Origin of the sequence: Qipengyuania sp. SS22 (assembly GCF_025736935.1) — a bacterium.
Taxonomy (GTDB): domain Bacteria; phylum Pseudomonadota; class Alphaproteobacteria; order Sphingomonadales; family Sphingomonadaceae; genus Qipengyuania.
Window position 1 is genome coordinate 2411935 of sequence record NZ_CP107048.1, and the last position, 56128, is coordinate 2468062.

54 protein-coding genes, 2 tRNA genes and 1 pseudogene (2 of these 57 running past the window's edge) are annotated in these 56128 nt (G+C 64.8%); 31 read left to right on the top strand and 26 right to left on the bottom strand.

Annotated features, from left to right (window positions below; genetic code table 11):
* Positions 1-153, top strand: the 3' portion of a protein-coding gene (locus N6L26_RS12025; RefSeq protein ID WP_263605794.1) for an NRAMP family divalent metal transporter. 1140 nt of this gene lie to the left of the window's left edge; only the last 153 of its 1293 coding nucleotides appear in the window; its start codon lies off the left edge, out of view; its stop codon occupies positions 151-153.
* A 7-nt stretch (positions 154-160) separates the two neighbouring features.
* Here the strand turns inward: N6L26_RS12025 and N6L26_RS12030 are convergent, their stop codons facing one another.
* The 4 genes from N6L26_RS12030 to N6L26_RS12045 form a co-directional block, all read right to left on the bottom strand.
* Entirely contained in the window at positions 161-1126 is a 966-nt protein-coding gene (locus tag N6L26_RS12030; protein WP_263605795.1) for an oxidoreductase, read from the bottom strand.
* A gap of 65 nt (positions 1127-1191) precedes the next feature.
* Positions 1192-1602: a hypothetical protein gene (locus N6L26_RS12035; RefSeq protein WP_263605796.1), complete on the bottom strand. Its 411-nt coding sequence runs from the start codon at positions 1600-1602 to the stop codon at positions 1192-1194.
* Positions 1603-1675: 73 nt separating this feature from the next.
* The gene (tldD, locus tag N6L26_RS12040) at positions 1676-3097 is read right to left on the bottom strand and encodes a metalloprotease TldD (RefSeq protein WP_263605797.1); all 1422 of its coding nucleotides are present in this window, start codon (positions 3095-3097) and stop codon (positions 1676-1678) included.
* 39 nt (positions 3098-3136) lie between these two features.
* On the bottom strand, positions 3137-3397 hold the full coding sequence (locus N6L26_RS12045; RefSeq protein WP_263605798.1) for a zinc-finger domain-containing protein: 261 nt from the start codon (positions 3395-3397) through the stop codon (positions 3137-3139).
* Between the two features lie 54 nt (positions 3398-3451).
* Here N6L26_RS12045 and N6L26_RS12050 point away from each other — a divergent pair, with 54 nt between their 5' ends.
* Together N6L26_RS12050 and nadB are read left to right on the top strand one after the other, a co-directional pair.
* Positions 3452-4390 (top strand): ABC transporter ATP-binding protein, encoded by a 939-nt coding sequence (locus tag N6L26_RS12050; protein ID WP_263605799.1) that lies wholly within the window; start codon positions 3452-3454, stop codon positions 4388-4390.
* A gap of 337 nt (positions 4391-4727) precedes the next feature.
* Positions 4728-6314, top strand: coding sequence for an L-aspartate oxidase (gene nadB, locus N6L26_RS12055; RefSeq protein WP_263605800.1), 1587 nt, complete (start codon positions 4728-4730; stop codon positions 6312-6314).
* Positions 6315-6363: 49 nt separating this feature from the next.
* On the opposite strand, the gene N6L26_RS12060 is transcribed toward nadB, so the two are convergent.
* Positions 6364-6696, bottom strand: coding sequence for a PilZ domain-containing protein (locus N6L26_RS12060; RefSeq protein ID WP_263605801.1), 333 nt, complete (start codon positions 6694-6696; stop codon positions 6364-6366).
* A gap of 313 nt (positions 6697-7009) precedes the next feature.
* Between N6L26_RS12060 and N6L26_RS12065 the strand changes: the two genes are divergently transcribed.
* From N6L26_RS12065 to N6L26_RS12075, 3 genes are all read left to right on the top strand, one after another.
* A complete protein-coding gene (locus tag N6L26_RS12065; protein WP_263605802.1) occupies positions 7010-7900 on the top strand; it encodes an alpha/beta fold hydrolase in 891 nt (296 codons plus the stop codon).
* Between the two features lie 389 nt (positions 7901-8289).
* Positions 8290-8772, top strand: a complete 483-nt coding sequence (locus N6L26_RS12070) for an energy transducer TonB (RefSeq protein WP_263605803.1) — start codon at positions 8290-8292, stop codon at positions 8770-8772.
* Between the two features lie 550 nt (positions 8773-9322).
* Positions 9323-11344: a ribonucleoside-diphosphate reductase subunit alpha gene (locus N6L26_RS12075; protein WP_263605804.1), complete on the top strand. Its 2022-nt coding sequence runs from the start codon at positions 9323-9325 to the stop codon at positions 11342-11344.
* 135 nt (positions 11345-11479) lie between these two features.
* Here N6L26_RS12075 and N6L26_RS12080 read toward each other — a convergent pair whose 3' ends face one another.
* Complete coding sequence (locus tag N6L26_RS12080) at positions 11480-11716, bottom strand: DUF2171 domain-containing protein (RefSeq protein WP_263605805.1); 237 nt, start codon at positions 11714-11716, stop codon at positions 11480-11482.
* A 391-nt stretch (positions 11717-12107) separates the two neighbouring features.
* Here N6L26_RS12080 and N6L26_RS12085 point away from each other — a divergent pair, with 391 nt between their 5' ends.
* Positions 12108-12863, top strand: coding sequence for a helix-turn-helix transcriptional regulator (locus tag N6L26_RS12085; protein ID WP_263605806.1), 756 nt, complete (start codon positions 12108-12110; stop codon positions 12861-12863).
* Here the strand turns inward: N6L26_RS12085 and N6L26_RS12090 are convergent.
* Positions 12860-13192 carry a hypothetical protein gene (locus N6L26_RS12090; protein WP_263605807.1) on the bottom strand — a complete coding sequence of 111 codons (333 nt, stop codon included), beginning with the start codon at positions 13190-13192 and terminating at the stop codon, positions 12860-12862. The two genes, N6L26_RS12085 and N6L26_RS12090, sit on opposite strands and share 4 nt — an antisense overlap.
* A gap of 406 nt (positions 13193-13598) precedes the next feature.
* Between N6L26_RS12090 and N6L26_RS12095 the strand changes: the two genes are divergently transcribed.
* The 5 genes from N6L26_RS12095 (at position 13599) to N6L26_RS12115 (ending at position 16251) form a co-directional block, all read left to right on the top strand.
* Positions 13599-14657, top strand: coding sequence for a ribonucleotide-diphosphate reductase subunit beta (locus N6L26_RS12095; protein ID WP_263605808.1), 1059 nt, complete (start codon positions 13599-13601; stop codon positions 14655-14657).
* Positions 14657-14923: a hypothetical protein gene (locus tag N6L26_RS12100; protein ID WP_263605809.1), complete on the top strand. Its 267-nt coding sequence runs from the start codon at positions 14657-14659 to the stop codon at positions 14921-14923. Before N6L26_RS12095 ends, N6L26_RS12100 begins: the two co-directional genes overlap by 1 nt.
* Positions 14920-15324: a hypothetical protein gene (locus N6L26_RS12105; protein ID WP_263605810.1), complete on the top strand. Its 405-nt coding sequence runs from the start codon at positions 14920-14922 to the stop codon at positions 15322-15324. The genes N6L26_RS12100 and N6L26_RS12105 overlap by 4 nt, the downstream gene beginning before the upstream one ends.
* A gap of 162 nt (positions 15325-15486) precedes the next feature.
* Positions 15487-15945 carry a DUF1294 domain-containing protein gene (locus tag N6L26_RS12110; RefSeq protein ID WP_263605811.1) on the top strand — a complete coding sequence of 153 codons (459 nt, stop codon included), beginning with the start codon at positions 15487-15489 and terminating at the stop codon, positions 15943-15945.
* Positions 15946-16029: 84 nt separating this feature from the next.
* Complete coding sequence (locus N6L26_RS12115; protein ID WP_263605812.1) at positions 16030-16251, top strand: hypothetical protein; 222 nt, start codon at positions 16030-16032, stop codon at positions 16249-16251.
* Between the two features lie 49 nt (positions 16252-16300).
* Here the strand turns inward: N6L26_RS12115 and N6L26_RS12120 are convergent, their stop codons facing one another.
* Both N6L26_RS12120 and N6L26_RS12125 read right to left on the bottom strand, forming a co-directional pair.
* Positions 16301-17017 carry a hypothetical protein gene (locus N6L26_RS12120; protein ID WP_263605813.1) on the bottom strand — a complete coding sequence of 239 codons (717 nt, stop codon included), beginning with the start codon at positions 17015-17017 and terminating at the stop codon, positions 16301-16303.
* A gap of 165 nt (positions 17018-17182) precedes the next feature.
* Positions 17183-17563 carry a hypothetical protein gene (locus N6L26_RS12125; RefSeq protein ID WP_263605814.1) on the bottom strand — a complete coding sequence of 127 codons (381 nt, stop codon included), beginning with the start codon at positions 17561-17563 and terminating at the stop codon, positions 17183-17185.
* 216 nt (positions 17564-17779) lie between these two features.
* Between N6L26_RS12125 and argB the strand changes: the two genes are divergently transcribed.
* From argB to N6L26_RS12155, 6 genes are all read left to right on the top strand, one after another.
* Positions 17780-18676: an acetylglutamate kinase gene (gene argB / locus N6L26_RS12130; RefSeq protein ID WP_263605815.1), complete on the top strand. Its 897-nt coding sequence runs from the start codon at positions 17780-17782 to the stop codon at positions 18674-18676.
* An 80-nt stretch (positions 18677-18756) separates the two neighbouring features.
* Positions 18757-19047: a YggT family protein gene (locus tag N6L26_RS12135; RefSeq protein WP_263605816.1), complete on the top strand. Its 291-nt coding sequence runs from the start codon at positions 18757-18759 to the stop codon at positions 19045-19047.
* The gene (gene folD / locus N6L26_RS12140; protein ID WP_263605817.1) at positions 19047-19943 is read left to right on the top strand and encodes a bifunctional methylenetetrahydrofolate dehydrogenase/methenyltetrahydrofolate cyclohydrolase FolD; all 897 of its coding nucleotides are present in this window, start codon (positions 19047-19049) and stop codon (positions 19941-19943) included. Before N6L26_RS12135 ends, folD begins: the two co-directional genes overlap by 1 nt.
* Before the next feature lie 2 nt (positions 19944-19945).
* On the top strand, positions 19946-20641 hold the full coding sequence (locus N6L26_RS12145; RefSeq protein WP_263605818.1) for a hypothetical protein: 696 nt from the start codon (positions 19946-19948) through the stop codon (positions 20639-20641).
* Position 20642: 1 nt separating this feature from the next.
* Positions 20643-21266 (top strand): MarC family protein, encoded by a 624-nt coding sequence (locus tag N6L26_RS12150; protein ID WP_253521656.1) that lies wholly within the window; start codon positions 20643-20645, stop codon positions 21264-21266.
* 43 nt (positions 21267-21309) lie between these two features.
* Positions 21310-22356, top strand: a complete 1047-nt coding sequence (locus tag N6L26_RS12155) for a serine hydrolase domain-containing protein (protein WP_263605819.1) — start codon at positions 21310-21312, stop codon at positions 22354-22356.
* Here N6L26_RS12155 and N6L26_RS12160 read toward each other — a convergent pair.
* Positions 22343-22954: an LON peptidase substrate-binding domain-containing protein gene (locus N6L26_RS12160; protein WP_263605820.1), complete on the bottom strand. Its 612-nt coding sequence runs from the start codon at positions 22952-22954 to the stop codon at positions 22343-22345. The two genes, N6L26_RS12155 and N6L26_RS12160, sit on opposite strands and share 14 nt — an antisense overlap.
* An 8-nt stretch (positions 22955-22962) precedes the next feature.
* Positions 22963-23883: a tetratricopeptide repeat protein gene (locus N6L26_RS12165; protein WP_263607310.1), complete on the bottom strand. Its 921-nt coding sequence runs from the start codon at positions 23881-23883 to the stop codon at positions 22963-22965.
* A gap of 194 nt (positions 23884-24077) precedes the next feature.
* Between N6L26_RS12165 and N6L26_RS12170 the strand changes: the two genes are divergently transcribed.
* A tRNA-Gly gene (locus N6L26_RS12170) sits at positions 24078-24152 on the top strand.
* 300 nt (positions 24153-24452) lie between these two features.
* Here N6L26_RS12170 and N6L26_RS12175 read toward each other — a convergent pair.
* From N6L26_RS12175 to N6L26_RS13270, 4 genes are all read right to left on the bottom strand, one after another.
* Complete coding sequence (locus N6L26_RS12175; RefSeq protein ID WP_263605821.1) at positions 24453-27656, bottom strand: autotransporter domain-containing protein; 3204 nt, start codon at positions 27654-27656, stop codon at positions 24453-24455.
* A 95-nt stretch (positions 27657-27751) separates the two neighbouring features.
* A complete protein-coding gene (locus N6L26_RS12180; protein ID WP_263605822.1) occupies positions 27752-30124 on the bottom strand; it encodes a TonB-dependent receptor in 2373 nt (790 codons plus the stop codon).
* Positions 30125-30126: 2 nt separating this feature from the next.
* The gene (locus N6L26_RS12185) at positions 30127-31044 is read right to left on the bottom strand and encodes a FecR family protein (RefSeq protein ID WP_263605823.1); all 918 of its coding nucleotides are present in this window, start codon (positions 31042-31044) and stop codon (positions 30127-30129) included.
* Between the two features lie 38 nt (positions 31045-31082).
* Positions 31083-31919, bottom strand: coding sequence for an RNA polymerase sigma factor (locus N6L26_RS13270; protein ID WP_318173608.1), 837 nt, complete (start codon positions 31917-31919; stop codon positions 31083-31085).
* On the opposite strand from N6L26_RS13270, the gene N6L26_RS12195 reads away from it, so the two are divergent.
* The 3 genes from N6L26_RS12195 to N6L26_RS12205 all read left to right on the top strand — a co-directional run bounded on the left by N6L26_RS12195 (position 31885) and on the right by N6L26_RS12205 (position 35381).
* Positions 31885-32577: an outer membrane protein gene (locus N6L26_RS12195; protein WP_263605824.1), complete on the top strand. Its 693-nt coding sequence runs from the start codon at positions 31885-31887 to the stop codon at positions 32575-32577. The two genes, N6L26_RS13270 and N6L26_RS12195, sit on opposite strands and share 35 nt — an antisense overlap.
* A gap of 140 nt (positions 32578-32717) precedes the next feature.
* A complete protein-coding gene (locus tag N6L26_RS12200; protein WP_263605825.1) occupies positions 32718-33059 on the top strand; it encodes a hypothetical protein in 342 nt (113 codons plus the stop codon).
* A 111-nt stretch (positions 33060-33170) separates the two neighbouring features.
* Positions 33171-35381 (top strand): TonB-dependent receptor, encoded by a 2211-nt coding sequence (locus tag N6L26_RS12205; protein ID WP_263605826.1) that lies wholly within the window; start codon positions 33171-33173, stop codon positions 35379-35381.
* 6 nt (positions 35382-35387) lie between these two features.
* Here N6L26_RS12205 and N6L26_RS12210 read toward each other — a convergent pair whose 3' ends face one another.
* Genes N6L26_RS12210 through dcd form a run of 4 tightly spaced genes read right to left on the bottom strand, consistent with a single transcriptional unit; the run spans position 35388 to position 38498 of the window.
* Positions 35388-35870, bottom strand: a complete 483-nt coding sequence (locus tag N6L26_RS12210) for a DoxX family protein (protein WP_263605827.1) — start codon at positions 35868-35870, stop codon at positions 35388-35390.
* 51 nt (positions 35871-35921) lie between these two features.
* Positions 35922-37097: a saccharopine dehydrogenase family protein gene (locus tag N6L26_RS12215; protein ID WP_263605828.1), complete on the bottom strand. Its 1176-nt coding sequence runs from the start codon at positions 37095-37097 to the stop codon at positions 35922-35924.
* 53 nt (positions 37098-37150) lie between these two features.
* Positions 37151-37933, bottom strand: a complete 783-nt coding sequence (locus tag N6L26_RS12220; RefSeq protein ID WP_263605829.1) for a thioesterase family protein — start codon at positions 37931-37933, stop codon at positions 37151-37153.
* 10 nt (positions 37934-37943) lie between these two features.
* The gene (gene dcd, locus N6L26_RS12225) at positions 37944-38498 is read right to left on the bottom strand and encodes a dCTP deaminase (protein WP_160766087.1); all 555 of its coding nucleotides are present in this window, start codon (positions 38496-38498) and stop codon (positions 37944-37946) included.
* A 150-nt stretch (positions 38499-38648) separates the two neighbouring features.
* Here dcd and N6L26_RS13275 point away from each other — a divergent pair.
* Positions 38649-38720, top strand: a pseudogene (locus N6L26_RS13275) (GIY-YIG nuclease family protein); the annotation flags it as partial.
* A gap of 25 nt (positions 38721-38745) precedes the next feature.
* Positions 38746-38934: a GIY-YIG nuclease family protein gene (locus N6L26_RS13280; protein ID WP_318173627.1), complete on the top strand. Its 189-nt coding sequence runs from the start codon at positions 38746-38748 to the stop codon at positions 38932-38934.
* A 75-nt stretch (positions 38935-39009) separates the two neighbouring features.
* On the opposite strand, the gene putA is transcribed toward N6L26_RS13280, so the two are convergent.
* The 3 genes from putA to mtnP all read right to left on the bottom strand — a co-directional run bounded on the left by putA (position 39010) and on the right by mtnP (position 44599).
* Positions 39010-42147 (bottom strand): bifunctional proline dehydrogenase/L-glutamate gamma-semialdehyde dehydrogenase PutA, encoded by a 3138-nt coding sequence (gene putA / locus N6L26_RS12235; protein ID WP_263605830.1) that lies wholly within the window; start codon positions 42145-42147, stop codon positions 39010-39012.
* A 95-nt stretch (positions 42148-42242) separates the two neighbouring features.
* Positions 42243-43730 (bottom strand): glycerol-3-phosphate dehydrogenase, encoded by a 1488-nt coding sequence (gene glpD, locus N6L26_RS12240; RefSeq protein ID WP_263605831.1) that lies wholly within the window; start codon positions 43728-43730, stop codon positions 42243-42245.
* Positions 43727-44599 carry an S-methyl-5'-thioadenosine phosphorylase gene (gene mtnP, locus N6L26_RS12245; RefSeq protein WP_263605832.1) on the bottom strand — a complete coding sequence of 291 codons (873 nt, stop codon included), beginning with the start codon at positions 44597-44599 and terminating at the stop codon, positions 43727-43729. The genes glpD and mtnP overlap by 4 nt, the downstream gene beginning before the upstream one ends.
* A gap of 257 nt (positions 44600-44856) precedes the next feature.
* On the opposite strand from mtnP, the gene N6L26_RS12250 reads away from it, so the two are divergent.
* Both N6L26_RS12250 and N6L26_RS12255 read left to right on the top strand, forming a co-directional pair.
* Entirely contained in the window at positions 44857-47637 is a 2781-nt protein-coding gene (locus tag N6L26_RS12250; protein ID WP_263605833.1) for a phosphoenolpyruvate carboxylase, read from the top strand.
* Between the two features lie 58 nt (positions 47638-47695).
* On the top strand, positions 47696-49036 hold the full coding sequence (locus N6L26_RS12255) for a patatin-like phospholipase family protein (protein ID WP_263605834.1): 1341 nt from the start codon (positions 47696-47698) through the stop codon (positions 49034-49036).
* Between the two features lie 137 nt (positions 49037-49173).
* Here the strand turns inward: N6L26_RS12255 and N6L26_RS12260 are convergent.
* Together N6L26_RS12260 and N6L26_RS12265 are read right to left on the bottom strand one after the other, a co-directional pair.
* A tRNA-Leu gene (locus N6L26_RS12260) sits at positions 49174-49260 on the bottom strand.
* A 110-nt stretch (positions 49261-49370) separates the two neighbouring features.
* Positions 49371-50249, bottom strand: coding sequence for a DUF3426 domain-containing protein (locus N6L26_RS12265; RefSeq protein ID WP_263605835.1), 879 nt, complete (start codon positions 50247-50249; stop codon positions 49371-49373).
* A gap of 155 nt (positions 50250-50404) precedes the next feature.
* On the opposite strand from N6L26_RS12265, the gene ftsE reads away from it, so the two are divergent.
* From ftsE to N6L26_RS12285, 4 genes are read left to right on the top strand one after another with little or no spacing between them, the layout of a single operon-like run.
* Entirely contained in the window at positions 50405-51130 is a 726-nt protein-coding gene (gene ftsE / locus N6L26_RS12270; RefSeq protein ID WP_263605836.1) for a cell division ATP-binding protein FtsE, read from the top strand.
* Positions 51127-52059, top strand: coding sequence for a cell division protein FtsX (locus N6L26_RS12275; RefSeq protein ID WP_263605837.1), 933 nt, complete (start codon positions 51127-51129; stop codon positions 52057-52059). The genes ftsE and N6L26_RS12275 overlap by 4 nt, the downstream gene beginning before the upstream one ends.
* Positions 52056-52586: a YdcF family protein gene (locus N6L26_RS12280; RefSeq protein WP_263605838.1), complete on the top strand. Its 531-nt coding sequence runs from the start codon at positions 52056-52058 to the stop codon at positions 52584-52586. The genes N6L26_RS12275 and N6L26_RS12280 overlap by 4 nt, the downstream gene beginning before the upstream one ends.
* An 8-nt stretch (positions 52587-52594) precedes the next feature.
* Positions 52595-53272: a lysophospholipid acyltransferase family protein gene (locus tag N6L26_RS12285; protein ID WP_263605839.1), complete on the top strand. Its 678-nt coding sequence runs from the start codon at positions 52595-52597 to the stop codon at positions 53270-53272.
* Between the two features lie 54 nt (positions 53273-53326).
* Here N6L26_RS12285 and N6L26_RS12290 read toward each other — a convergent pair whose 3' ends face one another.
* Positions 53327-54232, bottom strand: coding sequence for a prephenate/arogenate dehydrogenase family protein (locus N6L26_RS12290; RefSeq protein ID WP_263605840.1), 906 nt, complete (start codon positions 54230-54232; stop codon positions 53327-53329).
* Positions 54229-55329 carry a histidinol-phosphate transaminase gene (hisC, locus tag N6L26_RS12295; RefSeq protein WP_263605841.1) on the bottom strand — a complete coding sequence of 367 codons (1101 nt, stop codon included), beginning with the start codon at positions 55327-55329 and terminating at the stop codon, positions 54229-54231. The genes N6L26_RS12290 and hisC overlap by 4 nt, the downstream gene beginning before the upstream one ends.
* A gap of 94 nt (positions 55330-55423) precedes the next feature.
* Here hisC and metX point away from each other — a divergent pair, with 94 nt between their 5' ends.
* A protein-coding gene (metX, locus tag N6L26_RS12300; RefSeq protein WP_263605842.1) for a homoserine O-acetyltransferase MetX crosses the window boundary here: on the top strand, positions 55424-56128 show its 5' portion. Its footprint extends 399 nt past the window's final position; the window shows 705 of its 1104 coding nt (coding positions 1-705); its start codon is at positions 55424-55426; its stop codon lies beyond the right edge, outside the window.

A 56128-nucleotide genomic window follows, 5' to 3' on the forward strand; every position in this document is an offset into this window, starting at 1 on the left:
GGGGTGGCCGCCATGCTCGGTCTGACCGCGCTGGCGCGCGCGGCGGCGACGCTGTTCGGATTCGACCTGCCCGATCCAGGCCTGATGCTGCCCGCCTTTGCCTTGCTCGGTGTGTTCACGGGTCGCGCAGTCATGCGCCGCGCGCCGCGCTAGTCACAAACTAACCGGGAAAGGCAACCCCGGTCAGTTCTTCCGACTTGCGCCACAGCGCTTCGGCAAGGCCTTCGTCGCGGATATGCGGCCAGCAGCCGCCGCCGCGCGGGTTCTCGGGATCGGCGGGGACGGCGATGTCGCAATCCTCGCAATAGACGCCGCCCTTGCCCTCGAGCAGCGGCGAGACCGCGCACCACACGCTGGTCGACGCGCCTTCCTCGGTCGATTTGAAAGCTTCGTGGACATTGCCTTCCTCGTCGTACCAGCCCATCGCGCGCTGCTCTTCCATGGTGAGGTGGCGCTGGAGCGGGGTCGCGATACCGCCCGGGTGGACGGCAAAGGCGCGCACGCCCTGCGCCTCGCCCAGCCTGTCGAGCTGGAGCGCGAACAGCGCATTGGCCGATTTGGCCTGCCCATAGGCCAGCCATTTGTCATAGTCGCGGTGCTCGAAGTTCGGATCGTCGAGGTCGAGCCCGTTCAGCCGGTGCCCGATCGAGGACAGCGCCACCACCCGCGCGCCGCGATCTGCGAGCAGCAGCGGCCAAAGCCGCGCGGCGAGCTGGAAATGGCCGAGATGGTTGGTCGCGAATTGCATTTCATAGCCACGCGCATCGCGCGCCAGCGGACTGGCCATGATCGCGGCATTGTTGATCAGGATGTCGATCGTTGCGGCTTCGTCGGCGACAGCTTCGGCAAAGCCATCGATCGAGGCCGGATCGGACAGGTCGAGCGGGAGGATGGCGATATCCCCGCTCACGCCTTCGAGGACATCCTCCGCCTGGTCGGGGCGCCGTGCGCCGACGATCACCTGCGCCCCGGCGCCTGCCAGCGCGTGGACGGTTTCGGTGCCGATGCCCGAATAGCCGCCGGTGACCACCACGATCTTGCCCGTGAGATCCACACCCGCGACCACATCGCGCGCGGTCGAGCGATAGCCGAAGGGCGAGTTCACGGGGGCTTGCGGGCTGGTCATCGGGCTCTCCTCGGAAAGAGCGACCTATGCCCCCCGCATGCCAGGCTGGCTACCCCCGCGGGCGATCAGCCCTCGGCGTCGGCCGTGGTATAGGGGATGAACGAGTCGAGGAAGATCACACCGCTGAGAAAACCACCGGTACGGCTGACCAGTTCGATCTGGTCGGTGCGGCACAGGCTGCTGGCGCTGAAGCGCTTGATCACCATCACTTCGCTTTCGTCGATGCTTTCGGGATTGCGCGTGTAATTGACCCAGATGGTGTCGCCGTCGCGATAGGTCAGCGCGGTGCCGTCGATCTGGTTGAGATTGCGGCTGCCGATGGTGCGGATGCAGTCGTGCGGCTCGCCCGCGACACGCCCCTCGATCAGCTTGGCGAGTTCAATCTCGCCCTTGGTCATATCCTCGGTTTCGTCGGCGTGGACGGGCGCGGCAAGCAGGCCGAGCGCGGCAGTGGCAATGGCAAGCGGCTTGAACATGGCGAGTCTCCTGATGACCGGCGGATACTGTATCACACCGCCTGAACCTGCGCTGAGTTGACGGGTCTGCAGATCAGGCGGTTCCGCCCACGGTGATGCCATCGATCAGCAAGGTCGGCTGGCCGACGCCCGCAGGCACGCTTTGTCCACCCTTGCCGCACATGCCCACGCCTTCATCCAGCGCCATGTCGTTGCCGATACCGCGCACCTTGGTCAGCACGGTCGGCCCGTCACCGATCAGCGTTGCGCCCTTGATCGGCGCGACGATCTTGCCCTTTTCGACCTTGTAGGCCTCGGTGCAGGCGAAGACGAACTTGCCGCTGACGATATCGACCTGTCCGCCGCCGAAGCTGGTGGCATAGATGCCGTCGTCGACGCGGCTGAGCAATTCCTCGGGGTCGTCGTTGCCGCCTTGCATGAAGGTGTTGGTCATCCGCGGCATGGGAGCATGTTCATAGGATTGGCGGCGTCCATTGCCGGTCGCTTCGACGCCCATCAGGCGGGCATTGAGGCGATCCTGCATATAGCCCTTGAGGATGCCGTCCTCGATCAGCACCGTCTCGCGCGTCGGTGTACCTTCGTCGTCGATCGACAGCGATCCGCGCCGATCGGTCATGCTGCCATCGTCGATCACGGTGACGCCGGGAGCGGCGACGCGCTCGCCGATGCGCCCGGCAAAGGCGCTGGTGCCCTTGCGGTTGAAATCGCCTTCGAGCCCATGGCCGACCGCCTCGTGCAGCAATACGCCGGGCCAGCCCGGGCCGAGCAGAACGGTCTGTTCGCCCGCCGGGGCGGCAACGCTGTCGAGATTGACCAGCGCCTGGCGGACCGCTTCGTCGACCGCGTTCATCCAGCGGCCCTCGTCGAACAGATTGTCGTAGAGATAGCGTCCGCCAAAACCGAAACTGCCGGTTTCGCGGCGGCCATTGGCCTCCGCCACGATCTGCACGTTCAGGCGTACCAGCGGGCGGATGTCGCGCGCGGTGAAACCGTCGGCGCGGATGATATCGATAGCGCTCCAGCTGGCCGACAGGCTCGCATTGACCTGCGCAACGCGCGGATCCTTGGCGCGCGCCACCGCATCGATCTTCTCGAGCAGCGCGACCTTCTCGGCGAAGGGCACGAGGTCGAGCGGGCTGGCATCGGTGTAGAGATGGCGGTTGGTCCGCTCGGGCGGCGCGGCATGCGGCGAGGTGGTCGCGTCGAGCAAGCGCAGCGTTTCGCCGGCGCGGGAGATCGAGGCCGCGCTGATCTCGTTGGCATGCGCGAACCCGGTGGTCTCGCCCGACACACCGCGCAGGCCGAAACCCGAATCGCGGCTGTAATCGGCGGTCTTCAGACGTCCATCGTCGAAGGCGAAACTCTCGGTCGCCATGAATTGCAGATAGAGCTCGCCATCGTCGCAAGGGGCCAGCAGGCGCGCGGTGAGCGCCTTGGCTTCCTCGGGATCGAGCTGGTTGTAGAGCAGGGCGTGCGGGTCGGTCGCTGGCGTCATAGGCCCTATGTAGGGGCTGACACCGGCGAAGGCGAGGGGTCAGCGGTGGCCCGGGTCCGCGCCTTCGGAAATGTCCATCAGCTGCGACTGGTCGACCCCGTCGGCAGGCCCGCCTTCGAGGACAAAGCGGCGATCGCAATAGCCGCAGTCGACATAGCCATGCTCGTCGATCTCGAGATAGACCTTGGGGTGGCCAAGCGCGGCGGGTTTGTAGTTCGTCCCCGTCCGGATGTCGGTCGCGCCGTCGCACCACACGCGCCGCGTGGTGACCTTGGTGATTTCGGGTGGAGGCAGGCTCATGCGCAAGCCGATAATGGGTTTGACGGAGCTGCTCAAGAGCCTAGGTCACGCGGCATGACCACCCCACCTGCAATCAAGATCGACAATCTCGTCAAGGAATATGCCTCGCCCGGTCCGGGCGCACCGCCCAAGCTGGCGCTCAAAGGGGTCAGTTTCGACGTGCCGCAAGGCGGTATTTTCGGTCTGCTCGGTCCCAATGGCGCGGGCAAGTCGACGCTGATCAACATCCTTGCCGGGCTGGTGCGCAAGACCAGTGGCAGCGCCGAGGTCTGGGGTTTCGATATTGCGGGCAATCCGCGCAACGCCAAGCGGTCAATCGGTATCGTGCCGCAGGAAATCGTCTTCGATCCCTTCTTCACCCCGTTCGAAGTGCTGGAGAACCAGGCCGGGTTCTACGGCATCCCCAAGGCCGAGCGGCGCAGTGAGGAGCTGCTCAAGGCGGTACATCTGTGGGACAAGCGCGATGCCTATGCGCGCACGCTGTCGGGCGGGATGAAACGGCGGCTGCTGATCGCCAAGGCGATGGTCCATTCGCCGCCGATCCTGGTGCTCGACGAACCCACCGCCGGGGTCGATGTCGAACTGCGCCGCCAGCTGTGGGAACTGGTCACCGAACTCAACCGCGAGGGCGTGACCGTGGTGCTGACCACGCATTATCTCGAGGAAGCCGAACAGCTGTGCGACCGTATCGCCATCATCAACCACGGCGAACTGATCGCCGACAAGCCGACCCGCGAACTGGTCGACATGGCGCGCGAAAAGATCGTCTCGATCACGGTCGACAAGGATCTCGGCGGGCCGATCATGGAGCCGGCCTTCACCAAGGCCGAAGTGATCGAGCCGCGGCGGCTGGAGATCACCTATGACCGCGACAAGACGAGCGCGGGGCAGGTACTCGCGCTCGTCCAGTCACACGGCTATGCGATTGAGGATGTCACCACCCGCGAAGCCGATCTGGAAGACGTGTTCGTCCAGCTGACCGGCGCGGGCTAGGCGCTTCGCGTCACAGGAAAGCGCGCGGCCCGAGCCCTGCGTCGCGGACCTTCTGCACCGCCCACAGATGCGGTTCCACTTCTTCCAGCGGCACCTTGCACTTGCGGCAGCGTCCGACCTGTTGCCCGCTGACGCGCTTTACATTCGCGTTGTCGACGCTGTGCCTACCCAAGGCGCAGCCGATACGTCCCAAATTCATGATCTCGCGACCCTTCCAAACCCGTTGTTTTGTCCCCTGTCGATTCGTGCCCTAGTGCAGCAAGCGGCTGACAATAACCTCGCTGCGCCGAATCGTTCCTTGCTTGCCGCGTAGTGATTGCGTCGGCATGACGCGGGCATGACAGACACCCCTCACGACGTCCTCGTCATCGGTTCGGGCGCCGCCGGACTTACCGCCGCGCTGGCGCTGGCGCAGACCAAGCGCGTGCTGGTGCTCGCCAAGGGCCGGCTCGACAGCGGCTCCACCGCATGGGCGCAGGGCGGCATCGCCGCCGTGCTCGATGCCGGCGACACATTCGACAACCACATTCGCGACACGATGGTCGCCGGGGCGGGTCTCAACGACCAGGAGACGGTCGAATTCGTGATCGAACGCGCGCCGGCCTCGATCGACCGCCTGTGCGAACTGGGCGTGCCCTTCAACCGCGAGGAAGGCGACCTTCATCTGACGCGCGAAGGCGGGCATTCGCACCGCCGCATCGTCCATGTGAACGATGCCACCGGCTGGGCGGTACAGGCGGCGCTGCTCAAGGCGGCGGAGGAAAACCCGAACATCACGCTGCTGCCGGGACAAAGCTGCATCGACCTCGTCACCGGGCGCAACCAGGCGGACTATTCGGGATCGGGCCGTGTGTGGGGCGCCTATGCGCTCGACGAGGCAACCGGCGAAGTGGTGACGCATGTTGCGCGCGCGACCGTGATGGCGGCGGGCGGGGCGGGACGCGTGTACCAGTTCTCGACCGCGCCGCGCGGCGCGACGGGTGACGGCATCGCCATGGCATGGCGCGCTGGTGCGCGGGTCTCCAACATGGAGATGATGCAGTTCCACCCGACCTGCCTCTACAATCTCGAGGTCAAGAATTTCCTCATTACCGAGGCAGTGCGCGGCGAGGGCGGGCGCTTGCTCAACCCCGTCACCGGCGAGCGCTATATGGAGAAATACGACCCCGAGCGGATGGAGCTCGCGCCGCGCGATATCGTGGCGCGCGCCAATGACGACCAGATCAAGCGCCATGGGCTCGACTATGTCCATCTCGACATCAGTCACCAGCCGCCCGAATTCGTGAAGGAGCATTTCCCCACGATCCACGAAAAGCTGCTCGGTCTCGGCATCGACATGACCAAGGGACCGATCCCGGTCGTGCCGGCGCAGCATTATACCTGTGGCGGGGTCAAGATCGGGCTCGATGCGAAGACCGACCTGCCGGGTCTGTGGGCGGCGGGCGAATGCACCGAAAGCGGCCTGCACGGCGCCAACCGGCTGGCCTCGAATTCGCTGCTCGAATGCTTCGTCTTCGGCGAGGCGGCGGCCAAGGACATCCTGTCGTGTTGGGACGACCTCGATGATCCGCCCGCGATCCTGCCGTGGGATGCCAGCCGCGTCACCGATTCGGACGAGGAGGTGGTGATCAAGCAGAACTGGACCGAGATCCGCCGCTTCATGTGGAACTATGTCGGTATCGTGCGCACCACCAAGCGGCTGGAACGCGCGGGCAACCGGATCGAGATGATGCGCAAGGAAGTGGAGGACTATTACGGGTCGTTCCGCGTCACCACCGATCTGATCGAGCTGCGTAACCTGCTCGATTGCGCAGACCTGATCGTGACCAGCGCGCTCAAACGCCACGAGAGCCGCGGGCTGCATTACATCATGGATTATCCCGCCACAGATCCGGTCGCGCGCGACATGGTGCTGGTACCCTGAGTGCTGGTGCCCTGAGTGCTGGTGGCCGGACGGGGCACCGGACGCAGCGTCAGTCCTTCACCGACTGCCAGTTGGCTGCCGACCAGTCGCTGCGCAGCATCCAGTCGTCGAGCGCGAAGTGGCGCACCACGCCCAGGCTGATGGGTTCGAGGAAGAAGATGCCGATGCTTTCGCCCAGCTGCCAGGCGACTTCGCCCTGCGCGATATAGCCGGGCAGCAACACGACTTCGACCTGCGTACCGACATCGGCGATCAGGTCGCGGCATTCGATCATGCAGCCCGACAGCGACAGATTGCGCATTGCACAGCGCAGACCGGTGCCGCCAATCGTGATCCGCAGATTGTCCTGCGTCTGGCTTCGCTGCTGGCTGCGTCGGTCCATCGCTCGTTCCCTGGTTCCGCCCATCGGGGCAGCGCGATTCCCTTCTACATCCCGGTCCAAGTCGGGAAGCTGAACAGCCGCGGCGGCCGCAGCCGCGCGGTCATTCAATGCTGTCAAAACCATTTCGTTCACCCTCAAGCCACGCCGAGCCGTGCCATCCGCGCGGGGATATGCCAGCGGTCGGCGCGGTAGGATTGTATGCGCACGCCATTGTGATGCGCCCCCGAAACCCACAGCTGCAGGCCGGTTTGCGCTGGACAAGCGCATGAGCATGCGATGAGGTCCGCAGCCGGAATTCGGAGGAGGTAGAGCAATGCCCAAGGCAATCGCGAACGGGATCGAGATTCACTACGAGGAACAGGGCAAGAAGTCCGATCCGCCGATGCTGCTGATCATGGGGTTCGGCGCGCAGTTGACGCTGTGGCCTGACGAACTGGTCGAGGCGCTTGCCAACCACGGCTTCCGCGTCATTCGTTATGACAATCGCGATATTGGTCTCAGTCACAAGTTCGACGGGGTCAAGGCGCCGGGATTGGTCAAGATGACGCTCCTCTCCAAGCTCGGACTGAAACCCAAAGTGCCCTATACGCTGGCCGACATGGCCGATGACGGCGCCGGATTGCTCGATACGCTGGGGATCGAGAAGGCGCACATCGTCGGGGCAAGCATGGGCGGCATGATCGCGCAGCATTTCGTCTCGCGGCATGCCGACAAATGCCTCTCGCTCACCACGATCTTCTCGACCACCGGCAACCCCAAGCTGCCGCCCGCCAAGCCCGAGGCGATGAAGGCGCTGGTCACACGCCCCGACAGCACCGATGAAAAGGTGCTGGTCGAACACGGGATGATGGTCGCGCGCACGATCGGCTCACCCGGCTACCCGACCGACGACGAGCGTCTGCGCGAGCGCACCACCGCCAGCGTGCGGCGCGGTTTTTATCCCGAAGGGCCCACGCGGCATCTTTCGGCGATCGTCGCCGATGGCGACCGTCGAGGTATGCTGAAAGATGTCACTGTGCCGACGCTGGTCTTGCATGGCGAAGACGATCCGCTGGTGCCCTGCGAGGGTGGCCGCGATACGGCGGCTTCGATCCCCGGCGCCAAGCTGAAGACCATTCCGGGCTGGGGCCACGACCTGCCGCTCGAGCTGGTCGACGAGCTTGCGGATGCGATCGCCGGCCATGCCAAGGCGAATGCCGGCTAAGCCCAAATTTGCGCAGGTGTTCGACCAATGGCTGTCGCCGGTCGACCGGCGGACGAACGGAAATTGTCGCTAGTGGTTTGCAAAAGGCGAGTCTGCTGCGCCGCTGCGCTTGTTTCTTGCGTTTGACTAAAATGATCGCCTTTGAATGGAGGCGAGAAGTTGCGCTGTGCCCTCAGGGAGTTGCCATTTGCCCCTCTGAGCCCCCCTTGCGCCTGGAGTTTGACACTGAATCCTTCGCGCGTACTCTGATGCACAGGACGTCCGGCTCCCGCAGACGCCGGCCTGCCCCGATCGACCACTGATTGTGGACCATGGGACTGCCGCCCGCCTTGTGCCGGGCGTGCAACGCGACTGCGGCCGATCATCTTTGCACGCGAAAGGATGATCCGATGAAATCCCCCCTTATAGTCTTTGCCGGTGCCTTGCTGGTGACCGGCGTCCCCGCGACCTCGCAGGACATCGTCGTTTCGGCGGAGAATGCCGCGGTCGAGACGATTTCCCGCGACCTCGATCGCAATCTCCTGCGCGCCGACTGGCCGCGGCGCGAGCTGGTTGGCGAAGGGATTGCCATGGTGCGGTTCCAGCGCGGCGCCGATGGCCGCCCGGCCGATGTGAAACTCTATCGCAAATCGGGCCAGCGCAGCGTGGATCGTCGCGCGGTGGTGGCGGTTGCCCGGCTGGGCCGGAGCACACCGCTCCCGGTGATCGGGACGCCCGACCAGATATTCCAAGCCAACATCGTCCTCGCCAACAGCCACCAGGCCTTTGCCGATCTGTCGTCGCAGCTGGCGAAGCTGGAACAGGCGCGACTCGCCGACCCGCGCGAACGCACCGTATTTGCGTTCAGCTCGGCTCCGCGCACAGCGTCCTGACACCGGCCCCGGCACCGTTCTTCGGCGTTGCCGCGATCCCGTGCTGCGGACGGGATCCGGCAGCGTCGGAGGCTGCGCCAACTGGCTGCCCTGATTCCAAAATTGCGCGCCTGGATTCGATTGACTCACAAGCCGGACCGATCGTTTTTGCCCGCAAAATTTTTTTCACGGATTCATTTAGCCCCTTGCGTTCGCCCGAACTCCAGCTTGGTCCACGCGTCGCGGCGTTGCAGCCGGATAAGGCACCGCGTCCGCCGGCCCCGAACCAGCCTTAAATCGGCGTTGACCCTCTTGCGCCGGAGTCCTGCCTGATTCAGTATCTAGTAGTCAGGCTACTATGGGTACCCACAAGACCTAGCTTTTGGCGGCTAGCTTCCCATATCGGGGGGCCCCGCCCCAACTGCATGGCTGTGGGGAAAAACGGGATAAGTTTTCGCCCCGAAGCCACACAAAATTGGTAGGCGGGGCAGTGGCTTCGTCGACTCGAACACAACCGGAACGCGGGCGGCCCGATAGCGGCCCGCGGAGCACTCAGACGGCGGGGCACACGATGGATTTCAAGAGCGGGAACGATACGGCGATGGCATTGGATTTCGACACACAAGACACCGCCCCCGAACCCACCACCGAAGAGAAAGCGGTCGTCATGGACAAGACGGACAAGGGCAGTGACGAACTGGTGCAGGATGCCGCTGGCCAGGCGCTGGCCGGCGCGGTCGCCAGCGCGACCTCGGAAGCGGCCGAGCATGACAGCAAGAAAGTGCTCGATCGCCGCTTTGACGTGAAGACCGACGAGAGCCGCGATGCGCTGCTGACCGAATTCGGCAAGGAAACGCTGACCGATCGTTACCTGCTGCCGGGTGAAGGTTATCAGGACCTGTTTGCACGCGTGGCCGACTATTTCGCCGACGATGCCGAACATGCGCAGCGGCTTTACGACTATATCTCGAACCTGTGGTTCATGCCCGCCACGCCCGTGCTGTCGAACGGCGGCACCACGCGCGGCCTGCCGATTTCCTGCTATCTCAACAGCGTGTCGGACAGCCTCGACGGCATCGTCAATACCTGGAACGAGAACGTCTGGCTCGCCTCGAAGGGCGGCGGCATCGGCACCTATTGGGGCAATGTTCGCGGAATCGGCGAACCGGTCGGCCTCAATGGCAAGACCAGCGGCATCATCCCCTTCGTGCGGGTGATGGATTCGCTCACGCTCGCAATTTCGCAAGGTTCGCTGCGCCGCGGTTCGGCCGCCTGCTACATCGATGTCTCGCACCCGGAAATCGAGGAGTTCCTCGAGATTCGCAAGCCGAGCGGCGACTTCAACCGCAAGGCGCTCAACCTGCACCACGGCGTGCTGGTCACCGATGCCTTCATGGAAGCGGTGCGCGCGGGCGAGGAATTCGATCTCGTGTCCCCGCGTGACGGATCGGTGCGCAAGACCATCGACGCGCGCAGCCTGTTCCAGAAGCTGGTCGAAACCCGGCTCGCCACGGGTGAACCCTACATCGTGTTCTCCGACACGGTGAACCGCATGATGCCCAAGCATCACCGCGAACTGGGGCTCAAGGTCTCGACTTCGAACCTGTGCGCCGAGATAACGCTACCCACCGGCATCGACCATCTCGGCAATGATCGCACGGCAGTGTGCTGCCTGTCCTCGCTCAATCTCGAGAAATGGGACGAATGGAACGGCGACAAGCAGTTCATCGAGGACATCATGCGCTTCCTCGACAACGTCCTGCAGGACTATATCGACCGGGCGCCCGACCAGATGGCGCGCGCGAAATATTCGGCCATGCGCGAACGCAGCGTGGGTCTCGGCGTGATGGGCTTCCACTCCTTCCTCCAGGCCAAGAGCATCGGCTTCGAAAGCCCGATGGCCAAGGTGTGGAACCTGAAGATGTTCAAGCATATCAGCGCCAAGGCGGAAGAAGCCTCGTTGGTGCTGGCGCAGGAACGCGGGCCGTGCCCCGACGCTGCCGAAACCGGCGCAATGGAACGCTTCAGCTGCAAGATGGCGATCGCGCCGACCGCGTCGATCAGCATTATCTGCGGCGGGACCAGCGCTTGTATCGAACCGATCCCGGCCAACATCTACACGCACAAGACGCTGTCGGGCTCGTTCATCGTCAAGAACCCCTATCTCGAGAAGATCCTCGACAAGAAGAGCAAGAACTCGACCAATGTCTGGAATTCGATCCTCGAGCGGGGCGGCAGCGTCCAGCATCTCGACTTCCTGACGCCTGAAGAAAAGGCGACCTTCAAGACCAGCTTCGAAATCGACCAGCGCTGGCTGCTCGAATTCGCCGGCGACCGGGCCCCCTTCATCGACCAGGCGCAGTCGCTGAACCTGTTCATCCCGGCCGATGTCGACAAGTGGGACCTGATGATGCTGCACTTCCAGGCGTGGGAAAAGGGTATCAAGTCGCTCTACTACCTCCGCTCGAAGAGCGTGCAGCGCGCCGGTTTCGCCGGCGGCGTGGAAGCGGACAACACCGCCGACGCCGCGAAGTTCGAACTGGCCGCGGGCGCCGAGCAGACCGATTACGAGGAATGCCTCGCCTGCCAGTAAACCGCGCCTGGTGAGGTCTGGGCGGCCCCCTGCTCGCGCCTTCCGCCAGAACGATTGCCCATATGAAAGGCCCCGCCACCGGACATCCGGGGCGGGGCTTTTTCGATCCGTTTGGGATCGTAGCGGCTTGGTCGCTCAGGCGACGGCCTTATTGCCGAGACCGGCGGGAATACGCGCACCGTCCTTGAGGTAGATGCGGTTGTCGTCGATCTTCTCGACATCGTCGAGCTGCAGGAAGTGGTGCATGTCATCGCCGCTGTCCGACTTGGTCAGCTTGATGGCGTCGCCCTCGACTTCATCGACGGTCCCGACATGCTGGCCCTTGGCGTCGGCAATTTCCATGTGTTCCTTAATGCGAATCTTCTCGAACATCTGAATTCCTTTTGTTTTGCGTTGCTTACACCTTACTAACGGGCGGCCAGGATCTTTGGTCCACGCTTCGCCGAAGCTGGTGCACAGCGCAGCCGACCCCAAGATTTCTTGGGGTCGGGCGGTCTCTCGAGCCGCAGGAGGATCAGAACATCGAAGCCTATCGCCTTTCGCGCGCACCCTGCGGCGGTCCGATGCGCTCGACAGCCGACCGGCGCAGGGATAGTATTAACCACCCGGCGCAAGGCGCATTTAATCACCCATGCGCGGGCATTATTCAGACATCCCATCGTATCCTCGAATGCCATTTTGCATTGTCTTCAGTTTTGCATTTTCTTCAGAAGGAGGGGGAGTTCGGTAGTGCACTCTCCATACGTATGCCCGGAATGCAGCCATGGGCGGACTGAGGAACTTCTTCGAGGACTTCCTGGCGTCGCTTGATCACGCCGAAAGCGCGGACGCGATCTGGACGGCCGCGCTCGATGCGATCAGTCAGGTGCCGACGTCCGGCGAGGTCCATGTGTTCTACCGCGACGCGGTACCCCACAATGGCGGCGCGTCAGCCGAGCCTTCCGCTTGGCTGACGGACGGTTCTCGTCCGGCGGATACGATCTCCTCCGGCCACCCCTCGCGCGCGGGCACCGACGCGCCGGCAGCCGGCGAGAGGCCATTTCTCGAGCGGTCGAGCGAACGGCACGCCTCGATGGCGCAGGCCATGGCGATCGCGATCGACGATCCTTCCACCGCTGACCGGTCCGGTTTGCCAGCGGGGCGCGGTGATATGGATCTGGAGCGGGGGCACGTTCCCGATGATCTCGGCAACCGCGCCAGCCCGGCACTCGATGACTGCCATTGGATCTATCTCGCAGCCGTGATGCACTGCACCCATGCTTATCTCGCGATGGTCGCCGAGCCGCCCCCCTATCTGGGACACCCGGAACTGAGCAGCCGCCAGAGCGATGTCCTTGCGGGGCTTGCGGCCGGGAAACGGCAAAAGGAAATCGCCTACGATCTGGGCATCAGCGAAAACACCGTGGCCTATCATGTCGCGCAGCTCCGCGAGCGCTTGAGCTGCAGCCATTCCAACGAAATCGTTGCCGCAGCCTATCTCACCGGATTGCTGAAATCGCCGGCTGCGCGCCGCAGTTAGCGAAACGAGCGGATTTCCCCGTAACCGCGATAGGGGTCGAAGGGGATACGGCGACGGGTCGGCTTTCCCGAGATTGCCTTGAAAACGCCCCGCACCGTCCTGTCCACCAGCATAACTGCCAGGAGCAGGATGAAGCGCGTCAGCGCCAGCACTGCGAAAGCCGGAGCGAATGGAAAGAGCCACACATGTCGGTGCAGCATCTTGCCCGGCCAGCTGGACGATATCATGCGGACCAGAAGGGCGGCGAATACCAGGCTCCCGACAAGATATATGCCGGCAGCGGCGGCAAGGCTTTCCGCGGCGGCAAGGCTTGTGGGCCCGAATGTCATTTCCATCTTCCTCTTCTTTCACCTGAGCGGCGATACGTCGCACGCCAGCCAGGCGGCGGATGCCGTTCGGTCGGTGCCAGCCCGGGGAAATGGATAATCGCGTATGTACGGGTGATCTGGTGAATCACCCCCCCATGCCGTTAACGATGATGCGCTCCAGCCGGTTTGGTCGCAATCCCACGAAACCTTGGGGTTGACGTTGAAGGCGGCTGCGTTTCCACCCTTTTCGTGGAAAGTTGCGTCTCTCGCCTGCAGGCCGGCTCCGTTCGTCGCATACCGCCCCGGCCCCATCGGGGGCTTGCGCGGTTGACCACATCTTATCCCCGCCGAATCATTCCCGCTTGCCTTCGAATCCCGGTTCTGATTCCCTATATGAGTCGTTCACGCTGAATCGGAGAACCACCAGATGTCGTTGCTCGAAGCCCGCAAGACCTACAAGCCCTTCGAGTACCCCTGGGCCTACGACTTCTGGAAACGCCAGCAGCAGATCCACTGGATGCCCGAGGAAGTGCCGCTCGGCGAGGACTGCCGCGACTGGGCGCAGAAGCTGTCCGAGCACGAGCGCAATCTGCTCACGCAGATCTTCCGCTTCTTCACCCAGGCCGATGTCGAGGTGCAGGATTGCTACCACGACAAATACGCGCGCGTGTTCAAGCCGACCGAGATCAAGATGATGCTGACCGCCTTCTCCAACATGGAGACGGTGCACATCGCCGCCTATTCGCATTTGCTCGACACGATCGGCATGCCCGAAAGCGAATATTCCGCCTTCCTCGAATATGAGGAAATGGCCGATAAGCACAGCTACATGCAGCAGTTCGGCGTCGACAATGACGAGGATATCGCGCGCACGCTGGCGATGTTCGGCGGCTTCACCGAAGGCATGCAGCTGTTCGCCAGCTTCGCCATGCTGATGAACTTCCCGCGCTTCAACAAGATGAAGGGCATGGGCCAGATCGTCAGCTGGTCGGTGCGCGACGAATCGCTGCACTGCGAAGGCATCATCCGCATGTTCCACGAATTCGTGCGCGAGCGCGACTGCCTGACCAAGGCGGTCAAGGAAGACATCATCGACATCTGCCAGAAGTCGGTGCGGCTGGAAGACAATTTCATCGACCTCGCCTTCGAAATGGGCCCGGTCGCGGGCATGACGCCCAAGGAAATCAAGAAGTACATCCGCTACATCGCCGACTGGCGGCTGGGCCAGCTGGGCCTCCAGCCGATCTACATGATCGACGATCACCCGCTGCCCTGGCTTGCCCCGCTGCTCAACGGCGTGGAGCACGCCAACTTCTTCGAACAGCGCGCCACCGAATATTCGAAGGGCGCCACCACCGGCGACTGGAACACCGTCTGGTCGAGCTTCGACAGCCGCAACAAGGCCAAGGCCGCTAACGAGGAAGAAGCCGCGGACGACGGTCCGGGGTTGTTTGGCGATGAGGCTGGAGCGCAGGCGGCGGAGTGATGGCGGCTTATGTCGTGACATATGACCTGCGAGCGCCGGGGCGAAACTATCAAGGACTCTACGATCGTTTGCGGCAATACCCCCGCTGGGCGAAGGTGACAGAATCCAATTGGGTAGTGGTGACAGAATGGACGGCATCCCAGATTCGGGATGATTTGTCAGGTTACATTGACACCAACGATCGATTGTTCGTGATCAAATCAGGCGTCGAAGCGGCGTGGAAGAATTCTATTTGCGAGAACGAATGGTTGCGGAATAACCTGTGAAAGATGAGCCGGTCCAATCTCAAGATGGAGTGTTTCCCATCATAAGGCGAGGCAGCGTCGCTTCTTTATCGCTTTATGAAGTGACCGACTATGAGCTGGATTTGTTGGAGCAGGGGAGCCCGTCCGGCCTGTTTCTCAACTTCGGTATCTTTCTTCTATCGGTGGGATTGTCGTTCGCGCTGGCCGTCACTACCGCAAATATCGAAAACGACAGGCTTTTTACAGTCTACTCAATAATCTCGATTGTCGGCATTGTACTCGGAATTTTGCTCACGCTTCTTTGGTTTCGCTCACGAAAATCGACCAAACATGTTTGTAAGAAAATTCGGAGCCGCATAATACAGGAAATCGATGCGTCGAGTTCTTCGGTGCCGTCGATTGATCCAACATCGAATAGTTGATCCTGGCCGGCCACCCGTACGCGCGGGAATGGCCGAGTTAAGCTACAGCGCGTTGTACGCGCTCCGCCCGGCGGCCGACTAGCATTGTCGCGATGGCCAAAAAACCTATCCACCCACGCGCTAGCGGCGTCTCGCCGACCGCCTATCGGGGGAGATACAGCGGTGTCGAAATTGCAGGTGATCGAACTCGCGACTTATTATCTGATCGCGGTCAATTTCCTTACCTTCGTCGCCTTCGGCTACGACAAGATGCAGGCCGAGAGAGGCGGCTGGCGGGTGGCCGAGGCGACGCTGGTCTTCTTCGTCATCATTGGCGGTATCGTCGGCGCGCTCGCGGGCCGGGCGCTGTTCCGGCACAAGATCCGCAAATCCTCTTTCACCGCCAAGCTGGGGGGCGGAGTACTGCTCAATCTGTGCATAGTCGGCGGGCTCGTCGCCCTGGCTAGCGGGAGGTCGCCCGAAGAGCAGGCGCGGCTCGATGCGCAGATGGACAGCGTGTATTATTCCGGCTGCAACGCGGTTCGCCGCGCCGGCAAGGCACCGTTGTACTATGGCGAGCCGGGATACCGTTCGGATATGGATGGCGACGGTGATGGGATCGCCTGCGAACCGCGCTTCTGAAAGATGGCGTGAACGCCTTGCGTCGCGGCGGCGGGAGTGCAAGCATCGCGCCCGAGCAACCTTCGCCTCACAGGAGACCTGCCGATGACCACCCGTTTTGCACCTCTCGCCCTTCCGCTGGCCGCCGCGCTGGCGCTTGCCGCCTGCGGCGAGGCCGAGGACACCACCTATGAAGTCGATGCCACCGACGAGGGCGGCGGCGAGCTGATCGTGACCGAGGAAGTGCCCGGCGCGGTCGAGGTCGATACGCCCGACACGCCGATGACCAATGTCCCCGAAGAGGACGCGGAAGAAGCGGCTGAATAACCCTCCAACCCCTCTCGCCAGCGCGAGGGGTTAGCGGGCGTTCAAGCCCTTACCAGCCCCACGCAGCGGGCGGCGCATCCACCGGCGCGCTGGCATCGATTTCGACGCGGAACAGCCGGGTCGGGTCATTGCGGCGGGTGAGCTGGTAGGCGAAGCGTGCGTCGGCGCTGCCGCGCGGGGTGACTTCGATCCGCCAGACATTGGTGAGCGAGGCGGCCAGGCCCTCGCGCTCGAACAGCGCCACGCTTTCGGCGTCCAGGGGGAAGTCCTGCGCGGCCGCGCTGCCCGCATCGGCACTGGTCCCGCCATAGAAGCTCACCGCATCGGCCTCGCCATCGGCATGGCGGTGGTCGTGCTTGAGCGTGAAGCGCGTGTCCGCGCCGGTGCCTTCGCGCGTCACGATCCAGGTACGGCTGCGGTTCCAGGATTGTTCTCGTCCTACCGCTTCGCTGCTTGAGGACGTTTCTGTACGTCTTACCGCTTCGCTGCCTGAGGACGGGGGCGCTTCCTCGACATGGAAGGCGATCGCCACGCGGTCCTCCTCGCAATCGGCCCAATGCGCGACCATGCGCTTGTCCGCCCAGTCCGCATCGCGCGCATCCGTGCTCGCGAGGCCGCCGGCATAGGCCTTGCCGCAATGGCTCGACAGCGCTTGCCAGAACGCCTCCTGCGGGCTGGCGGCTGCATTCGCGGCGGGGCCGGGCGCGGGCACGCAGGCGGAAAGGGCGAGGACCGCGAGCGGCAGGGAGAGTTGGGCGATATGCATCGCGCCAGCCTAGTGGCTCGGTCAAGCAACGCAAACCCCGATGAAAATCAGGCATGTGTCTCGATGCCACGCAAAAAGGGGCGACGGGATTGACCCGCCGCCCCGGATGCGGCCGCTGCGAGAAGAGGAGGGATCGCCCGCCGCGGCCGGTCGTCTGGTCTGTCCTCAGCGGTCGGGCTGGGTATCCACCGTGGTGTCCGCCTCGGTATCTACCGTGGCATCGATGCCGGGTGCCGACGCATCGGCATCGGCGCTACTATCGACATGCGTCTCGAGATCGGCGGCCTGCTGCGTGCGCTCGGCGGTGGTCTCGAGGCTGTCTTGTGCAGAATCGGTTGCTTCCTCGGTGCGGGCACGCGCCCGTGTGGCGGCAGTATCGGCGCGCTCGGTTACGCTGTCGGTGGTGCGCTCGGCGCGGTCGAGCGTCGGCTGTGCATCGACGCGGGCATCGGCGGTCGCGTCGACGGCGCCGGTGACTTGCGCGCTCGCGGCAGTGGCGCCGGTGGTGGCGAGGAGGGCGGCGGCTAGTGCGGTAAACTTGGTCATATCTGCGTATCCCATTTTTGTTGTTGGGACCGGGGATACGTTGGGGGCTGCGATCCGGCTCCCGCCAATGCGCTAAAATGTGCCGTGCGATTGCCGGGGCGAGCCGGTTCATCACCCGTTTATCGCGGGTTTATCTGCGGTTCATGAAGCACAGCCATCGGCGGCCATCCCGCAATTTCTTTGCCTCGCAGCGCCGCCACCGCTATTTCGCCGCCGATGAACGAGACACGCGATATCCACGCCAAAGCCGAAACGCTGATCGAGGCGCTGCCCTATTTCCAGCGCTATGCCGGGCGCAGCTTTGTCGTGAAGTACGGCGGCAATGCCATGGGCGACGAACGCGCGGCGCGCGAGTTTGCCGAGGATGTGGTACTGCTGAAGGCGGTCGGCATCAATCCGGTGGTGGTCCATGGCGGCGGCCCGCAAATCGGCGCGATGCTGGAGAAGCTCGGCGTCGAGACGACCTTCGTCGATGGCCTGCGCGTGACCGACAAGCAGACCGCCGAGGTCGCCGAAATGGTGCTGTCGGGCGCGATCAACAAGGCGATCGTCGGCTCGATCGCACGCGCCGGGGGCAAGGCGATCGGGATCTCGGGCAAGGATGGCGGGCTGGTCACCGCGACCAAGCTGCAGCGGACGCGCAAGGACCCCGACAGCAATATCGAGAAAGTGCTCGATCTCGGTTTTGTCGGTGAACCGGCCAAGGTCGATACCGCGATCCTCGAAACCGCGACCGGCGCGGGGATGATCCCGGTGGTTGCGCCGATCGGCGTGGGCGAGGACGGCCATACCTACAATATCAACGCCGACACCATGGCGGGCGCGCTGGCAGCGGCCTTGGGCGCGGCGCGGCTGTTGTTGCTGACCGATGTACCCGGCGTGCTGGACAAGCAGGGCGAACTGCTCACCGATCTGACGCCCGCCGATATCCACCGGCTGCGCGATGACGGAACGATCTCGGGCGGGATGATCCCCAAGCTCGAAACCTGCGTCCAGGCAGTGGAATCGGGCTGCGAGGCGGCGGTCGTGCTCGACGGGCGCGTGCCGCATGCGATGCTGCTCGAATTCTTCACCGCCCGCGGCGCGGGTACGCTGGTCAGCCGCGGGGCCTAACCCGTCGGATGGGGGTGGCGCGGGGCGTGTCGCGCTTGTAGGACGCGCGACAGGACAGCTTCAAGGGAACGCTCGATCACATGCAGGCGCTCAGCACCATCTACCAGATCATAGCCATGCTCACCAACGTGCTGGTGATGCTGATCATCATCCAGTTCATCATCGGGCTGCTGTTTGCCTTCAACGTGGTGAACCGGTCGAACGATTTCCTCGCCGGCTTCTACATGGCGATCAACCGCTTGCTCGAGCCGGTGTTGCGCCCGATCCGCAATCTCCTGCCCAGTACGGGCCAGATCGACTTCTCTCCGCTTGTGTTGATCATCCTGCTCAACATTGTCCTCATCGTTCTCGGCAATGTGATCTACGGCTGATGCCGGCGCAGGTTATCGACGGGAAGGCATTCGCCGCCAGGCTGCGCGAGCGCGTCGGCGAACAGGCGGCGAAATTCGCCGAGGCGGCGGGCCGCAAGGCAGGCCTTGCAGTGGTGCTGGTGGGCGAGGACGCGGCGAGCCAGGTCTATGTGCGCAGCAAGCACAAGGCGACAGTGGCCGCGCATATGGAAAGTTTCGAGCATCGCCTGCCCGCCGATACAGCGGAGGCCGACCTGCTCGCACTGGTCGAGCAATTGAACGCCGATCCGGCGGTCGATGGGATCCTCGTGCAGCTGCCACTGCCCGACCATCTCGACGAACAGGCAGTGATCGCCGCGATCAGCCCCGACAAGGATGTCGACGGGTTCCACGTGACTAATGCCGGGCGTCTCGCGGTCGGACAGAGCGGCTTCGTCCCCTGCACGCCGCTGGGCTGCATGATGCTGCTGACCGACCGGCTGGGCGATCTGTCCGGGCTCGAGGCGGTGGTGATCGGCCGTTCGAATATCGTCGGCAAGCCGATGGCGCAGCTGCTGCTCGACGCCAATGCCACTGTCACTATCGCGCATAGCCGGACGAAGGATTTGCCCGGTGTCGTCCGGCGCGCGGATATCGTGGTCGCTGCGGTCGGCCGTGCCGAAATGGTCAAGGCCGAATGGCTCAAGCCGCAAGCGACGGTGATCGATGTCGGTATCAACCGCCTCCCGCCCGAACCCGGCGCGGACAAGGGCCGGCTGGTCGGCGATGTCGACTATACCGGCGCGCAGGGCGTCGCTGCGGCGATTACCCCGGTACCGGGCGGGGTCGGACCGATGACGATCGCGGTGCTGCTGCGCAACACGCTGGTTGCGGCCTATCGCAATGCCGGTCTCGACCTGCCCGAAGGCGCGCTGTGAGATTGGCGATCGCCCTGTTGGCGCTGGCGCTGACCGCCTGCTCCACGGGCCCGAACCCGCGCGACCGCTATGCGCGGATGCTCAAGCCGACCGCCAATCCATCGAAAGTGGTCGCCGCTGAACTCGGCTTCGCGCGTATGGCGCAGGACGAGGGGCAGTGGACCGCCTTTCGCGAATATGCCGCCGATGAGGGTGTGATGTTCGTGCCCGAGCCGGTCATGGCGCGTGACTGGCTGAAGGGCCGGGCGGATCCCGCGCAGGCCGTGCGCTGGCAGCCGCATCATGTCTGGTCGAGCTGCGACGGTTCGCTCGCGGTGACGCGCGGCGCATGGCAGCGCCCCGATGGTTCGAACGGCTATTTCACCACCGTCTGGCAACGCCGCCGCGATGGCGAATACCGCTGGACGCTCGATCAGGGCGATAGCCTCGAGACACCGCTCGAAGCGCCCGAATTCGTGCGCACCGATGTCGCCGAATGCCCTGCCCGCGGGCTCGCCGCCGAATTGCGCGAACAGGCCGAACAATCGCGCCCGGTGACAGGCGGCACCTATTTCGACCAGGTCAGCGCGGACAGCAGCCTGTTCCTGACCTTTGTCGTGTCGCCAGACCTGTCGCGCAACTGGAAACTGATGCTGCACCGCAACGGCATGATGGTCGACGCCATGACAGGCAGCGTAACCGCACCTTGGGAGGATTAGCATGACCGCGCTGTTCTTTTCGGCTTTCATCACGCTGTTCGTCGTTATCGACCCGCCCGGCTGCGCCCCGATCTATGCCGGACTGACCAAGGGCGCCGCGCCTGCCGAGCGCCGCAGCATGGCGATCCGCGCGGTGGTCATCGCGGGCATCATCCTCATCGGCTTCGCCCTGTTCGGCGAGGATCTGCTCGACGCCCTGCATATCGAGCTCGACAGCTTCCGCATCGCGGGCGGCATCATGCTTTTTCTTATCGCGCTCGAAATGGTATTTGAGAAGCGCACCCAGCGGCGCGAAGACCGGGCCGAGAAGGTCGCTGCGACGCCGGAGGTCGAGGATGTCTCGGTGTTCCCCATGGCCATGCCGATGCTGGCCGGTCCCGGCGCGATCGCCGCGATCATGCTGTTGACCAATGAAGCGCGCGGGACCGAGGAAACGCTGGTCGTGCTCGGCGCGATGCTGGCAGTGCTCGCGCTGACCGCCGCGGCGCTGATTGCCGCGGGTCCGCTGATCCGCGTGCTGGGCGACCGGGTCGAGGCGGTGATCACGCGGCTGCTGGGCGTCCTGCTCGCCGCGCTCGCCACGCAATATGTCCTCGACGGGCTGAAGGGCACTTTCGTCGGGTGACGCGGTACTGCGCCGGTTCAGTCCGCCATCTTAGACAAAGCCCATGCTCCGTATCGCTACATTCCTGATCCTCGCGTGGCTCACCGCGGTGTCTCCCGCGACGGCGCAGCCGCTGCCTGACTATTCGATCGCCGAGCTCGAAGCGGCAATCATCGCGGGCAAGCTCAATCGCATTGCCGTGCTTGCCGCCGAACAGCATGGCGAGACGGTCTATGCGCAGCGTTTCGATGGCGAAGCTGCGGGAACGCCGATCGATATCCGCTCTGCGGGCAAGTCGCTCACCGCGCTGGCGGTGGGCGCGGCGATTGCCGATGGCGCGCTGACAGGGGTGGATGTCGCGGTGTGGCCCTATCTCGGCCACCCCCGCGGTGAACCATGGGATTCGATTACGGTCGCCGATTTGCTCGGCATGTCGTCCGCGCTCGATTGCAACGATTGGGACCGCAAGTCGCCCGGGCAGGAAGAACGGATGTATCGCACGCGCGCATGGCGCGACTTCGCGCTCGCGCTTCCTGCGCGGGACTATGCGCGCGATGAGCGCGGCGAAGGGGCGTTCTCTTACTGCACCGCGGGGGTCTTCCTGCTCGGCCAGGTAGTCGAACAAGCCACGGGTGAAGGCTTCGACGCCTATGTCCAGCGCCGCCTGTTCGATCCGCTGGAAATCGACGGCGTGGTCTGGCGGCACTCGCGCAGCGGGGAAATCCAGTCCGGCGGGCAATTGACCATCGGGGCGGATGCATTGCTCAAGATCGGCCGCATGGTCCTCGATGACGGGCGCTGGAAGGGCCAACAGCTGCTACCCGAAAGCTGGATCGACGCGATGCTCTCGCCGCGTCACCAGCTTGGCGAGCATGTCTATTACGGGCATTTGTGGTGGGCCACGCCTATCCGGTCGCCGCGCGGCTATGAAGGGGCGTGGATGATGAAGGGCAATGGCGGCAATCTGGTCGCCATCCTGCGCGATTACGACGCGGTGCTAGTGGTGCAGGCGGAAAACTACAATCGCAAGGATGCCGATCGGCATGCCTTCACCGCGCTGGCCGGGCTGCTCGCCAGCCTCGAACCGCCCGCAGCGCCTACTGCAAGGTAACGATTTCGTCGCCGTCGTCGCGCAGCGCGAAGAACTGCATCAGCTGGATCATCAACTCGCAGCGCTGCCGCAGATCGGGCACTTCGAGCAGGGCCTGCTTCGAGGCCGGGTCGAACGGGGCGATCTGCGCAACGCCATTGATCAGCGTCTCATCATCGAGCCGTGCGACCGATTCCCAATCTACCGAATAGCCCTGCATGTCGGCGAAGCGGCGGGCCTCGAATTCGAACCCGGCGCGTTCGACGCTGGAAAGCACTTCGTCCTCGGGCTCCTCGATCAGCTCGGCCTCGACCTGGCGGAATGCGGTCGCGACATCGATCTCGCGCAGCACGCGAAACCGCGATTCGCCATCGAGGACGATGTTGTAACGCCCGTCTTCAAGCGCCTCGACATCGGCGATCCGGCCGACGCAGCCGATCTCGTACAGGGGCGCGCCGTCCTTCGACTGCTGCGGCTGGATGATCCCGATCAGCCGGTCCTTGGCCAGCGCATGCCCGACGAGGTCGCGATAGCGCGGTTCGAAGACATGCAGCGGCAACTGCAGCCCGGGAAACAGGATCGCGCCGGGAAGCGGGAATATCGAGAGGCGGACGCTCAAGCTGCGGCTTACCCGAAGAGGAGCTTGGAGAGGCGGCGGCGCGTGCTCACCACCCATGGGTCTTCCAGCCCGACGGCCTCGAAGATCTGCAGCAGCTTGGCCTTGGCCGCGCTTTCGTTCCATTCGCGACCGGCTTCGAACATGCCCAGCAGTTCGTCGGCCGCGGTATCGCGATCGCCCGCGGCGAAGGCCGCCTCGGCATAGTCGTAGCGCGCCTGCATGTCGCCGCTGGCGGCCTTGTCCTTGAGCGCGGCCAGTTCGCTGTCGTCAACGCGGTTGCCGGCCAGGTCGAGCGCGCTCTTGGCCTGGTCGATCTGCGGATCGGCGGCCAGCGCCGGATCGGCTTCGGCTGCCGCCAGCGCGGCCTGCGCCTGTTCGACATGCCCGGCCTGCGCCAGCGCGCGGATCAGTCCGGCATGCGCGGCGGCATTGTCGGGTGCCATCTGGACGACCTGTGCAAAAATGCCCGCGGCGCGTTCGGTATCGCCTTCGGCCAGCACGTCTTCGGCCATGGTCACGAATTGCGAGACATCCTGTTGCGGCTGGCCCCCCGCAGCGCCCTGCTCGGCACCCGCCTGCATCGGCAGTTGGGCGAGGATCTGGTCGAGCGTCTGCTTCATCTGCGATTCGCTGCGCGCATTGGTCAGGTCCGCGACCGGCTGGCCCTTGAACAGCGCATAGACCGTCGGGATCGACTGGACCTGGAACTGCGCGGCGATGAACTTTTCCTCGTCGACGTCGACCTTCTTGAGGATTACGCCCTTGTCGGCATATTCCGCCGCGACCTTTTCGAGCATCGGCGCGAGCGCCTTGCACGGGCCGCACCATTCGGCATGGAAATCGAGAATGACGAGCTGCGTCATCGACGGTTCGACGACCTCGGTCTTGAAGCGTTCGACCGCTTTCTGTTCATCCATGCTCAGACCCATGCTCGCCACGTAAATCCACCTTTCGTTCGAAAATCGCGTCTGCCCCATGTGGGCATTCGCGCGGCAATGTGAAGGAGCGCCGGTCCACCCGCAAGAGCCGCAAAAATTCTGCATTTTTCGGCTTGCGGGACTCAGGGACCGCTGCTAGTTGGCCGCCTCCCCACCGGGCCTACGGCTTCCGGTAGCGCCAGTGAGCGGGCGTAGCTCAGGGGTAGAGCACAACCTTGCCAAGGTTGGGGTCGGGCGTTCGAATCGCCTCGCCCGCTCCATTTTCCCTTATTGAAGTCAGCACCTTGCCGGATTCGATCCGGGCATGGGGAAGCTGTCCCCATCGCTCCTCGATCCGACACCTCGGTCGTTTGGGCGCATTTGAGACGCGTACGGATCGCAGCGAGGGCGTTCTACCTCCCGTTACAGGAACCGGAACGCGCGACGCGGCGCAGCACGAATGGGCCGGCCAAAGACGGTCAAGCCCGAGCGTTCTCAGAAACGCCCGGGCCCGGACTTGATGGATATTGGCAGCCCAGGTAAGGGTCTTGCCAATCGGATGGTAAGCGAAAATCCCTGCGTCAGAGCTCGAAATTGATCGAGGCGCGCAAGCCGTATCCGATCTTGTCGTTGCGCTCCTCGACCGAAAACTCGCCGCTTACCGTGTAGAATTCGTCCCCGGCCTGACCGCGCAATCGCGCAAACCAGCCGCTCGAGCTCTGGTCGGGGAGCAGGGTGAAACTTTCTCCATCGCCGAACCGCGCGGTGGTGCCGCCGAGTTCGCCCGCGAGGATTTCGCGCCAGCCACCTTCTGCTTCGAGGCGCATCCACAGATCGTCGCCGCGCCGCATTCCCAAGAGGTCGAAGCCGAGCGCCGCGGCAAAGTTGAGCCCCAGCTCGTCACTCGTCCGATCCTCGACCGAAAGATCGAGCGCAGCGCCCCCGCCGGTCTCGTTGTACCCGTTTTCGTCAAGGCGAATGTAATCGACGAAAACGGACGGGCGGAAGAAGAAGAATTGCGAGCCGCCCTCGACCGAAGCACCGGCCATCAGCGATACGACATTGCCCGACCAGTCGCGTTCGATCGTGCGGGCGAGCGTTTCATCGCCATTCATGCCGATGAACTGGCGCGAGCCGTCGAAGTCGCTGAAGCCATAGGATCCGCGCGCGAAGGAGGAAAAGGCACCCCAGTCGCCGCGCCAGTAGAGCGCCGCTTCATAGGTGTTCGACAGCACGCTGTTCTCCGGGCCGCTGTCGTAGCGGTTCCACAGCCAGCTTGCGCTCGCGCCGACGCGCCCGATGCCGGTGACAAGCTCGGCGCCGCCGGAAAACCCGAGACCATCGAGATCGTAGCGGGCGCTTTCCTGCTGATCCTTGCTCGAACCCCAGCCGGCGCCCTCGAATGTCAGGCGCAGCTTGCCGGTCGCTTCGATCGGTCCGTCGCCGTCGGCCAGGCGCCGGGCGAAGGTGCGCATGCCGAGGCTCAGCCCCTCGAAAGCGCCGCCCGCATGATCGGGCAGGGCCTGCGCCACCGTAGCACGGAACAGATCCTTATCGGTGATGCCGAGGAACACGCCGGCGACATCGTCATCTTCGGCCAGCGCGGCGTAGAGCGCGTCATAGGCAGCGCCCTGCGCACGGTTCAGGCCGAGGTCTTCATTGGCTTTCCGTTCGATGTCGACCATGACGAGACCCGCAGCCTCCTCGATCGCCAGAGCGGCGTCGTACATGAAGGGGACCAGCGTGTTGTCGGACACCAGATCGTCGGCGCCGGTGAGGCTGCCCGCCGTGATTACGGTATAAGTGCCTTCGGCAGCGGCGATATCGGTCAGGCGGAGCTTGAGCTTGGCACCGTCTTCGAAGCTTGCATTGCCGCCGACGGTGATCGCGCTTCCTTCGCCCGCTTCCTTGCTCAGGGTGGCAACGATGATGCCTTTTGCCCCGACCTCGAGCGAAGCGATCGTCGTCGGTGAAGCGAGGTCGAGCGTCCCGCCTTCGAGTGCGACCGCAACATTCTGGCTGTCGACGAAGCGGCCGGAGAACGCGCTCTTGTCCGACAGCGTCACCGCGGCCGCGCCGCCAGCGAAATCAGCCGTGCCGGAGAAGGAAGAGGTGCCGGAGAGTGCCAGTTCGTCTGCCTGCCCGCCGAAATCCGCCCGCCCGGAAAACTTTGCATCTCCCGCCATCAGCAGCCGGTCCTGGCCCGAACCGAAGGCGACATCGCCCGCGACCACGCCGTCCGCAATCTGGAGAAGATCGCTACCGGTCCCGAACCGGATATCGCCTTCGATCACGGGAGCAGCCACGCCCGAACCCACCGCGGTCTGCCTGACCGTGGCTCCCGAGGAAACGTTCGACAGGTCGATGGCGATATTACGCCCCGAACCTGCCTTCGCACCCGTCGCGACGATCTTGCCGCTGTTTTCAACGAGGCCGAGCGTGCCGCTGTTGTCGACGATGGCAACGGCGGTGCCGTCTTCGCCGCCCGAAGTGGCCCTGATCGTGCCGCTGTTGCGCAGGTACGGAAGCGTGGCACCCTGATCCACGGATATGGCGGTCGCGCGGCTATCCGCGTCCTTGCCGGTCGTGGCAGCGATGGTTCCCGAGACGCGCAGTTCGCCGGTGGACGCTCCACCGGCAAGCCGCAGCGCGGTCGCATTGGCATCCTTCGACGTCGCTTCGACCGCTCCCGCGACCGAGATGCCTTTCTCGATCGTCACACCACCGCCGCGTCCGCCGATCACCAGGGCGTTGCCATCGACGCCCGCGTAGACACCGTGTCCAGCGATGCCACCGTCGATGATCAGGCCGAAACCCGATCCGGTTGCGGGAACCGCGCCGATCGCGATGTCGCGATCGGTAGCGCCGATCACAACTGCTGGCGCAGCGCCATAAGATACGACTTTCGCGCTGCCTTCCTTGGCGTCCTCGATCCCGTCCTTGTCCTCGTCGGGGTCGTCCTTGTCGGCATCCTTGGGCGGAATCGCGAAGTAGATGCCCTTGGCGACATCGCCCTCGATCACCAGCGCGCTGCCGCCCTGGAGGAGGTCGTCCTCGTCGAGCTTGGACGGGTCTGCCGGCGCAGTCGTATAGCGATAGCCGGTCGCCGCGATGGTTCCCTGGACCACCAGCGCGCCATCGATATCGCCGCCCAGATGCGCGGCGGAAGACCCCTCTCCAACCGCTGATATGGTCCCCGCCAGCCGGACATTGCCGGTCACGTCACCCACCTCGACGCCCACGCTATCGTCGCCAAGGACGCTGGTCTTGCCATCGTGAACGAGGTCGCCATCGAGCAGGCCCGCTACGGAAATCCCGGCGGACTCGTTACCTTCGACGGTGATCGTGCCGGTATGGCGGATCTCGCCGACCAGATCCCCGCGAACGCGGATGGCTGCGCGGTCACGCCCGACCGCGAAGGGTCCGTCGAAGTCCTTGTCGTTGTCGATGTCTTCGGGCGTATAGGTTTCGTCGATCGTGATCGTACCCGAATTGACGATATCGGCCTGGCGGTCTCCGACCACCTCAATGCCGCTTGCGCCATCGGCATTGGAGACCACGATCTTGCCGACGTTTGTCGTATCGTGATCGCCATCGACGGTAATCGCCGAACCGGCGGTCAGTTCGATCGAACCCTTGTCGGTCACCTTGACTGCATCGCCTGCGCCGCCATTCAACTGGGATGTGCGGATCGGCTGGGTGCGCTTGTCCTCGACGAGCGTCTGCGCGGCGAGCGGAACGGCCAGGGTCGCGAGCGCGGTCCCGGCGAGCAGGTAACGATGCATATGAAATCCTCCGTTTTAGGGGAGGACGGAGACACGGGCGGGATGCCTTAGAAAAAAGGTGCGCGCCTTGCCGTACAAAGCTGCCAGCGTGCGCCTCAGAAGGAGAAATCGACCCCCAGCCGGATGGTGCGCGGGCGCAGTGGTGTCACCTGTTCGCGCATCACGGCAAACGGCGTGCCGAGGGCAAAGCGATTGCCTTCACTATCGGCGAGGTTGGTGATCGAAAGGGTCCCGCCGATCCGCTCGTTGCCGACGCGTACCAGCAACCCGCTATCGAGATAGTCGCCCTGCAAATCGCCCAGTTCAGGCCCGATACCGAGACGGGATTTGCCGATGTAGCTTGCCCACACACGGCCATCGAGATCGAGCCCCCCGCCGATGTAGTGTGCATACTCCAGCCCCAGACGTCCCGAGAATTCCGCGATATTGGGGACGTGGGTGATCCGGCTGAAGGCGAGCAGGACGGGTTCGTCGATCTCGCTCCGGTTGAGCGTCGCGCCGCCGGTCAGGCGCAGATCGTCGGTCAGGAACGCGCCGCCCGACGCGCTGATTGTCCAGACGCGGCCGTCGCCGATATTGGCCGTGCTCGGAAGACCGAGGGCGTCGATGAAATCGGCCTGGATATCGCTCCATCTGGTATAGGACAGGTTCAGCGCAAGATCGAAGGAATCGATACCGCCGCGCCCGTGACGCACCCCGACTTCCAGCGTCCGGGCGTGGTCGTCGCGGAAGCGGCGGACGAATTCGCCCTCGATCGCCAGCCCCCCCGGGCGGAAGCCTTCCTGATAGCGCGCATACAGACTGGTCTTCGGGCCCAGCGAGGCGAGCAGCGAGGCCGAGGGCAGAATGGCCGACTGGTCCCGGTTCGCCGTCGTCGCTGCGCGCTCCACCATCAAGGCAAGCGGCACGTCTTCGGCGCTCCCCCCCAGGCGGGCATGGGTGAAGCGGGCGCCGAGTGTCGCGATAAGGCCATCGCGCAAGCGGTAGGATCCCTCGCCGTAGAGCGTGGCTTCGGTAATCGTATTGAGCACGCCCGTCGCGGCGGACCGCTGGTTTTCCCGCTCGAGCGAACGGTTCAGCTGCGTCCGGTTGTCGATCAGGCTTATACCGGCGAGCCAGCCGAACCGGCGATCGTCGAGAGGGAGCCAGACCCGCGTCTCGTGTGCGAGCATGCGCGTTTCATTGCGCTGGATGAAAACACGGTCTTCGGCACCGGGCATCGTGGCATCGTAACGCTCCTCGAGCTCCTGACGGGCAATGCCGGTCGTGGAGCGCAAGCCCAGCGCCCCGATCTGTCCGGAAAGAACGAGTTGCCCGTGAAGATAGTCGGCATCCGAACCTTCGCGTACGCGGGCCGTGCTCTCGTAGCGATCCCCCTCGCGGGCAGCATACTGGCTGTCGGAAGCATGGGTGGATTGCGCAAGGCCGATCACATCGACGGTCCATTGCGGCGCCAGTTCGAGCCGGGCGATCGCGCGGCCCGCCAGAATGCTTGTCCTGTTCACATCCTTGCTGCCGAGCAGGGGCTTGTCGATATACCCTCCCTCGCTGGCGGCATCGAGCGTGACGCGAAGCGCGGCCTTGTCCGCGGCAAGCGGGACGTTGGCAGTCGCACTCGCATCCAGACTTCCCGCCCCGTGCTGCGTCAGCGCCCCGCCAACGGTTGCGCGGAAGTGCTGTCGATCGATTTCGGGGGTGTTGGGCACCAGGCGGATGATGCCGCCGAGCGATCCCGCACCGTAAAGCGTACCCTGTGGCCCTTCGAGAACTTCGACGCGCTCCAGATCCGACAGCCTGAGATCGGGATCGGGTGCATTGTAGCTGAGCCGCATATCGCCAAGGTACTGGCCGACTGTTGCCTGGGTCGGCCCGGTGAAACTGGAATCGGCAATTCCGCGAATGAACAGCTTGTTGCGCCCGCTTCCCAGATAGGTCGAAGAGACGGTCGCGATCCGCTGGGTGATCTTTTCCGTCCCGCCGATACCGCCAAGCGCCAGTTCCTCGCCATCGACGATCGACACCTGCGCCGGGAGATCTTCCAGTCGCGTGTCGCGCTTGCTGGCGACGACGACGATTTCTTCCATGGGTACCGGTGGCGGAGGCGGCGGGTTGGCTGTCCGCCGGGGCAGGGGAGCGGACCGCTGCGCTGCGCGCGCGGATCGCACAGACCTGCGCGGCTGCAGTTCCAGACGCCAGGATGCATCACCGATGGCAACGGCCCTCGCATCGACGCTGTTGGCCAGCTGCCGGACAGCCTGGCGCGCGCTCATGCGGCCGCGGATGCGCGGCGCGGGCCGCTGTGCAAGAACCGGGTCGCTCACGACGATGCTCGTGCCGGTTTGCCGCGCGATGGCGATGGCCGATTCCGCGACAGTGCCTGGAGCTATGTCGATCGAAGCATCGCGCGCATCGGCTTGCGCGGGAAGGCAGGCCGCCAGGGCAATAAGGGCATAGGGAGCGTGCCGCATGGTCAGCGAGACGCAAGGATCCAGGTCTCGCCCCGCCGTTCGACCGAAACTCCGAGCAGGGGGGCCAGCGAAGCCGGGTCCGCGCGCAGGGGTTCGAGGGCGATGCTTCCCGAGATAGGTCGCTCGCCACTGGTCTCCGAAGCCCGGTAGTCGATCCCGCTTGCCCGCGCGATGTCGGCGGCGACATCGGCCAGCGGCGCGCGGAGGAAAGTCAGGCGGCCATCGCGCCATTCGCCCACCTGATCCAGCGGAATGTTTGCGACATCATAGGCGGCGCCGGCCCTGTCGAAGGTGAGAATGTGGCCGGGTTCGATCCGGGCATTCTGTCTTGTCGGGTTATAGATGACCGCGCCTTCGGAGACGCCGACACCGACTTCGGATCGCATGATGCTGACATCGAAAACCGTCCCGGCATCGACCAGCGTGGCGCCGCCGACATCGACGCGGAACGGGTCGCTCTCGTCATGGCGGATTTCGAACAGCGCACGCCCGCGTTCGAGGCGGGCGTAACGATCCCGGTCCGGGTCGACGAGCAGTTCGGAGTCGCCCGCCATGATGATCACGCTCCCGTCTTCCAGCGCAATCTGGCGCGTTTCGCCCGGGACGGTCCGATAGATCGATGTCGCATCATTGGCCTGCCAGACCCACAGCGCCGCCACCAGTGCCAGACACGCGGCAAGTGCAGAACCGAACCAGCGGCGCCGGGGGGCGGGGCGCTCTTCGTCGATGTCATTCGCGGGTTGGGCGTCGAGCATGGCTGCGCCTTCTTCTGCAGCAAGCATGACATGGTCGTAAGCCGCCGCATGCTCGGGCGATTGCTCGAGCCAGTCGGTAAAGCGCGACCAGTCCTCGAACCCGGGTTCGGATGTCCTGACCGCCCAGGCGGCGGCCTCGTCGAGAATGTTGCGATCAAGCGCCATAAATTGTTGCTCCTGCCCTATAGACGGAGTCCCCGCGTTCATTCCTCATCGAGCCGCTCCCTCAGTTCGGCGAGAACCCGGTAGATGCTGCGCAAATCACCTTCGACGGTACTGATACTGACGCCGAATTCCTCGGCAATCGCGCGCTGGGCAATACCGTCTATGCGGCTGCGCCGAAAGATTTTCACGGCACGGTCGGGAAATTCCGCAAGCGCCTCTTCCACCTTGCGGGCGAATTGCTGGCCGGCGATTACGCGCTCGACCGAAGGGCTGTCGGACACGCCGGGCACTGGTCCGAAACTGGCTTCGGTCCATTCCTTCTCGCGCACGGCGGATTGTTTCGCGGAACGATAGCGATCGATCATCGCCATATTGGCCGCGCGGTAGAGATAGGCCATCGGCGCGCCGATGGGACCGGCTGGCCGGCGGGCAATCTTCAGCCAGACCTCCTGCAATATGTCCTCGGCATCGTCACCGGCGCCGCGCGCCACGAGGAATCGCAGAAGCGGTTGCCGGTTCGCAAGGAAGACGGCCTGCAGTCCATCGTCCGCATCGTCGGTCACGGCAAGCCTCACCTTCCCACATTTCGATTCGCGCGCAGCCGCCTCGGGTGCGTGAACCGAGATCGCTGAACCGGAGACAACGAGCCGGTTTGCGCCGCGCTGTCGACAAATACGAGCGGTTCCGTTCCCCCGCAAGCGGTCGCGATCAAGGCAATCGCACGAGGGCTCCGTCTCTTCGGCGAGGCGGCAGTCGAAGGCTGTTTCGCAAGTGGTCCGGCAAGCCGGCAACTCGCGAGCGCATTCCCTCGCACCTCCGAGTTTCACGAAAGGAAAGATGATGAAAGCTATTTTCTTGATCGGTGCTGCAGCCATGGCTCTGGCGGGCACCTCCGCGCAGGCGCAGGATGTTTCGGGCTTCCGCATCGAGGGCCGCCTCGGCTGGGAAAAGGCCGGCACCGAAGCCGTGCTGCCCAACCCCGCAGACGACGAAGACGAGACGGGCGACGAATTCCTCGTCGGCAAAGACAAGGATGGCGGCCCCGCCTACGGGATCGAGATCGGCTACGATTTGCAGATCGGCGACAGCTTCGTTGTCGGTGCCTATGGCGGTGTCGATTTGTCGGACAGCAACACCTGCGTCGAACTGGTCGAAGACGACCTCTCCTGCGCCGAACTCGGCCGTACCTTTACGGCGGGTCTGCGCGCAGGCGTGCCGATCGGCAGAAATTCGCTCATTTACGCGAAGGGCGGATATTCGAACGGCAAACTCGACCTGAGCTACGATCCCGATGTTACGGACAATGACGACGATGAGCCCGGCGAAATCGCCGGCTTTTCGGAAAAGCGCGACGGTTATCACCTGGGTGCCGGCGCCGAAATCGGGATCACCTCGAGCATCTATGCCAAGCTCGAATACGTCTACACCGACTTCGGCAGCGATTCCTATCTCCTCGACGAGGACGAAGAAACGTCGATCGATGTCCAGAGCGATCGCCACCAGGTCCTCATCGGCCTGGGCCTGCGGTTCTGACCGGTGCGGCGGGGAAGGGGACATGCCCCTCCCCGCCAAACCAGACTGACCAACATCTCCGAATATCGATAGCCGAACAGCACGCTCTCGCGGCTATCCGGCACAGCCATGCCTTACCGGACAGGATCTGTTTTCACGATATGGGATCGCATGCGCTGAAGGCCTTCATCCTGCTGTGTGCAGGCATACTGTTCTGGCTCCTGGCATCCCGGGTCACAGGCGCAAACACGCCCTGGGAAAGCGATGCTTACTGGTACTTCTGGTACCCGCTCTGTCTCGCCCTTGCGGGAATGGCGGGATTTTTCCTGCGGGACGCCGGCTGGATCGCGGGAGGAATACTCATCTTCTCGCAGATCCCTGTGATGTGGCTGCAAAACGACCTCGTGGCGGCCGGATTGTTCATCTCATGTATCCTGGCAGTTCATGGGATCGCAATCTCGATGCTCGCCGGCCGGATAGCCGTCCAGATACGGGTCCAATGACCGGTCGCTTCCGGGCGCGATTCGTCGCCCCTGCGAATGCATTCGTCGATTAGGCTGAAGGGCGCAGAGAAAACCCTTGCGCACCCGGCCAACGTCGCTAACAGAAAGGATATGTTGTATCGTTCAAAACATTCACTTCGCCTTGTCGTCTCCACCCTCTCGCTCGCGGCCATGCTGGCCGCAGGTCCGGCTCTCGCCCAACAGGTCGATACCGAACCGGAGGCGGAGCAGGAGGAGCCCCCCGCCGAAGACCTGCACGACCGGCGGATCAACTATCAGGGCCAGATCATCGTCAGCGCGCAGGGCCTGCGCGAATTCGACCTCCTGGCGGGCACCAGCGTTGTCGAGGGAGACGAATTGCAGCGCAATATGGATGGCCAGCTGGGCGAAGTACTCGCCAGCCTGCCCGGCGTTTCCGCATCGGGCTTTGCGCCGGGCGCCTCTCGCCCGATCCTGCGGGGCTTTTCGGGCGAACGCGTCAAGGTGCTGGTTGACGGCATCGGCGCAATCGATGCCTCCAACACATCCGACGATCACGCCGTCTCGATCGACCCGCTGACCGCCGAGAGCATCGAGGTATTGCGCGGGCCTGCCGTGCTGCTGTTCGGTAGCCAGGCGATCGGCGGCGCGGTCAACGTAATCGACAAGCGCATTCCGCGCCGCGTCCCGGACGAACCGGTGCATGTCGATTTTGTCGCCCGCACCGACACCGCCAGCGATCTGCGCGAATTCGGCGGCTCGGTCGATGTACCCTTTGGCACCAGCGGCTTCGTGGCGCATGTCGACGGGTCATGGCGCGAAAGCGACGATCTCTCGATTGCCGGGTTCTCGGTCGCGCCTGCGCTGCGCGCCGAAATCCTTGCAGAAGCAGCCGAGGAAGAGGACGAGGGCGAGCTTGAAGAGGCCGCGGAACTGCGCGAAGCCGCCGACCAGCGCGGCGTGTTGCCCAATAGCGCGACCGAAACCTGGACTGCCAATGCGGGTCTCGCCTTCTTTAAAGACGACAGCAATCTGGGTGTTTCCTTCGGCGTCTACGACACCGCCTATGGCGTCCCCGGCCGTCCTGGCGCGGGGCATCATCATGGCGAGGAAGAGGGCCACGAGGATGAGGATCACGACGAAGACGAACACGGCGAGGAAGAGCATGGCGAAGAGCAGGTCAGCATCGGCCTGCGCCAGTATCGCGCCGATCTGCGCGGCGATATCTTCCTCGGGGACGGCTTGTTCGAACGGCTGAAAATCCGCGCGGGCTACTCGGACTATACCCATACCGAATTCGAAGGCGACGAGATCGGCACGGTGTTCGACGTCCAGGGCCTCGAAGCGCGGGCTGAGTTGGTCCAGAACACCTCTGGCGCATGGCGCGGCTCGCTGGGCACGCAATATTACTTCCGCGATTTCGAAGCGGTCGGCGCGGAAGCCTTCGTGGCGCCCAACCGCACTGAACAGATCGCCTTCTTCGCGCTCCAGGAATATGGCAACGGCCCGTTCGAGGTCGAAGGCTCGCTGCGCTACGAGAACACCAAGGTCGATGCCACCACGCTGAACATCGAACGCAATTTCGACACCTTCTCGGGCGCAATCGGTCTTGCCTACGAGGTTTTGCCGACCGTTCGCGCGGGGATCAATCTGTCCCGCGTGGCGCGTGCACCGGCGGGCGAGGAACTGTTCTCCGACGGCCCGCATATTGCCACGCAGGCGTTCGAGGTCGGCGATCCCGATCTCGATATCGAACGCGCGTGGGGGGCGGAAATCTTCGCCCGTGGCAGCGTTGGTGGCGCGCGGTTCAGCGTTGCCGGCTATCGCAACTGGTTCGACGATTTCATCTACCTCGCGCAGAATGGCGAGGAAGAAGACGAACTGCCGGTCTATCTCTTCCTCCAGCAGGATGCGACCTACACCGGGATCGAGGGCGAAGTGGCCTTCGACCTGATCGATACGGGCGATCTTACCATCGGGACCGAGCTGCAGGGCAACTATGTCCACGCCGAGCTGGCCGACGACAGCTTCGTGCCGCGGATTCCGCCGCTTCACCTTGCAGCCGCGTTGACTGCATCGACCGATGCCTTCGACCTGCGCGGCGAGGTGGAATGGTATGACGACCAGGACGACATCGCGGCGTATGAAACGGCGACCGAGGGCTACACCTTCGTCAACGCCGCGCTCGCCTGGCGCCCGCTGCGCGGGAACGGGTCGATCACGCTCATGCTCAAGGCGGACAACATCTTCGATGTGACAGCTCGTCGCCACACCAGCGTCACCAAGGATTTCGTGCCACTGGCAGGCCGTAATTTCAGCGCGAGCATCCGCGCTAGCTTCTAGGCTGGGTCAGACACTATCGGTAGGGCGATCGCTGCGGACAGCCGCGGCGGTCGCCCCTTCGGCTTTCCCTTCGGCATGCGCCGCCTTGACCTCGGCGTCATGCGCGCGGTCACGTTCGCGCCACAGCCCGACTTGGCCGCGCACCTGGCCATAGGCGAACACCATCAGCAGGCCGCCGATGATAGCGACGTTCTTGAGCGCCATCGCCGCCTGCGTCTGGTCGGTCACCTGTTCGTGGAAAAACAGCGTCGCCAGCCCGGTGAAGACCAACAGCGCGAGGCTGGCCAGCCGCGTCATGAAGCCGCTGGCAAGGATCAACCCCGCGACGACTTCGAACACACCGACTGCCAGCGCCAGGCTGCCGGGGAAGGGCGATTCGGCTTCCATGTAAGCCGCGGTCGCCGCCGGATCCATGACCTTGCCGAGCCCGGCCAGCACGAACAACGCGCCCAATAGGATGCGCCCGATCAGCGCTGCGATGGTAGCCATGGTTTCTCTCCCCTGTGATGTTGTCGGGGGCCGCGGGTGCGGCCCCGCCTCCTACTCCTCGACCGCGAACCGCAATTCGGCATGGTCGCGCAGGCGTTCGACCAGCGCTTCGCCAAGGAACGAGCCGGGCGTACCGACGCCGCCTTCGGCATCGCTGTCGAGCAAGGCCATGCCGGTTTCGGCCAGCATCCGGCTGGTCGAGCCATAGCCGGGATCATACTTGCCCTTGACCCCGTAGTGGAGCCGCTTGCCGTCGGGCCATTCGCCCACGAACAGTACATCGTAATGACCGTTCTCGCGCTCGTCCTTGCTCGGCCCCTCGCCGGGCTTGGGCGGCTTGGCGCCAAACGGGTTCTTGAGCATGTCGACCACTGCATTGGCCGCCGCCTTGCCCGCTTCGCCGGGGCTGGTGAGCATCATTTCGTCGTAGCGGAAGTCCTCGCCATAGGGATGCCCGCGCAGGAAATTGGTGCGGTGGACGTTCTTGGTGTTGATCGTCGCCATGATGAACGGCGCGGCCCATTTGCCCAGCTCGTCTTCGTAATGCGGAATCATGCCCGAAGGCTGGTCTGGGCCGTCGAAACCGGGGGCGAGGCCAAAGGGATCGTTGAGCACCTTGATGATCCCTGGGTTCTTCGCCGCCGCCTTCATCGTCGCGGTCAGGCTGGCTGCGGTGCCGCCAGAGAAGGTGCCCTGCATCGCGCGGACGCGGCCCTTGACCCGCGGCGCGGGCGAACCATGGCGGGCGACCGCTTCATGCTGGAGCATCAGCACGCCGAGATCGAAGGGGATCGAATCGAACCCGCTCGAAAAGGTGATCCGCGCCCCGCTGGCCTTGGCGGCCTCGTGGTGGAGGTCGATCTGCTCGCGCATCCATGCCGGTTCGCCGCACAGGTCGGCGTAGTCGGTGCCGGTCTTCACACAGGCGGCGACCAACTTGTCGCCGTAGAGCTGGTAGGGGCCGACCGTGGTGAGGACGACCTTGGTCCTGCGGCACATGGCCTCGAGGCTGGCGGGATCGTCGGCGTCGGCGACCACCAGCGGGGTCGTGGCCGGGGCGCCGATTTCGTCGCGAACCGCTTCGAGCTTGTCCATGCTCCGCCCGGCCATGGCCCATTTCGGTCCATCCGCCGCCGCGCCATATTCACGCACGAAATGCTCGGCGACCAGGCGACCGGTGTATCCGGTGGCGCCATAGACGATAATGTCGAATTCGGTGTCGGCCATGTGTCTCTCCTTTGCCGTCTGAATGCGCGTGGCGGACGGGAGAGTCAAAGACGTTACGGCGCGCGCGCAATGCGCGGGAGGACGCCCGACTGGCTCGAAATTGCCAGCAAGCGTCCGTCTTCGGCGAAGTGCCGGGCACTGCCGTGAACCACGCCGCGATCGAAGGCGGCAAATTCGGTCACCGTCAGGACCCAGCCGTCATCCGCCGACTGGATATAGCGATAGGTATCGTCGAGGCTCGATCCGCCGCGCGTGGCAGGGTGCGCGCCAAGAAAGAAATCGGAAACGATCGCGAGCCAGCCCGAGTCCGCTGCAAACCCCGCCTGCGAGCGTGACCATAGCGCCTGGACGCCGCGGTCTTCGTCGGTCATCGCCAGGCGGAGATCGATCTGGTCGGCCAAGGTTCCGGGTGCGCCCCAATCACGGTCGAGGCTCTCGCACTCGCCCGGTCCCGGCACCTCGGGCAGCGCGGCGAAGATGCGCTGTTCGCTTGGCTCGCGCGCGCCCAGTGACGCGCTGATACGGTGGGTCAGGCGTCCGCCGCTGCGGATTTCCGCCTGCCATTGTCCGACCGATTGCCCGCCGCCGCACTGTTCGCAGGAAACCACCAATTCCTCGGCATGCGTGGTCGGCGCGAGGAACTGGATGTTCGACCACAGCAGCTTCTGGCCGCTGGCGAGTTCGAGCGCGTCGACTGCGGCCGCCAGCGCGACCCCGCCCATGACATGCGGTGCGCCTTCGGGCCCCACCGTGGCGGGCGGCATGACCGGCAGGATGTATTCGCCCTCGCGCTCGCCCGGCGCAACGCGCCAGAAGGGGAAGCGCGAAACGCTCATTCTGCGGCGCTCACAGCCGCGGCAGCGTCACGCCGCGCTGCCCCATGTATTTGCCTGCGCGATCGCGATAGGTGGTCTCGCAGCGCTCGTTGCCCTGCAGGAACAGAAACTGGCACGCGCCCTCGTTGGCGTAGATTTTCGCGGGCAGCGGGGTGGTGTTGGAAAACTCCAGCGTGACATGGCCTTCCCAACCGGGTTCGAGCGGGGTGACGTTCACGATGATCCCGCAGCGCGCATAGGTGCTCTTGCCGAGACAGATCACCAGCACGTCTTCCGGCACGCGGAAATATTCGACCGTGCGCGCCAGCGCGAAGCTGTTGGGCGGAATTACGCAGATGTCGGTTTCGCGGTCGACCAGGCTGTCGCCGTCGAAGTTCTTCGGATCGACCACTGCGCTGTTCACATTGGTGAAGATCTTGAACTCGGGCGCCACACGCGCGTCATAGCCATAGCTCGACAGCCCGTAACTGATCACCCCTTCGCGGCGTTGCGCCTCGACGAAGGGCTCGATCATGCCCTCGTTCTGCGCCTTGTCGCGGATCCACTTGTCGGAAAGAATCGCCATGGGAGAGGAATTCCCGAAGTGGGGGGCGGGGGCAAGCGGGCGACGGGATTTATCCCGTATCGCGGCGATCAATGAGTCTCTGACCCACCCGCACCCCATCCGCTCGGCCTGAGCTTGTCGAAGGCCATGCACCCGGCCTAACCTCCTGGAATGGCCTTCTTCGCGTATATCCTGCGCTGCAACGATGGCAGCTACTACACGGGCCATACCGAGGACCTCGAAATCCGGATGGCGCAGCACCAAACAGGTGCACTCGGGGGGGGATACCGCCAAGCGCCTTCCGGTGGTGCTTCTATGGTCGCAGGAATTTCCCACTCGCGACGAAGCATTCGATGCCGAACGCCAGATCAAGGGCTGGAGCCGGGCGAAGAAAGAAGCGCTGATCACGGGCGACTGGAGCAGGGTGATCGAACTTGCCAAGAACAGGCAAAGATGAAGCCCTGACCGCGAGCGGCAGCGCATGGCCTTCGACAGGCTCAGGCTGAGCGGGGTGGTAGTCCCAGTACCTCAGCTAGCTCGCCAGCAGCGTCGCATTTCCGCCGGCCGCGGTCGTGTCGATGCACACCACGCGTTCCGTCGCGAAGCGCGCAACGTAATGCGGGCCGCCCGCCTTGGGGCCGGTGCCCGACAGGCCCTCGCCGCCGAAGGGCTGGCTTTCGACCACTGCGCCGATCTGGTTGCGATTGACGTAGAAATTGCCGACCTTGGCGCGCGCTTCGATGAAAGCGCGCGTATCGTCATTGCGGCTGTGGAGGCCCAGGGTCAGCCCGAACCCGGTGGCGTTGATGTCTTCCATCACGTGTTCAAGATCTGCCGCGCGATAGCGCACGACATGGAGGATCGGGCCGAAGTTCTCGCGCTTCAGGTCGAGGATCGAATCCATCTCGATGATCGTCGGCGCGACATAGCATCCGGCATTGGCTCCTCGGTGCAGGCGGCGGCGCCAGACCGGACGGCCACCCTTCTTGCGGCGCGCGACGTGGCGTTCGAGCGAGGACTTGGCATCCATGTCGATCACCGGGCCGACATCGGTCGCCAGATGTTCGGGATTGCCGATCGTGAGTGCCTCGAACCCACCGCGAATCATCTTCAGCATCTCGTCATAGACATCGTCCTGAATGTAGAGGACGCGCAAGGCGGAGCAGCGCTGACCCGCGCTCTGGAAGGCGCTGGCGACGACATCGCGCGTGACCTGTTCGGGCAGTGCGGTGGAATCGACGATCATCGCGTTCTGGCCGCCGGTTTCGGCGATCAGCGTCGCGATCGGTCCTTCGCGTGCAGCCAGCCCGCGGTTGATCGCCTGCGCGGTCTGGGTCGAGCCGGTGAAGGCGACGCCTGCAATCCGCGGATCGGACGTGATCATTTCGCCCACATCGCCCGCACCGGGAAGCAGCTGGAACGCCTCTTCGGGAATGCCCGCCGCATGGCACAGGCGCACCGCGAGTGCGGCGATCAAAGGGGTCTGTTCGGCGGGCTTGGCGACCACGGTATTGCCCGCGGCCAGCGCGGCGGCGGGGGTGCCGATGAAGATCGCCAGCGGGAAGTTCCACGGGCTGATGCAGGCGAACACGCCGCGGCCGTGCAGGCTCAGCCGGTTTTCCTCGCCGGTCGGGCCGGGCAGCGGGATCGGGCCGGTGAACTGGCGCCGCGCCTCATTAGCGTAGAAACGCAGGAAATCGACCGCTTCGCGCAATTCGAGCACTGCGTCCATCAGCGTCTTGCCTGCCTCGCGCTGGCACAGGCTGAGGAATTCGTCGGTGTGTTCCTCGAACAGATCGGCGGCAGCATCGAGCAGTAGCGCGCGCTTTTCGCCGCCGAGCCGGTCCCAGCCGGGCTGGATCGCTTCGGCGCGGCTGATCGCTTCCTCGACTTCGAAATCGAGCGCGTCGCGGCGGGTGCCGACTTCGGCGGACAGGTCGTGCGGCTTGTTGATCGGCGCGACTTCGCCCTCGGCCCCCGAAACGAAGGTCGGTTCGGCTACCCAATGGCGGTTTTCGAGTGCGGCGAGGCGGTCCTGCAGCGGCTCGAGCACCAGCGGGTCGGACAGGTCGATTCCGGCTGAATTGGGGCGGCCGGGGAAGATGTCGGTCGGCAGCGGGATGGTCGGATTGCGATAGGGTTCGACCTTTGCCATGTCCGCCACCGGATCGGTCGCCAGCTCGGCAGCGGGCACTTCCGCATCGGCCATGCGGTTGACGAAGGAGCTGTTCGCGCCGTTTTCGAGCAGGCGCCGCACGAGGTAGGCGAGCAGGTCCTTATGCGTGCCGGTGGGCGCATAGATGCGCACATTGGTGCGGTCGTTGCCTTCCATCTGCGCCAGCGCGCCATAGATATCCTCGCCCATGCCGTGAAGCCGCTGGAATTCGAGCGGTTTGCCGCCCGCCAGCGCCTTGATTGCGCCGATCGTATAGGCGTTGTGCGTGGCGAATGCGGGATAGATCGCATCGTCCGCGGCGAGCATCTTCTCGGCGCAGGCGAGATAGCTGACATCGGTCGCGAGCTTGCGCGTGAAGACCGGGAAATCGGTGAAGCCGCCGACCTGGCTGAGCTTGATCTCGGTATCCCAATAAGCGCCCTTGACCAGCCGGACGAAGAACTTGCGGTCGTACTTGCGGGCCAGCCGCGCGGTCCAGTCGACCATCGGCGCGCCGCGCTTCTGATAGGCCTGGATGGCCAGGCCGAAGCCTTCCCAGCGGCTGCCGTCGGGGCGGGTGAACAGGCTGTCGTCGCGCGCCAGCGCCTCGATCAGATCCATCGACAGCTCGAGCCGGTCGGCTTCTTCGGCGTCGATGGTGAAATGGATGTTCGCATCGCGCGCCGCCGTGGCAAGGTCGCGCACGATCGGCAGCAGGTCGGCCACCGCAAGATCGGCGTGGAGGAAGGTGTATTTCGGGTGCAGCGCCGACAGTTTGACCGAAATGCCCGGCGCGCTGCGGACATCACCGGTCGCTTCTTTGACCAGCCGGTCGATCGCCTTGTGATAGTTCACCCGGTAACGCTCGGCATCGTCATAGGTCATCGCGGCTTCGCCCAGCATGTCGAAGCTGTGCGTCAGTCCGCGGGCACGTTCGGGCGCGGCGCGCTTCAGCGACTCGTTGATCGTGCGGCCATAGACGAACTGGCCGCCGAGGATGCGCATGGCCTGCAGCGTCGCGGTGCGGATCACGGGTTCGCCAAGGCGGTTGACCGCGCGCTTCAGCGTCTTGCCCATCCCCTTCTGTGCCTCCTGGGGGCGATCAAGCACTTCGCCGGTCAGCATCAGCGAGAAGGTCGCGGCATTGACGAAGGTCGAGGAGCTTTCGCCCATGTGTTCGGCCCAGTCGATATCGCCGATCTTGTCGCGGATCAGCGCATCGGCGGTGGCAGCATCGGGTACGCGCAGCAGCGCTTCGGCGAGGCACATCAGCGCCACGCCCTCTTCGGTCGCGAGGCCGTATTGGTGCAGGAACGCGTCGATCCCGCTCGCCTTGCGCTGGCGTGCGTCCTCGATCAGGCGGATCGCGATTTGCGCGGCTTCCTCGTGTTTCGCGCTGGCGGTGCCTGCCTGCGCCATGCGTTCGGCGACGCAGGCGTTTTCTTCCGCGCGATAGGCTTCACGGAGAGCTTGGCGGGAAATGGGGGACAGGCGGGCAGGATCGTGCAGGGCCATACGACTCCGGGAGGAACGAGGGATCAAGCAGGCCCCTTGGACCTGCGGTGGTTCCCTTTCAAGCATTGTGGAACGCGGTGGTTCCGTAGCGTCGTTCAGGCGCGCGCGGCGAACCAGTCGGTCACGGCCTGTTGTGCATCCTCCGCCAGGTGCAGCCCCAGCTTGCTGCGCCGCCACAATACATCCTCAGCGGTGCGGGCATATTCATGCGCGACTAGATAGTGCAGCTCGGCCGCATAAAGCGTGCCGCCGAAGTGCCGGCCAAGATCGGCGAGCGAGGTCGCCTCGCCCAGCAACATGTTGAGCCGCGTGCCATAGGCGCGTGCCAGCCGCTGGAGCATTTCGGGCGGTACCCAGCCATAGCGTTCGTTCGCGCGCCACAGGAAGGCGGCGAAATCGCCGTTGGGCATGTCGCCGCCGGGCAGCGGTGCCTGCGCAGTCCATGCCGCGCCGGGCAGGTCGAGCACCTGGCCGAGCTTTTCCAGCGCGTGTTCGGCAAGCTTGCGATAAGTAGTAATCTTGCCGCCATAGACCGACAGGATCGGCGCGCCGCCCTCGGCTTCCAGCTCGAACACATAATCGCGCGTGACGGTCGAATTGCTCGCCGCATTGTCTTCGTAGAGCGGGCGCACCCCGGCGTAGGTGGAGACGATCTCCTCCTCGGATACTGCGCTGGCAAAATAGCGCGAGGCGGCTTCGCACAGATACGTGACCTCCTCGGGCGCGATGCGCACGTCGTCGAGATCGCCCCTGTAGAGCTGGTCGGTGGTGCCGATCAGCGTGAAGTCGCGCTCATACGGGATGGCGAAAACGATCCGCCCGTCGGGCTGCTGGAAGATATAGGCATGTTCGCCCGGGAAGCGGCGCGAAACGATGATGTGGCTGCCCTTGACCAGCCGCAGATGGGCGGGCGTGCTCCGGCCAAGCGCGGTTTTCGCAACCCGATCGACAAAGGGGCCGGCAGCATTGATTACTGCGCGCGCGGAAACCTCGCTCTCGCCAGCGCCATCGCGAAGGGTCGCCCGCCACCCGTCGGCGGCGCGCGCCAGCGCGGTGCACTCGGTCTCGACGCGCACTTCCGCGCCGCGTTCCTCGGCATCCTTGACCGTCAAGACCACCAGTCGTGCGTCCTCGACCCAGCAGTCGGAATATTCGAACCCGGCGCGCAACCGCTCCTGCAGCACCCCACGGTGTGGGGCGACGCGCAGGTCGACGCGCTTGCTGCGCGGCAGGCTCATTTTCCCGCCGATGCGGTCGTAGAGCAGCAGGCCGAGGCGCAGCATCCATTTGGGCCGCATGCTCGGTTCGTGCGGCATGACGAAGCGCAGCGGCCAGATGATATGCGGCGCATTGCGCAGCAGCACTTCGCGTTCGCGCAGGCTCTCCGACACGAGCCGGAACTCGTAATGCTCGAGATAGCGCAGCCCGCCATGGACCAGCTTGGTGCTGGCCGAGGAAGTGTGCGAGGCGAGGTCGTCTTTCTCTACCAGCAGCACGCGCAACCCGCGCCCGGCGGCATCGCGCGCGATCCCGGCCCCATTGATTCCGCCACCGATGACAAGGAGGTCGTAAGTCTGGTTCATCCTCGCTGGAGCAACCGCCCAGCAATGGCATCGAGCTTGGCCAGCGTGGCGCGGTCGTGCTGTTCGGCAGCGGTGATCACCGCGTCGTTCAGCGCGTGGTCGATCGGCGAGGGGCTGCGTTTGCGCGGCAGACCCTTGCAGAACGCCTCGACAGCCTTGCGCGCCAATTTGGAGTTCTGCTCCATCTGCTCGACGACCTGCGCCAGATCGACTGCCTCGCCCTCCTCGCGCCAGCAATCGTAATCGGTGACCATGGCCAGCAGCGCGTAGGGCAGCTCGGCCTCGCGCGCGAGGCGGGCCTCGGGCATGCCGGTCATTCCGATTACTTCAGCGCCCCAATGGCGGTATAGCCGGCTTTCCGCGCGGGTCGAGAATTGCGGACCCTCCATCGCCAGATAAGTTGCGCCCTCGGTGCATTCGCCGCCAGCGCCGGTGACCGCCTTGGCGGCATGTTTCGCGAGCCGCGGGCAGACCGGGTCGGCCATGCTGACATGCGTGACGAAACCGTCGCCGAAGAAGGTCGACGGGCGGCCCCTGGTGTTGTCGATGAACTGGTCGACCGTGACGAAGCGGCCCGGCGCCAGCTCTTCCGACAGCGAACCGACCGCGCTGATCGCGAGGATGTCGGTACAGCCAGCGCGTTTGAGCGCATCGATATTGGCGCGTGCGTTGATGGTCGAAGGGGCGATGCGATGCCCCCGACCATGACGCGGCAGGAAGCGCACGCGGACATGGCCGATGGTCCCGCACAGGACTTCGTCCGACGGCTGTCCCCAGGGCGACTGGATCGGGATCCACTGCGCATCCTCGAGCGCATCGATGGCGTAAAGCCCCGATCCTCCGATGATGCCGATGGTCCAGTCGCTCATATATTCCCTTTCGCGTCGCAGGCCCGTCCGTGTCCGGCAGCGCGGGTCAAGATCGCGTTAACATGACGGCGAGGGGTGACGGCTGGCAGCGGCTAAGTCCACCCCTCAAATCGGCTAATGGTTCGCATGCAGGGTCGCGCGCAAGGCCCGCTTGCGGCATACGCATTGGTATTCACGCGCCGCCGATGGGCACCCCGCTTGACACTGCGCCCGGTTTCGCGCGGAACCCTCCGCAGTGCGGGACATAGGGAATAGTAATGGCCGAAACGAAGATCGAACCGACCCTGGCAAGCCTCAGCGACAGGCTGCGCGTGCTCCACAGCCAAACGCGGGAGACGCCGCTGTTCAACCCGGTTTTCCAGCTGTCGCTCGACATTTCGCGCAAGCTGGAAAGCGGCGAGCTGGGGATCGATGCACTGGCGGGGCTGGTCGATGAACTCGAAGCGCAATCGCTCGACGCCCGCGCTGCGCGGCTCGGCAATCTGCTCGAGCCGCAGGAGGCGGACCAAAGGCTCGCTACGCTGGCGACGGCAGGCGATGACTTCGAGCGCTTCCGCGCCTCGTGGGAACGCCCGCATATGCACGCGGTGTTTACCGCCCACCCCACCTTCCTGCTGACACCGCGCCAGAGCGAGGCAGTGGCCACCGCGGTCGCCTCGGGACGCGAGGCCGATCCGCAGGGCCCCTCCGACGCGCCCGAAATCACGCTGCGTTACGAGCATGACTGCGCCATGGCTGCACTCGCCAATGCGCAGGATGCCCGCGACCGGATCGTGGCCGCGGTCCTGCGCGAAGCGCGTGCGGCCTATCCCGATCGCTGGACCGAATTGCAGCCCATGCCGTTCCGCTTCGCGAGCTGGGTCGGTTACGACATGGACGGTCGCACCGATATCACCTGGTACAATTCAATCGCCTTCCGGCTGGCCGAAAAGGCGCAGCGGCTGGGACGCTATGCGGACACGCTCGAAGCGATCGACGTAGCGCATGGGGCCATCGCCCCGCTGCGCGCCGCCCGCGATCATGCAGCGGCGAGCGCGGCGGACTTTGCCGGGGACCTGTCCGATCCTGCGGCAATGTCGGCCGCCGCCAATCGGCTGACCGCGGACCATCCTGCCAAGCTGCTCACACTCGCTCCGCTGATCGACCAGCTCGAGAGCGAGGCGGGCGACAGCAATGCGGAGGACGCGATTGGCCTGCGCACGCTGGCTGCCGCCATGCGCGCCGACGGGCTGGGTATGAGCTGGATTCATTTCCGAGTGAATGCCAAGCAATTGCACAATGCGATCCGCACCCGGCTCGGCGATGCAGCGGATATCGACCTGTCGAGCCGCGGCGCGATTGCCGCGCTGCGCGAACTGCTCGCCAGCGTCGAACCGCAGAGCGCTAATTTCGCCAGCCTCGCGGTCGAAAGCTCGACCGCGGTGCGCCAGTTCCTCGCGATGGCGCAGATACTCAAGCATGTGGATGCCGATGCACCGATCCGCATGTTGGTGGCCGAATGCGAGCAGCCCTCGACCGTGCTGGCGGCGCTCTATTTCGCCAAGCTGTTCGGGATTGCCGACAAGGTCGATGTCTCGCCGCTGTTCGAGACCGAGACCGCGCTTGAACACGGCGGGCGGTTTCTCGACCTGCTACTCGCCGAACCCGACTACAAGGCCTATGCCAAGGTGCGCGGACGCGTGGCGATCCAGACGGGCTTTTCCGATGCGGGGCGCTTCGTCGGCCAGATTCCGGCCAGCCTCGCGATCGAGCGGCTCCAGGGACGGCTGGCCGAAGCGATGGCCGCCAACGGGCTGACCGATGTCGCCGCACTGATATTCAATACGCATGGCGAAGGCATGGGCCGCGGCGCGCATCCTTCCAGCTTCGAAGACCGCATCGAATGGGCGCTCAGCGCCTGGGCACAGCGCCGCTTCGCCCGTGCAGGCATTGCGCTCGAACCCGAGGCGAGCTTCCAGGGCGGTGACGGCTATCTGCCGTTCGCCACGCCCGATCTCGCACTTGCCACTCTGACCCAGATCGTCGCGCACAGCCCCGCGCATACCGATGCCGATGTTCCGACCGATCCGTTCTATCGCCGGACCGATCTCAGCCTCGATTTCTACCGCGCTATCAAGGAACATCAGCGCGACCATCTCGAAAGCCGGACCTATAGCCGCGCGATCACCGCCTTCGGCCTCGGGCTGCTCAATGAAACCGGCAGCCGCAAGTCGCGCCGCCAGAGCGACCTGTCCGCTGATCGCGAGATGAGCCTGCGCCAGATCCGCGCGATCCCGCACAATGCGATCCTGCAGCAACTGGGCTATCCGGTGAACATCATCGCCGGGGTCGGCAGTGCGGCCGAAGGCAATATCGAGGAGCTTGGCGCGCTGCTGACCGAGAGTGCGCGTGGCCGCCAGATCATGCGGCTGGTACGTGCCTCGAATGCGCTTGCCAGCATCAAGACCGTCGCCGCCTTCGGTGAATTGTTCAATTCGGCCTATTGGGCGAGCCGCCCCTATCGCGGCACCGAAAAGCATCTGGCCGAAGCCTGCGAAGCGCTGGCGGAATATCTGATCAAGGATGATCGCAACGGCGTGTTCCGGCGGCTAGCCTCGCGGCTGCGCGTCGATGCGCTCAAGCTCCACCGGCTGTTCGACCTCGTGCCCGATGACGATCCGCATCCCGAACGCGAAAGCGTGCGCCGGGCGATCGGTGTGCTTCAGGCGGTGCGCCTCGCGTTGCTCCAACACATGTTCCTCAAGGTCGTTTCGGTGCCTGCCTTCAGCCGCGCCAACGACATCAGTCGCACCGATGTGCTCGAAATGGTGTTTACGTTGCGGATCGACGAAGCGCTGGCGCAATTGCGCCGCGCTTTCCCGACCAGCTTCCCGCGCAAGGGCGATTTCGCGCTCGATGAAGCGGGCGATTATCCGCTGGGCGAGGGGGAAGGCTATGCTGCGATCCGCGCCAATTCGATCGAGCCGATCGAACAGGCCTATGCGCTGTGCTTGCGCATCTCGACCGCGATCGCCAACGAGTTCGGCGCACACGGCTGATTGAATTCGCCGCGCTACGGGCGCATTGTCCCTCCCGATCAACTTGGGGGATGCGGTCATGGGGAATTTCCTGCTCGGAGTCGGCGCGACGATCGTGGCGCTTGGCGTGCTCGGCTATCTCGGCTTCCGGCTGTTTCGCCGCGGGCCGCTGACGTTCGAAATCGACGGCTTCTACAGCCATGTGGTCGACGGCGATGTCGGCCCCTTCATCCGCGATGTGCAGGCGGACGTTCTCAATGCGCAAATCTGCACCTTCGACGACAGCATGTCCTGTTCGATCCGCGATGCGGTGCAATGCCACAACCAGACCGAACGGCCCGATTGCAATGTGCTACTGCTTTCGGGTGGCGGCCAATGGGGTGCCTATGGCGCGGGCCTGTTCGACACGCTGAGCAAGAAGAGCCCCGATGAACTTGCCCTGCCCGGCATCGGCGTGATCACCGGCATTTCGACGGGTTCGCTGCAGGCGCTGATGCTGATGGTCGGGCTCGATCCCGCGCAGACCCCGGCGATGCGGCGGTTTGCGCTCGACCGGCTGGTGTGGGGCTATTCGCCCGAGCGCGAAAACGATGTGGTGAACAACACCAAGCTTATTTCGGTGCCGCTCTATGGTTCGGCTGCGGGGACTGCACCGCTGCGCAAGCGCATCATCGAGGCGCTGATGCCCGACGGCGACCCGCGGTTGGTCGAGGCGATCGGCAGTTCGAGCATCGAAGGCTTCGTCGGCTTCGTCGAGGCCGAACGCGGCGTGTTCCGCTATGCCGAGATCAAGCAGCTGGTGAACGCCGCGCCCGATGCCGCCGCGGCGGCCGAAGCGCTGGCGGCGGCCTCGATGGCATCGTCCGCCATGCCCGTGTTCCACCAGCAGCTGCGGGTCGCGGGCAGCGATGGAAAGCCGATGACGCAATATGATGGCGGGGTGCGCCGTTCGGTGTTCTTCGACCGGGCGATGGCCGCGGTCGACCAGGAAGTGCGCAAACAGATGGCAGCGCAAACCGGTCCGGAGGCGCTCGCAACCATGAAGCAGGCGAGCTTCGGCGACGATTACGAACGCAAGGCGCCGACCGTCTATGTCGTGCGCAATGGTCCCACTGCACGCAAGCCCGATGAAGCGCTCAACACCACCTCGGGCCCGCTCAGGAACGGCCAGCGCGGGTACGACTTGCTGGTCAATGAAAGCGAGATCGGCGCGATTGCGGGGCTGCGGCTCAACAATCCCTATGGCAAGATCATGCTGACCAGCGCCGACCGCTACGATACGTTTCCGAGCGACGTGGGCGAGAACTTCAAGGATGACGAGATGTTCAAACCCGCCTTCATGGCGCGGCTGCGCGACCTTGGCCGGCACAAGGCGGAGCGCCCCAATGGGCCGTGGTGGCCGCTGAGCAAGATCGCGTAGGTCTGGCGATCCGCTCGCCCGGCGGCGAAAGCCGAGCGTCTGCGTGGTTCGCCGCGGGGCGAGCGCAAGAATGGCGCACCTCCCCGCTGCCCGTTGCTGCGGCGGGCAATCCAGTCATCGGGGTAAGCGGAGAGAATTGGTGCGGTCGAGAAGACTCGAACTTCCACGGCCTTGCGGCCACAACGACCTCAACGTTGCGCGTCTACCAGTTCCGCCACGACCGCACACAGTCTGCATCGGGAGCGAATCCGCGAACGGGCTCCCGCCGGTAGGAGCGCGCCACTAGCAGCGAGGCTGCGGCCTCGCAAGCATCTTTGTTGCGCGGCTCCGCAAGCTAGCGCGGGGCCCAGCCGATATCCGCGAAGACGGCGGATTTGGGCACGTCGGTGACCGCCTCGTTGATGGTCAGTTCCTCGCCCGGGGCCAGCGTCGACTGCGGCGGCTGGACCACCCAGCTATAGACCTGCCGTTCGCGCTGGTCGCGCAGCACGATCAGGATTTGCGGGATCGGGCGCGATTCGCGCGCGGTGTTCTTGACGATGACACGCGCGCCGAAGAATTCGGTGCCATTGGGCAGTGTGCGGCGTTCCTGCTGCTCGACCGGGAAGGACAGTTCCAGGTCGGGCTGCGCGGCACCGAACAGCGGACGGCTGACCGGCACCCAGTCGGGCAGGCCGGCATAATTCACCGCGCCAATCGTGCCGATCGCGATCACCGCGAAAATCGTCGCCGCCCAGGTCCACAGCTTGGTGAGGTTGCGACGCGGACGGAACGGCGGCGCGTGGTCGAAGCGGGAGCGGGCCTCGTCGCTCTCGGGCGTTGGCGCGCGCGGCAGCTCGTCCTGAACTTCGCCATAGGGCGGGGTTGTTTCGTCGAAATCGGGCCCGTCGCGCAGGGGTGCGTCGCCGATGGAGGCATCACGTTCAGGCGCCGCGGTCGCGGTTTCGCCATAGCTGAAGCCGGGTTGCGCCTGCGGATCGGGACCTTCCGCCACGGGGGGTGGTGGCGGCGCAGGCGGCGACGGTCTGGGAGCGGATGGTGCAGCGGGCGGCGGGACCGGGACGGCAGCAACCGCGGCGAGCCGTTCGGCATCGGGGCCGTCCTGGAACCAGCTGTGTTTGCATTTCGCGCAGCGCACGGTGCGCCCGTCGATCCCGATAGCGCTGTCGGGCACGACATAGCGCGTGGAACAAGCAGGGCAGGCAATGATCATGGTGACCCAAGGCCTTAGGACCCGTTGCGAATCACGACAAGCGACAGCTCTGTTCGCAAACCCCGAGAGCGGCTTTTTTCCACATGCAAGCGCGGTTATAGGCAGTTTCCTACAATGACGGGTGCAACTTTCCTCTTGAATGACCGGGCCAGGCGATGAGCGCACCCGAGGACGAGGTCGTCCGGTTCGACAATGTCGGGCTGCGCTACGGCACCGATCGCGAGATCCTGTCGAACGTGTCCTTCGCATTGTTCCCCGGCCGGTTCTATTTCCTCACTGGCGCCAGCGGGGCGGGCAAGACCTCGCTGCTGCGCCTGCTTTATCTCGCGCAACGCCCGTCGCGCGGGGCGATCAGCATGTTCGGGACCGATGTCATCACTCTCCCGCGCGAGCGGCTACCCGCCTATCGCCGGCGGATGGGGGTGGTGTTTCAGGATTTCCGGTTGGTCGATCATTTGTCGGCCTTCGACAATGTCGCGCTGCCCCTGCGTGTCTCGGGCGTACGCGAAGTCGATTTGCAGGGGCCGGTGTCCGACATGCTCGACTGGGTCGGGCTGGCCCACCGCGCCGATGCGCGCCCGGCAACGCTGTCGGGCGGCGAACAGCAACGCGTCGCCATCGCGCGCGCGGTGATCGGCCGCCCCGATATGCTGGTGGCGGACGAACCGACGGGCAATGTCGATCCGGAAATGGCGCTCAAGCTGATTCGCCTGTTCGAAGCGCTCAACCGGCTGGGCACCACAGTGGTGGTGGCGACGCATGACGTCCACCTGCTGCGCAAGGTGCCCGATTCGCTGATCATGCGGCTCGACAAGGGGCTGTTGTCCGACCCCACCGGCGCGCTGCGCTATCCGCCACGGCGGGTGGGGGCGGGTGAATGAAAAGGCCCCCGGTCCCGCCGCGCATGGTCGAGCGTGGCCGCTCGCCCTTCCAGGGACGCCGCGCGGCGCATTTGCTGCCGCAGGCGCGGCTGGGCGGGCCGATGCCGTGGGTGATCGCAATCATGGTCGCGCTGACAGTGCTGGCGGCAGGGGGCGGGCTGGCGCTCGACAATCTGGCTGATCGCGCACGCGGTGAATTGTCCGGCAGCGCGACGGTGCAGATTGTCGAGGCGGATCCGCAATCGCGCGCGCAGCAGGCGGAGGGTGCGGCGACCATCCTGGTGCAGGACCCCTCGGTCGCGGGGCTCGCGGTGGTGCCGCAGGAATCGGTCGAGGCCTTGCTCGCGCCATGGCTGGGCACCGACACGCCCGAAGATACCGTACCGATCCCCGCGCTGATCGACCTGCGGCTGCGCGATGGCGCGGATGCGGCCACGCTCGACCGGCTGCGCAGCCTGCTCGCCGACCGCGTCCCCGCGGCGCGGATCGATGCGCAGGCGCAATGGCTGGCCCCCGTGCTCGCCGCGCTGTCGGCGCTTGGCTGGATGGCGCTGGGGCTGATCGGCCTGCTCGCCTTCACCGGCGCGGCGGCGGTATGGCTGGCGGCGCGCAATGCGCTGGGCAGCAATCGCGACACGATCGAGATCGTTCACCTGCTGGGCGGCAATGACGACCAGATCGCGCGAATCTTCCAGCGCTCGATCCTCGTCGATGCGCTGGGCGGGGGCGTGCTCGGCCTCGTCATCGGGATGGTTGCGGTGTGGGTGATGGGGGCGCAATTCGCGGCGCTCGATTCGGGCCTCGTGACGGGCGGCGGGCTTGAAACCAGCGATTGGCTGGTCTTGGCCCTTGTCCCTGTGGGGGCGGTTGTTCTAGCGGTCTATACGGCGCGGTTCACCGTGCTCGCGTCGCTCAGGAAAATGCTGTGATCCTTCGCCTCTTCGCTGCCGTCATGCTGGTCTATGCGTTCGGTTTTCTCGGTTTTGCCGTGTCGCTGCCCCAGCCGGCGGCGGACGAGAAGACCGATGCGGTGATCGTGCTGACCGGCGGGCCGGGCCGGATCGCGCGCGGCCTGTCGGTGGTCGAGCAGGATCTGGCGCGCGAAATGTTCGTCTCGGGCGTCGATCCCGATGTGACGCCCGCCGAATTCGCCGCCGAATTCGATGTCTCGCGGCGGACGATGCAATGCTGCGTCAAGCTCGGCTATCTCGCGGTCGATACGCGCAGCAATGCCGGCGAAGCGGCGCAATGGCTCAAGGAAAACGAATTCACCTCGGTGAGGCTGGTGACGACCGACTGGCACATGGCGCGCTCGGCCGCCGAATTCAGTGAAACGCTGCCCCCCGATATGCGCGTGGTCAAGGACGCGGTGGTCTCGCACCCGCAGCTCGCTACGCTTTATCTCGAATATAACAAGCTGCTGGCGGCGGCGATGTCGCAGGGACTGCCGCGCTGACGCACCCCATGCTCTTTCTCCGCAACCTCGCCTTCTACCTCGCCTTCTATAGCGGCTCGCTGCTGATCACGACGGCGTCGCTGGTCTCGCTGCCCTTCAGCGTGAGCGCGTTCCGTGCGCGGGTGCGCAATTGGTCGCAATGGCAACGCTGGTGCGTCAGGCACATGCTCGGCTGCGAAATCGTGCATGAGGGTGCGCCGTTCGACGAGCCGGTGCTCTATGCCATCAAGCACGAGAGTTTCTTCGAGGCGATCGATGCGCCGGCGCTGTTCAATTGCCCGAGCGTCTTCGCCAAGCAGGAGCTGTTCAAGATCCCGTTATGGGGCCGCGCCGCCGCCGCCTTTGGCCTCGTCCCGGTCGAGCGCGAGGCGGGTGCCAAGGCGCTGATGAAGATGATCCGCCATGCCAAGGCATTGATCGCGGATGGCCGCCCGCTGGTGATCTTTCCCGAAGGCACGCGTGTGCCGCATGGTGAAAGCAGGCCGCTGCAATCGGGGTTCGCGGGACTGTACAAGATGCTCGGCCTGCCGGTCGTGCCCGTCGCAGTGAACAGCGGGCCGATCTATCACCGGCGGCTCAAGCGCTCGGGGCGGATCACCTACCGCTTCGGCGAGCCGATACCGCCGGGCCTTCCGCGTGCTGAAGTCGAGGAGCGCGTGCGCGAGGCGATCAACGCGCTTAACTGATGCCTCGCCCGATACGCCGGGCCGGTTCCTCTCCTCATCTCACCTCAATGCCACTTAGTGGTCGGTCCGCCCGAAGTCGGCGCGCGCGTCGTCCTGGCCTTCTTCGATGATCGAGCGGCGGATCGCGCGGGTGCGTTCGAACAGGTCGAACAACGTGTCGCCATCGCCATCGCGGATCGCGCGCTGGAGCAGGCTGAGGTCTTCGGTGAACCGTCCGAGCACCTCGAGCACGGCATCGCGGTTGGACAGGAACACGTCGCGCCACATCGTCGGATTGCTCGCGGCGATGCGGGTGAAATCGCGGAAGCCACCGGCCGAATATTTGATCACTTCACCGCGGGTCACATCCTCGAGGTCGGAGGCGGTGCCGACGATGGTATAGGCGATCAGGTGCGGGATATGGCTGGTCACCGCGAGCACGAGGTCGTGATGCGCCGGGTCCATGATCTCGACTTTGGCGCCCAGCCCTTCCCAGAACTGCGTGAGCGCATCGACAGCTGCGGGCGGGGCCGTCTCGTCCGGCGTGATGATGCACCAGCGATGGCGGAAAAGTTCGGGGAAACCGGCATCGGGTCCGCTGTTCTCGGTCCCCGCCACCGGGTGCGCGGGGATGACGACCGCCTCGGGCAGCGTCTTGGCGAGCGCCTCGCCGACGCGGCGCTTGGAGGAGCCGACATCGCTGACGATGGTGCCGGGCTGCAGATGCGGCGCGATCGCTTCGGCGGCATAGCCCATCGCGCCGACGGGCACGCACAGGATCACCAGCTCGGCGTCGTGCACCGCATCGGCCACGCTGTCGCAGACCGTGCCCGCAAGCCCGCGTTCGGCGGCGCGTTTGCGCACATCGGCATCGGCATCCCAGCCGACGGTCGCCACACCGGGCAGCATTGCGCGCACCGCCAGCCCGATCGAACCGCCGATCAGACCGAGCCCGATGATCGCGACGCGCGAAATCGTCATCCGCCCGCACCGCACAGCGTGCGCAATACGCGGGTGATGTCATCCATCTGGCGCGCGGTGCCGATGGTGATGCGCAGCGCTTGCGGAAGGCCCTGTCCGGGCAGGTGCCGCACCGCATAGCCTGCCTCGGCGATCGCCTGCAGCGCGGCTTCCGCCTCCAGGTCGCCTTCGAACAGCACGAGCACGAAATTGGCCTTGCTCGGCACCGCCCGCAAACCGTGATTGCCCAGTGCCTCGATGGCATGGACGAACCGCTTGCGCTCTTCGCGATTGGCTTCGCGCGAGCGCGCGAGGAAGTTCGTGTCGCTAAGCGCGGCAAGCGCGGCGCGCTGGCCGCTGGCAGTCACGTTGAACGGCCCGCGAATGCGGTTGAGCACATCGACCAGCCCCGGCGCGCCGGTGGCCCAGCCGATCCGCTCGCCCGCCAGCCCGTAAATCTTGGAGAAGGTTCGCGTGACCAGCACATTGGCGTGGTGCGCGGCAAGATCCAGCCCGCCGTCGTGCTCGTCGGGTTCGAGATATTCGGCATAGGCCTGATCGACCACCAGCAGCACATCGCCCGGCAAGCCAGCATGGAGCCGCTCGACCTCTTCGCGAGGCAGGCAGGTGCCGGTGGGATTGTTCGGATTGGCGAGGAACACCACCCCGGTACGCTCGGTCACCGCGGCCAGCAGCGCATCGACATCGGTGCCGTAATCGGCGTCGGGGGCTTCCACCGGGGTCGCGCCGCAGCGCCGCGCGGCGATATCGTAGACCGCGAAGCTGTAGCGGCTGAACAAGACCTCGTCTCCCGGACCGGCAAAGCCCTGCGCGGCAAGATTGAGCAATTCGTCCGAACCCGTGCCGCAGACGATCCTCGCAGGGTCGATGCCATGCTGCTTGCCTAGCGCCGCGCGCAATGCGGTGGCATCGGGATCGGGATAGACCGCGGGGGCATGGTCGGCAGCCAGCGCCGCCAGCGCGTCGGCGCTGCAGCCCAGCGGGTTCTCGTTTGCCGACAGTTTGACCAGCTTGCGCCCGTCGGCACTGGTCGATTTGCCCGGGACATAGGCATGGATGCCTTCGATCCAGGGCTTCATGATGGGTGTGTCTGCCATTTCAGCTTCGCCGCATGAAAGAAATACGGCCCTTCGACAAGCCGGAGGCTTGCCGATAGAGACAGCGTTTGATTGTTTCATCCCAAGGTCCGATTTGAACGCGCAACCCCAATCGCTGCTCTTGCCCGACCCGCTGCCGCTTGATGGCGGCGGCGAACTGGCGCGTGTCGAGGTGGCGTATGAGACCTATGGCACGCTCGCCGATGACGGCTCGAATGCGATCCTGCTGTGCCATGCACTCACCGGCGACCAGCATGTCGCCAGCGTACATCCGCTGACCGGCAAGCCCGGGTGGTGGGAACGCATGGTCGGCCCCGGCAAGCCGATCGACACCGACCGCTTCCATGTCATCTGCCCCAATGTGATCGGCAGCTGCATGGGCTCGACCGGCCCCGCAAGCGAGGCCAGCGACGGCAGCGCCTATGCGATGCGCTTCCCGGTTATCACCATCCGCGACATGGTGCGCGCGCATGTCGCATTGCTCGACGTGCTGGGCATCGACCGGCTGCACGCGGTGGTCGGTGGTTCGATGGGCGGGATGCAGGCGCTGAGCCTCGCGGCGAACTGGCCCGAACGCACCGAGCGCGTGCTCGTCATCGCCTCGACCAGCCGCCATTCGGCGCAGAACATCGGTTTCCATGAATTGGGGCGGCAAGCGATCATGGCCGATCCGCGCTGGCAGGATGGCGACTATTACGGCGGCAAAGCGCCCGACAGCGGCCTCGCGGTGGCGCGGATGGCGGCGCATATCACCTATCTGTCCGAAGAGGCGTTGACTGCGAAGTTCGGGCGCAATCTG

Bases quoted from the DNA above. Each gene is read 5' to 3' on its own strand.
- N6L26_RS12030 (WP_263605795.1), bottom strand. From the start codon at position 1,126: ATGACCAGCCCGCAAGCCCCCGTGAACTCGCCCTTCGGCTATCGCTCG.
- N6L26_RS12035 (WP_263605796.1), bottom strand. From the start codon at position 1,602: ATGTTCAAGCCGCTTGCCATTGCCACTGCCGCGCTCGGCCTGCTTGCC.
- tldD (WP_263605797.1), bottom strand. From the start codon at position 3,097: ATGACGCCAGCGACCGACCCGCACGCCCTGCTCTACAACCAGCTCGAT.
- N6L26_RS12045 (WP_263605798.1), bottom strand. From the start codon at position 3,397: ATGAGCCTGCCTCCACCCGAAATCACCAAGGTCACCACGCGGCGCGTG.
- N6L26_RS12050 (WP_263605799.1), top strand. From the start codon at position 3,452: ATGACCACCCCACCTGCAATCAAGATCGACAATCTCGTCAAGGAATAT.
- nadB (WP_263605800.1), top strand. From the start codon at position 4,728: ATGACAGACACCCCTCACGACGTCCTCGTCATCGGTTCGGGCGCCGCC.
- N6L26_RS12060 (WP_263605801.1), bottom strand. From the start codon at position 6,696: ATGGACCGACGCAGCCAGCAGCGAAGCCAGACGCAGGACAATCTGCGG.
- N6L26_RS12065 (WP_263605802.1), top strand. From the start codon at position 7,010: ATGCCCAAGGCAATCGCGAACGGGATCGAGATTCACTACGAGGAACAG.
- N6L26_RS12070 (WP_263605803.1), top strand. From the start codon at position 8,290: ATGAAATCCCCCCTTATAGTCTTTGCCGGTGCCTTGCTGGTGACCGGC.
- N6L26_RS12075 (WP_263605804.1), top strand. From the start codon at position 9,323: ATGGATTTCAAGAGCGGGAACGATACGGCGATGGCATTGGATTTCGAC.
- N6L26_RS12080 (WP_263605805.1), bottom strand. From the start codon at position 11,716: ATGTTCGAGAAGATTCGCATTAAGGAACACATGGAAATTGCCGACGCC.
- N6L26_RS12085 (WP_263605806.1), top strand. From the start codon at position 12,108: ATGGGCGGACTGAGGAACTTCTTCGAGGACTTCCTGGCGTCGCTTGAT.
- N6L26_RS12090 (WP_263605807.1), bottom strand. From the start codon at position 13,192: ATGACATTCGGGCCCACAAGCCTTGCCGCCGCGGAAAGCCTTGCCGCC.
- N6L26_RS12095 (WP_263605808.1), top strand. From the start codon at position 13,599: ATGTCGTTGCTCGAAGCCCGCAAGACCTACAAGCCCTTCGAGTACCCC.
- N6L26_RS12100 (WP_263605809.1), top strand. From the start codon at position 14,657: ATGGCGGCTTATGTCGTGACATATGACCTGCGAGCGCCGGGGCGAAAC.
- N6L26_RS12115 (WP_263605812.1), top strand. From the start codon at position 16,030: ATGACCACCCGTTTTGCACCTCTCGCCCTTCCGCTGGCCGCCGCGCTG.
- N6L26_RS12120 (WP_263605813.1), bottom strand. From the start codon at position 17,017: ATGCATATCGCCCAACTCTCCCTGCCGCTCGCGGTCCTCGCCCTTTCC.
- N6L26_RS12125 (WP_263605814.1), bottom strand. From the start codon at position 17,563: ATGACCAAGTTTACCGCACTAGCCGCCGCCCTCCTCGCCACCACCGGC.
- argB (WP_263605815.1), top strand. From the start codon at position 17,780: ATGAACGAGACACGCGATATCCACGCCAAAGCCGAAACGCTGATCGAG.
- N6L26_RS12135 (WP_263605816.1), top strand. From the start codon at position 18,757: ATGCAGGCGCTCAGCACCATCTACCAGATCATAGCCATGCTCACCAAC.
- folD (WP_263605817.1), top strand. From the start codon at position 19,047: ATGCCGGCGCAGGTTATCGACGGGAAGGCATTCGCCGCCAGGCTGCGC.
- N6L26_RS12150 (WP_253521656.1), top strand. From the start codon at position 20,643: ATGACCGCGCTGTTCTTTTCGGCTTTCATCACGCTGTTCGTCGTTATC.
- N6L26_RS12155 (WP_263605819.1), top strand. From the start codon at position 21,310: ATGCTCCGTATCGCTACATTCCTGATCCTCGCGTGGCTCACCGCGGTG.
- N6L26_RS12165 (WP_263607310.1), bottom strand. From the start codon at position 23,883: ATGGGTCTGAGCATGGATGAACAGAAAGCGGTCGAACGCTTCAAGACC.
- N6L26_RS12175 (WP_263605821.1), bottom strand. From the start codon at position 27,656: ATGCATCGTTACCTGCTCGCCGGGACCGCGCTCGCGACCCTGGCCGTT.
- N6L26_RS12180 (WP_263605822.1), bottom strand. From the start codon at position 30,124: ATGCGGCACGCTCCCTATGCCCTTATTGCCCTGGCGGCCTGCCTTCCC.
- N6L26_RS12185 (WP_263605823.1), bottom strand. From the start codon at position 31,044: ATGGCGCTTGATCGCAACATTCTCGACGAGGCCGCCGCCTGGGCGGTC.
- N6L26_RS12195 (WP_263605824.1), top strand. From the start codon at position 31,885: ATGAAAGCTATTTTCTTGATCGGTGCTGCAGCCATGGCTCTGGCGGGC.
- N6L26_RS13270 (WP_318173608.1), bottom strand. From the start codon at position 31,919: ATGGCTGCAGCACCGATCAAGAAAATAGCTTTCATCATCTTTCCTTTC.
- N6L26_RS12200 (WP_263605825.1), top strand. From the start codon at position 32,718: ATGGGATCGCATGCGCTGAAGGCCTTCATCCTGCTGTGTGCAGGCATA.
- N6L26_RS12205 (WP_263605826.1), top strand. From the start codon at position 33,171: ATGTTGTATCGTTCAAAACATTCACTTCGCCTTGTCGTCTCCACCCTC.
- N6L26_RS12210 (WP_263605827.1), bottom strand. From the start codon at position 35,870: ATGGCTACCATCGCAGCGCTGATCGGGCGCATCCTATTGGGCGCGTTG.
- N6L26_RS12215 (WP_263605828.1), bottom strand. From the start codon at position 37,097: ATGGCCGACACCGAATTCGACATTATCGTCTATGGCGCCACCGGATAC.
- N6L26_RS12220 (WP_263605829.1), bottom strand. From the start codon at position 37,933: ATGAGCGTTTCGCGCTTCCCCTTCTGGCGCGTTGCGCCGGGCGAGCGC.
- dcd (WP_160766087.1), bottom strand. From the start codon at position 38,498: ATGGCGATTCTTTCCGACAAGTGGATCCGCGACAAGGCGCAGAACGAG.
- putA (WP_263605830.1), bottom strand. From the start codon at position 42,147: ATGGCCCTGCACGATCCTGCCCGCCTGTCCCCCATTTCCCGCCAAGCT.
- glpD (WP_263605831.1), bottom strand. From the start codon at position 43,730: ATGAACCAGACTTACGACCTCCTTGTCATCGGTGGCGGAATCAATGGG.
- mtnP (WP_263605832.1), bottom strand. From the start codon at position 44,599: ATGAGCGACTGGACCATCGGCATCATCGGAGGATCGGGGCTTTACGCC.
- N6L26_RS12250 (WP_263605833.1), top strand. From the start codon at position 44,857: ATGGCCGAAACGAAGATCGAACCGACCCTGGCAAGCCTCAGCGACAGG.
- N6L26_RS12255 (WP_263605834.1), top strand. From the start codon at position 47,696: ATGGGGAATTTCCTGCTCGGAGTCGGCGCGACGATCGTGGCGCTTGGC.
- N6L26_RS12265 (WP_263605835.1), bottom strand. From the start codon at position 50,249: ATGATCATTGCCTGCCCTGCTTGTTCCACGCGCTATGTCGTGCCCGAC.
- ftsE (WP_263605836.1), top strand. From the start codon at position 50,405: ATGAGCGCACCCGAGGACGAGGTCGTCCGGTTCGACAATGTCGGGCTG.
- N6L26_RS12275 (WP_263605837.1), top strand. From the start codon at position 51,127: ATGAAAAGGCCCCCGGTCCCGCCGCGCATGGTCGAGCGTGGCCGCTCG.
- N6L26_RS12285 (WP_263605839.1), top strand. From the start codon at position 52,595: ATGCTCTTTCTCCGCAACCTCGCCTTCTACCTCGCCTTCTATAGCGGC.
- N6L26_RS12290 (WP_263605840.1), bottom strand. From the start codon at position 54,232: ATGACGATTTCGCGCGTCGCGATCATCGGGCTCGGTCTGATCGGCGGT.
- hisC (WP_263605841.1), bottom strand. From the start codon at position 55,329: ATGGCAGACACACCCATCATGAAGCCCTGGATCGAAGGCATCCATGCC.